Source organism: Deinococcus sp. HSC-46F16 (assembly GCF_024171495.1).
Classification (GTDB): Bacteria; Deinococcota; Deinococci; order Deinococcales; family Deinococcaceae; genus Deinococcus.
This window is the reverse complement of sequence record NZ_JALJZW010000004.1, coordinates 282602-338032: the sequence shown is the minus strand read 5'-3', so window position 1 is coordinate 338032 and position 55431 is coordinate 282602. Positions and strand designations below refer to the sequence as shown.

Below are 55431 nucleotides of genomic sequence, written 5' to 3'. Positions count from 1 at the left end.
GAACAGGGCGACGCCCCAGCGGGTGACGGCCGGGGAAGGCCGCCAGCGCCGCAGCGCTCCCACCATCCACACCAGATACGCGCTGGTAAGCACCGCCAGCAGGGGGTGAACCACCCGCAGGTTCTCGATCAGGCTGGCCGTCGCCCCGAAGTCCCGTCGCACCGTGTCCAGCGGCGTGCCCGGCGCGGGCGTGAACAGCAGGTCGCCCAAAGCCGTCACCGCGCCCGCCATGCCCAGCACCAGCGTGAGGCCCAGGCCCACGGCGAGTGCGCCCAGCGCCTTGCCCTGCCCGCGCAGCCGCAGCGCCGGGCGGCCCGAGGCCCACAGCGCCGTGAGCAGCAGGGCGCCCAGCAGCAGGAAGGTGTTGGCGAGGTGGATGCCCTGCACCAGCCCCCGCGCGGGGTCGGTCGAGTCGGCGGTCAGGCCAAGCAGCACCTGCACGCCGCCCACCAGCCCCTCCAGCAGAATCAGCCCGAAGCTCAGCACCGCGCCCAGCCGGACGGGGTGGCCCTTCGGCGCGGCGCGGAAGGCCAGCGCGATCAGCGCCAGGGCGATCAGCCCGCTTGCCCCGCTCGTCAGGCGGTGGCTGAATTCGATCAGGGTGTGGACCGTGGGGCTTGGCGGCACCACCACCCCGTTGCACAGCGGCCAGTGGTCGCCGCACCCGGCGCCCGCCCCCGTGATTCGGACGACCGCTCCCCAGAGAATCACCAGCACGTTGTAGGCCAGGGCCGCCCACGCCAGCCGGGGGAGCCACGCGCCCGCACCCCGGCGGGGAACCGTCAGCGTTCCGCTCATCTTCCTCCTCACCGTCCCTTCCGCGCCTCGGCCCGGTTCTGCACCGGCGGGCGCGGTCAACCCGGCTATTCTACTGGCCCCGCCCGCCTGAGAATTGTCCCCCCACGCCCGCCCCCACTCCCCCGAGGTGCCCGCCCATGTTCCGGTCCGAAGTCAATGCCGCCCAGCGCCAGGCCGTCGCCCTGCTGCATGACCTGCGCTTCGCTCCGCCGCCCTGGGCTACCTGGTCGCCGGAGGAGTGGGCCGCTCAACCGGAGGTCGCCGCCTACTGCCGCGCCCGGCAGATGGGCTGGGACGTGACCGACTTCGGCTCAGGCGACTTTGCCCGCCGGGGCCTGCTGCTGATCTGCACCCGCAACGGCCGCCCTGGGGTGCCCGGCGACGTGCCCTACGCCGAGAAAGTGCTGCTGGTGGGCGAGGGGCAGGAGACGCCGCTGCACACCCACCACCACAAAACCGAGGACATCATTCACCGGGGGGGCGGGGTGCTCGTGATGGAACTGGCCCTGGTGACCTCGCAGGGCGAGGTCCGCGACGTGCCCGTGCCCGTCTTGACCGATGGCCGGGTGCGCCACGTTCCGCCGCTGGCGCCGCTCGCCCTGCACCCCGGCGAGAGCATCACGCTGCGGCCGGGCACCTACCACCGCTTCTACGCGCGGCCCGGCGGCGGTCCGGTCCTGGCTGGAGAGGTCAGCGCGGTGAACGACGACCTGCACGACAACGTGTTTCTGGAGGCGGTGGGCCGCTTTCCCCCAGTGGAGCCCGATGAAGCGCCGCTCTACCCGCTGTGGAGCGAGGTGGGGGAGGTCCCCTGACCGCCCGGACACCCGCCCCGGCCCCCGGACCCTAGACTGCCCGGCGTGGCACCGATCATCAACCAGTGGGCCGTTATCACCATCGTCCTGAGCGGCATCGCGCTCGTGGTCGGTGTCGTCTTTATCCGCCGGGGCAACCGCGAGGCGCACATGCGGGCGATGCTCACCGCGAGTGCCCTCGCCACCGTCTTTCTGGTGCTGTACCTCACCCGGCTCGCGCTGGGCTACGAGAAGGCCTACGCCGGGCCGGACGCGTGGCGGGGGGCCTACTTCGCCCTCCTGATCAGCCACATCATCCTGGCCGCCGCCAACCTGCCCCTGGCGCTCGGCGCCCTGTACAACGCCTGGAAGGGCCTGCAGGCCGCCGGGAACCTCGGCAACATCGATGTGCCCGCCGCGCGGCCCTACTTTGGCCGCCACCGCGCCTGGGTGCGCTGGACGGTCCCGGTGTGGCTGTACGTGGCGGTCACGGGCTGGATCATCTACCTCGTGCTGGGGAGATACGGCGAGGTGATCACGGGGTAAGGGGGCGGCCAGCCACCAGCTTCCAGCGGCCCGCACCAACGGTCCCTGGCTGGCGGCGGGTTGCTGGGAGCTGGTAGCTTCTTCCCCATGAAACGCTCCGTCCCCGACCTGATCCAGGCTGCCGACCCGCTGGTGATGGTGACGGCCTACGACTATCCGGGCGCCCGGCACGCCGAGGCCGCCGGGGTGGACCTGATCTTGGTGGGCGACAGCCTGGGCAACGTGGTGCTGGGCTACGACTCGACCGCCCCCGTGACCCTGGCCGACATGATTCACCACGGGCGGGCGGTGCGGCGGGGCGCTCCGGAGACGTTCGTGGTGGTGGACCTGCCCTTCGGCACCTACCAGACGGGCGCGGGCGACGCGATGCGCTCGGCGGTGCAGGTCATCCAGCAGACCGGGGCCGACGCCGTGAAGATGGAGGGGGCGACCCCGGAGATTCTGGAGGCCGTGACGGTGCTGACCCGCAACGGCATCCCGGTGATGGGCCACGTCGGCCTGATGCCCCAGACCGCGACGGCCCAGGGCGGCCTGAAGGTGCAGGGCCGCGACGAGGAGGGGGCGCGGCGCACCCTGGACGGGGCGCTGGCCTTGCAGGAGGCCGGGGCCTTCAGCGTGGTGCTGGAGGCGATTCCCGCCCGGCTGGCGCGGCTGATTACCGAGCGGCTCGCGGTGCCCACCATCGGGATCGGGGCCGGGGTCCACTGCCGGGGACAGGTGCTCGTGTACCACGACCTGCTGGGATTGTACGAGGGCGACGAGAAGAAGCTCGCCAAGCGCTACGCCGAACTGGGCCGCACCTCCCGCGAGGCGTTGGAAGCCTACGCCCGCGAGGTCCGCGCCCGCGAGTTCCCCGGCAAGGAGCACAGTTTCGTGATGAAGGACGAGGTGCTGGGCAAGCTGTACTAGCGGTAGGGGCGGGGCGTCCCCCACCCATCTGGTGAATGGCCCCACCTGCGCTGACCCAGGCGTGACGGACGTGTTATGACAGGAGGACCATGCCTCCTCGTCCCGTGGGACCGGCCGACCTGCCCGAGCGAATCGCGCGGGTCTACTTCCGGTTTCTGGTGCCGCTGGTGGGGGCGGCGGTGCTGTGGATCATCTCGGCGCTGACGGGCAGCGTTCACCCGCTCGTGGCGCTGTTTTCGGGAACGCTGGCCCTGTTCGCGCTGCTGCATCTGCTGCGCCCAGGCTGGGGCGAGGCGGTGCGGCTGGGGTTCGCGGTCAGCGTGCTGGTCTTTGTGGCGGTGCTGGCCCTGGAGCCGCAACAGTTGCACGTCCGGGCCGCGTACCACGAGCTGATCGTGCACCTGCTGCTGCTGCTGATTCCGCTCAACGTGCTGATCTGGCACCTGCTCTTCAGCGACCGGCCCCGGCGGGCGCAGGTGCTGGCGCTGGCCCTGACCGGCACTGGTGCCCTCGCGGCGACCCGCTGGGAGAACGTGGCGAGCACCCACCTCACGACCTCGGCGCTGCTGCTGGCGGTCAGTCTGTTCACGCACTTTTTCGCGGGAGCGGTCGTGGACCTGCAACGCCGCATGCGCGAGGAAGAGCGCCGCGCCCGCCAGGACCCGCTGACTGGGCTGGGCAACCGCCTGGCCTTTGCGGAACTCTGTGCCCAATCCCTGACCCCCGGGGTGCTCGCCGTGCTGGACATCGACCATTTCAAGGCCGTCAACGACCGCTGGGGCCACGAGGCCGGGGACCGGGTGCTCCGGGAGGTGGCCGCCGTCCTGCGCGAGGTGCTGGGAGTCGGGGTGCCCCTCTTCCGCTGGGGCGGTGAGGAATTCGTGGTGTGCCTGCCGGGCCGCTCGGTCCACGGGGCCGCGCGGCTGCTCGAAGGCGTGCGGGCCGGGATCGCCGGGCATACCTTCGGCGAGGGCCAGCAGGTCACCCTCAGCGTGGGCCTGTGCGCCTACACCCCGGAGCAGGGCCTCGCGCACGCCTTTTCCCAGGCCGACGCCGCCCTGCGCCAGGCCAAAGACGGCGGGCGTGACCGGCTGGTGGCGGCTCCGGCGGCCTGACGGCGGTCAGCGGCCAGTTTCCAGCGGAAGAAGAAGAGCCTCAGCGTGTGCTGGGGCTCTTCGGGGGCGAGAAGCGGACGGCTCAGTTCCAGCGGCCGCCGCGCTCCCGGCGCACTTCCGGCTCGGGGGCGGCGTAGGTTTCCTCGGCCCGCGAGAGCTTCTTGCGGCCGTACAGCCCCTCCAGCACGAATTCGGCCGCCGAGGCCCGCACCGAGTCGTCGGGACTGTTCGCCACGTGGGCGGCGAGGTCGGTCAGGCCGGGCACGTCCCTCGCCGCTTTCAGGGCGCCCGCCGCGTCCCCGCCCTGCGGGAAGCGGAAGACGTTGCCCGCCTCGAACCACTTCTCCAGCTCGCGCGTGTCCGCGCTGCCGTAATGCCGGGCGAAGACGGCCCCCGCCGCCTTGCGAATCACGTCGCGGGCGACCTGATCGGCCCCCTTGAGTTCGCCCTCGTATTCCAGCTCCAGCTTACCGGTGATCGCGGGCAGGCCCGCGTACACGTCACTCACACGCACGACCGGGGTGTCGCCCGACACCAGCGCCCGGCGCTCGGCGTTGGCCGCCGCGAGTTCCATCAGGCTGATGGGCAATCGCTGCGACACGCCGCTGAGCTTGTCCACCCGGCCGTCCTCGCGGGCCTGGAAGGCGATCTCCTCGATCAGCTCGGCAATGAAGGGCGGCACCGTCACGCCCTCGGCCCGGACTGCCTCCTGCTCGGTGATGTCCATGCCCAGCCGCACGTCGCTGGGGTAGTGGGTGCGGATCTCCGAGCCGATGCGGTCCTTGAGCGGCGTGACGATCTTGCCGCGGGCGGTGTAGTCCTCGGGGTTGGCGGAAAAGACCAGCATCACGTCGAGTTCCAGCCGGATGGGGTAGCCCTTGATCTGGACATCGCCCTCCTGAAGGATGTTGAACAGGGCCACCTGCACCTTGGGCGCGAGGTCGGCCAGTTCGTTCACTGCGAAGATGCCCCGGTTGGCGCGGGGCAGCAGCCCGAAGTGCATGGAGCGGGTGTCGCCTAGGCTTGTGCCCAGCCGGGCCGCCTTGATGGGGTCCACGTCCCCGATCAGGTCGGCGACCGTCACGTCGGGGGTGGCGAGCTTTTCCACGTAGCGGGCGTCACGTGGCAGCCAGCGGATAGGAAGGTCATGCCCGTGCGCTTCGAGCAGGTGCCGCCCCTCCGCCCCGATGGGGTTGATGGGATCGTCGGGCATGTCCACCCCGTCAATCACGGGCACATGGTCGTCGAGCAGACCGGTGATCGCCCGCAGGATGCGGCTCTTGGCCTGCCCGCGCAGCCCCAGCAGGATGAAGTTCTGCCGCGCCAGCAGCGCGTTCACGAGTTGCGGAATGACGGTGTCGTCGTAGCCCACCACGCCGGGGAACAGCTCCTCGCCGCTTCTGAGCTTGCGGGTCAGATTCTCGCGGACCTCGTCCTGCACGGTCCGCACGTGGGAGTCGAAGGGCGTGCGCCCCGCGTACTCCGGCGTCTGCAACAGCTCACCCAGCGTCCGAGGTCTAGTCTCCATAGCTAGCGCGGAAGCTAGCACGCGCCCACACGCGGGAATGTGCGGCTTACGGGGGTCACGAGGTCGCGCTGGTGGAGGCCGCCGCGCTCGCCTGATCGTCCTCCAGCACCTTGTAGGCGCAGGTGGCCGCCAGCGCCGCGAGCAGGGGCGGCAGGCCTTCTGGCAGCGCGAGGGCCACGTCCTTGCCCTCCACCGCGCCGCCGATGCGCCCGTGCAGGCGGTTCCCGCCGCAGTGCAGGCTCACGTCCTTGCCCATGACGCGCCCCGAGAAGCGGCCCTCGATGCGGTCGCCCCGCCGGGTCAGCGCCACGTCGTCTCCCTCCACCCGGCCGCCGAGGCGCACGGCCACGCGGTCGGGGGTCACGTCGCCGTCCACGTCGAAGCCCGCGAAGGTGCCGCCCACGCGCCCGTCCACGTCGCCGCCGCGCAGCCCCAGGTCGAGGTCCTTGCCCTGGATTCTCCCGCCGATGCGCCCGCGCAGCCGCGTGCCGTCCCACTCGGCGTGCAGGTCGTAGCCCACCGTGAGGCCGCCGATTCGTCCTTGGAGGTCGTTCATCGTGACCGGGTACGTGGCGCGGGCACGGAGGGTTGCGGTTCATCCTGTCTCATGCCCCCGCGCCCCGCCACGCCCACCGACGCCCCCACCCTCGCCCTCCACCGTTATCCCGACGAGGCGGATGCCGGGGAGCGGGCCGCCTATGCCGCCTGGGTGGCCGGGGCGTTGGAACGCGGCCTGTACCTGGGCTTTCTGGCCGAGCACGGGGGCCAAGTGGTGGCTGGAGCGGGCTTGACCCTGCTGGAGTGGGGGCCGACGCGCGGCGACCCGCAGCCCTGGCGGGGCCGGATCGTGAACGTCTGGACCCACCCCGACTTCCGGCGGCGCGGCCTCGCCCGCGAGCTGGTGACCCGCTGTGTGGAGGCCGCCCGAGAACGCGGCGTGACCCGCCTCAGCCTGGGCACCACCGAGTCGGGCCGGGCGCTGTACGGGGCGCTGGGCTTCCGGACCAGCGGCACGGAGATGGTGCGCCGGGGATGAAATCGCCCCCACCGTCTTCCCAGAGAACCGGGCGGGAGGCCAGGGTACGGTGAGCCATGAAACGAACGCTGCTCGCGGCCCTGACCCTGGTGCCCCTGCTCCCGCTGCTCACCCTGCCGACCGCGCAGGCCCAGTCCGGCGACCTGATCTGCTCCGGCACCCTGAACGGCCGCACCCTGAACCGGGACGTGAAGGTCCGGAACGGGGCCACCTGCACCCTGGTGGGCACCCGCCTGACCGGGGACAGCGACATCGAGGTCGAGCGCGGCGGCACCCTGATCGTCCGCAACAGCACCGTGAACGGTGACATTCAGGGAGACGACGGCTTCCGTGCCGTGAGCGTGACGGGCAGCGTCATCAACGGCGACATCGAGCTGGAGCGGGGCGGCAACGTCCTGATCGAGAATGTCCGCGTCAACGGGGACATCAGCCTGGAGGGCAACACCGGCACCCTGCGCCTGACCCGCGTGACCGTGGGTGGCGACCTGGAGTGCGAGGACAACCGCACCGCCCCCACGGGCGGCAGCAACCGCGTGAACGGCGACCGCGAAGGGCAGTGCCGCACCCTGTAGGGGCTGAAGGTCGAGGAAGGTGGAGTGGGGGCGGCTTCCCGCGTGGGAACCGCCCTTGACTGCGTCCGGGGTGCGGCCCCGCGCTATTCTCGCCCGCATGTACCGCGCCGTCATCGGGCTGGAAGTTCACCTGCAATTGCGGACCCGCTCGAAACTGTTCAGCGCCTGCCCGGCCGACTACCACGGCGCGGACCCCAACACCTTCGCGGACCCCCTGACCCTGGGGCTGCCCGGCACCCTTCCCACCCTCAACCGGGAAGCGGTCGATCTCGCGCTGATGTTCGGCCTCGCGCTGAACTGCGAGGTCTCGGGCTTCACCCAGTTTCACCGCAAGAACTACTTCTACCCCGACTCGCCCAAGAACTTCCAGCTCTCGCAGTACGACCGCCCCGTGGCGCGGAACGGGTATCTGGATGTGCCGCTGGGAAATGGAGCAGGCGAGCGCGTCCGCATCAAACGCGCCCACCTCGAAGACGACGCGGGCAAGCTGCTGCACCCCGCCTACGCGCCCTACAGCCTGCTCGACCTCAACCGCGCCGGGTCGCCCCTGATCGAGATGGTCACCGAGGCCGACCTCACGGGACCCGAGCAGGCCCGCGCCTTTCTGGAAAGCGTGCAGGCCATCGCGCAGGCCCTCGGCGTCAGTGACGCCACCCCCGAGGAGGGCAAGATGCGCTGCGACGTGAACCTCAGCGTTCACAAACCCGGCGAGCCCTGGGGCACCAAGGTGGAGGTCAAGAACCTCAATTCCTTCCGCAGCGTTGAGCGGGCCATCGCTTACGAAACGGCGAGGCAGACGCGGGTGCTGTCTGCGGGCGGCGCCATCACGCAAGACACCCTGGGCTGGGACGAGGGTGGCGGCAAGACCTTCGTGATGCGGACCAAGGAGGGCGAGGCCGACTACCGCTATTTCCCCGAGCCGGACCTCCCGCCCCTGGACATCACCCCGGAGTGGGTCGCGCGGGTGCGGGCGCGGATGCCCGAGTTGCCCGCCGCCAAGCGGGAGCGCTACCTCACGGCGGGGGTGCGGGGGGCCGACGCGCAGACGCTGAGCCATGACGTGGCCCTCTCGCGCTTCTACGACGAGGCGCTTGTGGGAGGGGCCGACCCACAGAAGCTTGCCAACTGGCTGCTGAGCGATGTGGCGGGGCTGCTGGCGGCGCGGGAAGTGGCGCTCGCGGATTCGGCCCTCCAGCCCGCACACCTCGCCGCGCTGGTGCGCCTGATCGACGAGGGCACCATCAGCGGCCGTGCGGCCAAGGACCTCCTGCCCGACGTGCTGCACGGCCACGATCCGGGGCGGCTGGTAGAGGAGCGCGGCCTGGGCGTGGTGACCGATACCGGGGCCATCGACGCCGCCATCGACGCCGCCATGCAGGCCGACCCTGCCACCGTGGAGAAGGTCCGCGCCGGAAATGCCAAGGCGATGAATGCCCTCTTCGGCCCGGTCATGCGGGCCACTGGGGGCCAGGCCCAGCCGGAAGTGGTCCGCGAGCGGCTGCGGGCGAAGCTGGGGCTGTGAGGGGGAGCAGCGCTCACGGTCGAGGGGTCCAGATGTCGAGAGGTCGGGGAACTCCCGGTGGCCCCCTTGCTCGACCTCTCGACTCCTCGACCCCCCGACCCCCCACAGGTGCCCCGTGACCCGCTGGCGCACCCCCGCCCTCGCGGCCCTGTGGGCACAGGTCGCCGGACTGGTCGCCCTCGCCGCCTATCTGCTGTGGCGGGAGGGGTTCGGGGGAATGAGCTGGCTGAACGGCGCGGAAGCCCTGCTCGCCGCGCTGGTGCTGGGGCTGTGGACGGCAGTGCTGGGGCGCTTCACGGCGGGGCGGGGCATGCCGCCGGAGGACGGCACCTTGCGGGCGCTGCGGGGCCTGTTTCCCTGGCTCACGTCGCTGCGGCTGGCGCTGTGGTTCCTGACGCTGGTGTCGGTGCTGGGGGGAGCGGCGCCGCAGGCCAACCCGGTCGCCCTGACCGCCCTGCTGACCGTGTGGCCTGCCGCCGTGCTCGCGGGCAACGCGGTCTACGGCACCCTGGCCCGCCTCGCGCCCGAACCCGCCGACCTGGTGCGGCGGGCGCGGCTGGCCGACTGGCTCAACGTGGCGGCGGCGCTCAGCCTGGCGATGGCGGTCTTCAACGTGGTGCCCATCCGGGGCTTCAGCAGCGTGCCCGGCACGGCGGACCTGTGGGTCTACGGCCTGAGCGGGGCGCTGGACGTGGCCGCGACCCTGCTGGCGCGGCAGGCGGTGCTCACGGCCCCCTTTCCACGGGGGTAGGGGGCACTGGGGGGAAGGCGCGGCGGCCCCGGAACGGTATGCTGCGAGGCACGCATGAGCCAACCCCTCTCTTCCCCGCTCCGCCCGCTGGTGTCGCTGGGCGACCTCGCCTGGGACGTGCTGGCCAAGCCGGACACGATGCTGCTGCCGGGCGGCGACACGACCGGGCGCCTGGAACTCTCCGGCGGCGGCTCGGCCGCGAATCTGGCGGTGTGGGCACGCCGGGCCGGATACCCCGCCACCTTCGTGGGCAAGGTGGGCCGCGACCGCTTCGGGGACCTCGCCACCTATGAACTGCGTTCGGAAGGCGTGGGCGCCGAGGTCATCCTGTCGGACGAGCATCCCACCGGGGTGATCCTCGCCCTGATCGACCGTCACGGCCAGCGGGCCATGCTGACCGGGCAGGCCGCCGACTGGGAGCTGCGCCCCGACGAACTGCCGGGGGAGACCCTGCGCGGAGCGCGGCACCTGCACCTCACCGCCTGGAGCCTGTTCCGTGATCCGCCCCGCGCCGCCGCCCTGGCCGCCGCCACCCTCGCCCGCGAGGGGGGGGCCACCCTCAGCCTCGACCCTGGGAGCTTTCAGATGATTCAGCAACTCGGCCGCGAGACCTTTCTCGGGATCGTCGACGCGGTCCCCTTCGACGTGATTTTCCCCAACGCCGACGAGGCCCGCGCCCTGACCGGCGAGGCCGAACCCGGCCCGGCCCTGGCCTGCCTGCGGGAGCGCTACCCCGATGCCCTGGTGGTCCTGAAGATGGACGACGAGGGCGCCCTGCTGGAAGGGCCGGAGCAGCCCCGCGTGCATATCCCCGCCACGGCCGACCGCCCGGTGGACGCGACCGGGGCCGGAGACGCCTTCGGGGGCGCCTTCCTGGCGGGCTGGCTCGCCCACGGCGACGCCCCCCGCGCCGCCCGCCTCGCCGTAGAGGTCGGCGGCTGGGTCGTCTCGCGCTTCGGTGCCCGGCCCCCCGCCGACGCGGAGCTGGGGCGGCGGCTGGCCGCGCACGGCGTGACCCCGTTCGGTGCGGATGGGGTGCCCGCATGACCCGGCTTCAGGGGGGCGGCATGGCCCTGTGGGTCAAGATTCTGCTGGGCCTGGTGATTCTGCTGCTGCTGGCCGCTGCCGGGGTTTTCGTGTACCTGCGCGGCCTGACCCAGCCCGCCGGGGGCGGTCCCTACACCCTGGAGGTCGAGCCCGGCGACACCCTGCCCGCCGTGGCCCGCGAGTTGCAGGAGAGGGGCATCGTGAAAAACGCCGACGCCCTCAGATTCGTGATGCGGCGAAACGGCACGGCGAGCAGCCTCAAGGAGGGCCTCTACGACCTGAAGGGCGACATGACCGTCTATCAGGTCGCCGAAAAACTCGCCGGACCCGCCCGCATCCCCACCGTCAACGTGACGGTGCCCGAGGGCTGGCGCCTGCGCGACATTCCGCCCGTCTTCGAGAAGGCAGGCTTTGACCGGGCAGGCATCGAGGCGGCCCTCAACGACGCGTCCCTCAGCCAGTACGCGCGGGGCGAGCAGGAGAACCTCGAAGGCTTCATCTTCCCGGCGACCTACGAGTTCCGGGTGGGGGAGACGCCTGCGGACGCGGTGAAAGAGATGGTCGAGCGCATGGAGCAGGAATTCACCCCGGAGAACGTGGCGAAGGCGAAGGCGCTGGGCCTGTCGGTACGCGACTGGGTGATTCTGGGCAGCATGGTGCAGGCGGAGGCCGCCAACAACGCGGAGATGCCGGTCATCGCGGGGGTCTTTCTCAACCGTCTGCGCGACGGCATCGCGCTGGGCAGCGACCCCACCGTCGCTTACGGGCTGGGCAAGGACCTTCCCGAACTCGACCGCTCGGCGGGAGATTTCGAGAAGGACACGCCCTACTCGACCTACACCCGCCAGGGCCTGCCCGCTGGCCCCATCAACAACCCCGGCCAGCCCGCCCTGCTGAGCGTCCTGAACGCCGAGCGCAAGCTGTCCGACGGCCGTGACGCCCTCTACTTTCTGCATGCGCCGGACGGCAAGATCTACGTCAACCACACCTACGCCGAGCACCTGCGCGACAACGCGACCTACCGCTGAGGCTGGAGGGATGCCGTGCCCGACCGTGACTTCCTGAGGCGTCGAAACGCGCTGTGGGCGCGGCTGCGGGCGCTGCCCCCCGGTTCGCCCGAGTTCGAGGCGGCCCTGCATGACCTCGCCGGGTACGTGGGCTGGACGCGCCCTCAGGTGCTCGCCGGACTGGGACTGACCGAGGCGGAGGTGCCCCCGCCGGAGCGCAGTCCATGAGCGCCGAGGTCGTCCCGCTCGACCTGCCCCGGATGTTCCTGGGTGACTTCCCGCCGCTCTTTTTCGCGGAGATCGCCCTGCGGACGGTCGTGATTTTCGGCTGGCTGCTGCTGCTGCTGCGGCTGATGGGCAAGCGGGGGCTGGCGCAGCTCAGTCCGCTGGAACTCGCCATCGTGATCGGGCTGGGCTCGGCGGCGGGCGACCCGATGTTCTACCCGGAGGTGCCGCTCGCCCACGCGATGCTGGTGCTGGCGCTGGTGGTGGGGATGCAGCGCCTGCTCGCCTACCTCGTCATCAAGAACGAGACGGTCGAGACCTTTATTGAGGGCGTCCCCGTCGAACTCGTCCGCGACGGGATAATGTCGAACCCCGCGCTCGACCGCTCCAACCTCAGCCGGGAAGACCTCTTCGAGCGCCTGCGGGTCGCCGGGGTGCGGCAACTCGGGGAGGTGCAGCGGGTCTACTTCGAGCAGGACGGCAACCTCAGCGTGTTTCTGCATCAGGGGGACGCGCCGCCGGGCTTGCCCATCGTGCCCCCCTGGGACCTGGAAGCGCCCGTCCCGGTTAGGGAGGGCGGCCAGGGCCAGCTCGCCTGCACCTCCTGCGGCGCGGTCAGCCTGGTGGACGGCCCCGTTCCCCCCTGTCCCCACTGCGGGCACGAGGACTGGACCCACGCGACCACAGACCCGCTGGGGGGGGCGCACGGCTCTGCCCGTGACGACTCCGGCGGCGATGGGGGGGATCACCGTCTGGGCCTCGGCGGTCCGCTGGGGGGCGGTCCCGGCACGACGCCGGGCTAGCGGTTTATACGGTTGCCGGAAAAGGAGTTGTCGAACCGGCGCCTTTCCGGTTCGACAACTCCTTTCCCGGCAACCGTTTTGTTCCTGCTCGCTCTGCTCCGCAGCTTTACAAGTCCGCTCGGGTTGAACAGTTTGTGTAACTGTTCAACCGGAATCCGTATTAGCCCTCGGTCGATGACCCCGGCCGGGTGGTCCACTCGGGCTCGGGTTCGATCTGCTCGGCGGGTGCCTTGCCGGGTTCCAGTCCGCTCGACCGCGCCGTTTGCAGCGGCGTCACGGCCATGCCCTCGGCGCACTCGATCTGGCAGGAGAGCCGCGCCTGCCCCAGCAGTCCCTTTTCCACGAGCTTGTCGTGCTCGGCCACCGTCATCAGGTCGGGTTCGCCCTCAGAGAAGCTCACCCGGCAGGTCGTGCAGCGGGCCACGCCCCCGCAGCGGTGCAGGATGTCCACCCCGCCGCGTTCCAGCGCCAGCACCAGCCGCTCGCCCGCCCGCGCCGTGACCTCGCCGTAGCCCTCCACCCTGATCTGCACTGTCTCCGTCGTCATGGCCGAGGATGGCACGAAAAGAGACTCAGGTCACTGGCCCGACAGGAACTCCAGCAGCAGGTTGTTCACCCGCAGCGGCTCGTCGCGCATGACCCAGTGGCTCGCGCGGGGAAAGCGCACCACCCGCACGCCGGGAACCCACTCCTCCAGCCCGTCGGCGAGTTCGGGCCGCAGCGCCACGTCCCGCTCGCCCCACAGCACCAGGGTGGGCACCCGGATGGGAGGAACCGCGCCGCCGCCCCGCCCCAGGCCGCCCAGCCGCACCATCGCCCGGTAGTAGTTGACCATCGCGGTCGCCGCACCGGGCCGCGCCCACGCTTCCTCATAGCGCCGCCGCTCCTCGGGCAGGTAGGCCGCCGGGTTGGTCCCCTGCAGCGCCCACCGCCCGAAGCGCGGCAGCATCCGCTCGGGCAGCCACGGCAACTGGAAGAACAGCACGTACCACGACCGCATCCACTGCGCGGGGTGCCCCAGCGCCCGGCGGTAGGCGGCGGGGTGCGGCGCGTTGAGAATCACCAGCCGCTCGATGACCTCCGGCTGCCGCAGCGCCAGCGCCCACGCGATGATGCCGCCCCAGTCGTGCCCGACGACGTGTGCCCGCTCATACCCCAGGGCACGGATCAGGCCCGCCACGTCCTCCTGGAGCGTGCCCACCCGGTAAGCCCGCACGCCGGACGGCTTCTCGCTGAGGTTGTACCCCCGCAGGTCCGGCACGATCACCCGGAAGCCCGCACGGGAGAGGGGGCCAATCTGCCGGGTCCAGCCCTCCCAGAACTCGGGAAAGCCGTGCAGCAGGACCACGGGCGGCCCTCTCTCCGGCCCCGCCTCCACGACATGCAGCCGCACCCCGTTCGTGACGACGTGGCGGGACCGGAACTCCGTCTCGGGAGGGATCATGCCCCAGTGTAGGGGCCTTCAGGACCGCCCCCCGCCCCCCTTGCGGCTGGGATCCTTCAGGAAGTGTTCCCGCAGCAGGTGATCCAGCCCCGGCCCCCGCTCGGCCAGCGCCCGCGCGAAGGTCTGCGCGTCGTTGCGGGGCGAGTCGGGCGCCGCCTTGTCGGGGGCGGCCTTGCCGGGCACGTCGCCCCCGAAGCGCCGGGCACGGAACATGCCGGGATGCTCCTCGAAGACGGCGGTGACATGACCCGGCAGCCGCGCGAGGTGCGCCGCAAACTCGGCCTCCTGCGCGAGCGCGGCGTGGGCGGCTCCCTCGCCCAGTTCAGTCAGCAGCCGGTCGATCAGCGCGAAGACGCGGGCGGCGTAGGCCTCGACCTCCTCGCGTCGGGGCAGGGCGCCCCGGTGCACGACCCGGTTGCGAAAGTCGCTGCCCAGGGCCTGCGGGGTCAGGAAGTCGGGCGGGCGGCCCTCGCGCAGCAGGTAGGCCAGCGCGAACATGCCCAGTTGCCGCTCCGACTGCGCCGAGACGTGCTTCCAGGTGCCGTCCAGCGCCGCGAGTGCCCCCGTGAAGTCGGTCTCGCCGTCCGCCATCCGCTCCAGCACCGCCGCCCGCACATAGAACTCGAAGAAGCGCTCCAGCGCCGCCGCGAAGGTGGCGACTGCCTCCCGCGCGTAGCCGTCCATCAGCGCCCGCGTGCCCAGGTCGAACAGCACCTCGAACTTGTGCTTGCGCACCAGCACGCAGAACTCGGCCCCGCAGTGCGGACAGGTCAGGTCATGGACGGCGCTGTCGGCGAACTCTGCCCGCATCTCACGGGCACACTCGGGGCAGCGGGTGGAGAAGAGCATGGGGGGAGTGTAGGGTGCGGGGCTTTACGGGGCGACGTTGCGGGCCTGCACGGTGAGGGCGTAGGGCGGGATTGGGAGCAGTTGCGTCGCCCCTCGGACGCGAAACTTGCTCTGGAAGCGCAGGGTGATTGCGCCACTGGTCAGGCTGAATGCGGGCACGTTCGCTCCGGAAACGTCCTTCAATTCGTTGGCAGGCGTCAAGTAGTCCGAGACAAGATAGGGAAGGGTGCTCCCCACACTCCCTAGACTCGCGAGGTCACGCATCGCTGTGCAGTTGGCGACGTTGGCGCTGGTGCCCACAAAGCTGCCCGATTCGAACTGGGCGGGTGTCGCCTGACAGGTCGCCGGGGTGCTTGCCGAATGGGTGCGGTATTCGCGCAGCACCTGAACTCTAGAGGTGACCGCCGGAGAGACGTCCGTTCCGTTGGCCCAGTCGTCGTCCGGTCTGTCGTCTTCATTGAGCACGGAGCGTGGCTCCATCCGGTAGGTGTACAGGTCATATTCGTTGATTCCGCCCGACGCCGAGGGCATGGGAAGCACCACGGCCAGGCAGGGCCGCTCGTTGGAGCAGGCATTTCCGGTGCCCGAATTGACCGTCATGCCCGAGGTGGCCACCCGCACCCGGACCGCCGAGCGCACCCGGTCCCCCACGTAGCCTGTGACGTCGGTCAGGTCACTGAGCCGCTGCGACAGGGCATTGGTGCGTGTCGAGATGCTGAGCGTAGACACCTGCCAGTTGGTCACCAGCACGAAGACGATCCCCATAATTGCCATGGCGATCAGCAGTTCGACCAAGGTGAGTCCCTGATCGGCCCGGCGCCTCACGAGGGTCTCCCGAAGTCGAGGACGAAGGTCTGCTCGGGCTGGCTGGTGTGGGTGCATGTCAAGGTGACCCGCTTGATGATGGTCAGCCCGCCAGTCGGATTCGGAACGTCCGTGACCCCCCGTTCGCAGGTGTAGCCGTTGACCTCGTTTCCCGAGGGGGCTGGGGGGAGGGAGGCGGTGGTCGCCGTGTCAAACAGGGTGCTCGTTGAGAAGTTGGTCCGAACGCTCTCCATGTACTGTTTGGCCCCGACGGTCACGGCCTGGTCCGCCCGTGTCTGGCTGTTGAGTTTGAAGATGGCCGGAAACATCGACAACACCGCCACAGAGACGATGGTAAAGATGGCGAGCGCGACCAGCACTTCGATGAGGGTCAGTCCCTGCTCTGCCCGCTGCTTCACTTCACCACAACCTTTCCCATGATGCTGGTGATGCGTACCGTTCGCCAGACGTTGGTGTTGTTGATCCACCGCACTGCGTAGGTGTTCGGGGAGGCGTCCGTGGTCGCGTAGGGCGGCGTAAACTCGACCGGATCAGACGTGGCAACGGGAATGCCCGCCGAAGTTGAGGGGAAAAGTTGGGTTCCCGCTGGCATGGTGTATGTCCGGGTACGGAGCAAAGAGGCCGTGCTACCGGCGCAATTGGGTGTGCTGTATTCCTTGACCTGATACTGCGTGTTGCTGACAGCGGTCGACACCAATGAAATCTGCCAGCAGGCATTGGCCCGCTTCGCCCCTGTCCTCGCAGTGTTGATGGCCTGTGCGAATTGCTGTGCTCCATCCATCACGGCCGAACTCGCCCGCCACCGCGCGTAGTTCACCAGGCCAATGGCCGCCAGAATTCCGATGATGGCGACGACAATCAACAGCTCAACGAGCGTGAAGCCGTGCCGCCTCACCGCTGCCTCCAAGTTCCCTGCACGGCCCCGAAGGTGGGCGGGGAGAGGAGGGAACCGGCCGCCAGCAGTGCTCCCCGGTCGTAGTTAATCTTGCCACTGCCCTGGCCAGTTCCGGCGACTTGCGTATCACAGGAGTTTCCGGAGCCACTGCCTGTGTCACCGGTCGGGTTGGGAACACATTCGGTACCGGCGACGATCTCGGTCGCCCCTTCTGCGATCACTGCGCCATTAATGATGGAGTTGCCCTGCTGGTCGTAATCCCCCATTACATAGATGGCGCCTTGGAAGCCCGCCGCGCACGTGCCGTTGACCGTCATGTTGCCCTTGACGATGAGAATGCCCCGGCCGCAGAGTTCCTGGCTTCCATTCAAATGAAGACTGCCGTCAATCAGTACGGGCCGCGTGGGGGGGTCAGGCATCGTGCCTGTGAAGCCGCTGGTCGGATTGACCCATGGCTGCGGATCGGTGGCCGTCAGCCCGACATTGAACGGGGCGACATTGAGCATCTGCTTTTTCGTTTGGCCGAAGGTATGGGTGAAAAGGTCGGTGGTCTCGGTGTCTGCTGAAGGATTGAACGGATTGAGATTGCGCAGACGCAGATCATCTTCATAGACACCGTTCGTCACCTGGTCCTCACCGTCAATGCCGTACCCAGAAGCGACTGCCCGGACGTCCCGCCGGACGGGTGTCCCCTCCGTGACCGTGGCAGAGTTGGCCCCCGACGTGCTCAGCCAGTTCACCTGGATGGTCTTGGCCAACGTGTCGATGCTCTCCACCCTTCCCTTCATGGCTCCCAGGAAAACGTCGGACCCCACCACAAAAAAGGTGGGGTCGGAGACGGGGACAGTCGTTGTCTGGTTGACTGTCTGGATAAAAGAAGCTGTCACGGCCGAGTCGATCCGCTGCACGGCCGCGCTGTTGGTGATGGTGATCAGTGGAAAGCTGTCGCCCAGAGCCTTAAGGGTCACTTCGGCGTCACGGGGCTGGGTGCCCGTCGCCTCGCGGACCGACTGCACCCGGTAACTGCGTGAGCCTACGCTGACATAATCTCCAGCCGCCAGCAGCATCCGGTCCCTGGCTCCCAGGGTGGCCTCCAAGTTCATGGAAAAGGTCGGTGCTGTCGCGGAAGCGGCCAGCGTTACTCCGGAGGGCTGATCAACCTTGGCGACCTGGGTCATGCCCGTCGAGTTGAGTCCATTCTGCCCCTCAATGCGCGCGCCGCCCTTGACGTCCACGTTGGGATAGGAAACCAGCGGGGCGTCTGCGCGGATGTTGTAAGCCGGAGCGGAATAGGCCGAGTAATTTTGCAGCACGACTTTCTTGGTGTTCCCATTGGCCTCGGTCGCGACCAGCGCCAGATCGGGGGCCTGCGCCGGGTCAAAGGTCAGCGTGACCGACCGTCCGCTCGCCGTGGTGTAGGTGTTCAGGCCATACGCCTGAAGCCACGCGTTGAACTGCTGGGGAGTCGGTGGGGTGCCGCGCAGCCTCTGGGCGAGAGGCAGGCTGTCTGTCTTGTCCCTCACGCGTGCCTCAAACGTATTCAGCCCGCTCTCCGCCGCCAGCAGCGCCTGATACGCCGCCCGCTCGTTCACGCCGCCGCCCCGCGCCCCCAGCGCCAGCGTGGCGGTGGTGCTCACCACGATCGTGAGGACGACCGCCGTGAAGAGGAGGACAACCACCAGCGCGATGCCCTCTTCGCGGCGGCGCCTGCGGGGACGAAGGACGTGAACACTCATGCCCCCACTGTAGAGAGGGGGGACGGGGCGCGAAACACCCGATCAGGGGCGGCAGAATGGGGTGCGCTTCAGGGCAGCCGCACGCCCGGAGGCGCGATCACGTAGCTCAGCCCGCCCGAGTGCGAGAGCCACAGCCGCTCGAAAGCCGCACGGGGATAGGTGCGCCGCACGCCCGCGTCGGTGGGGGCGGCGGGGTCGTTCAGGACTGGATTGCCCTGCGCGTCGAAGCCCACGAGGACCATCAAGTGCCCGTCGCTGTAGCTCAGGGGCGCACCGGGCAGCTCGCCCCCCTTCCAGCCCAGGCTGACGGCCAGCGGCACCCCGGCCGCCGTGTACCGCTCGGCCGCCGCGAGGTGAGGGAGCCGGGTCACGAAGGACCGCAGCCCCTGCTCGCCCGCGTACGCCGCGTTGAAGGCCCAATTCCCGGTGCCGCCATACGCCCGGTCGAAGGTGCCCTTCGCCGCCTGCGGCACGGGCACGTCCACCCCATGGTTCGCCAGGATCATGGACACGCTCGTCGGGCTGCACCACACCTCGCCGCCGTTCGGGTAGAGCATCTGCGAACGCTGGGGCACAGGGATCACCTTGCCCCAAGCCGCCCGGTCGCCGGGGTGCCCCAGCCCCGCGCTGCGGCGGGCGCGGTCGCTGGTGTTCATCCCGACCAGCCGCACCTCGGTGCCCGCCCCGCGCAGGGTGACCCGGTACTGGTAAGCGCTGGCCTTGGCAGTCAGACGCAGCGTATCGGTGAGGACCTGCCCCGCCGCGTCGCGCTGTCCGTTCACGGAGGTTCGCCCCTCGGCCCGCTGCCATGTCCCGAAGGAAAACCAGCGGCTCCAGGTGCCCCCCGACCCCTGCGTCCGCACCTCCACGGTGACGCTGCCGTTCCCCGCCGTCTTCGCGTTCCACGAGGGCACGAGTTCGTCGAAGGCGGGCACCTTCACGGGGAGGCTGGTCAGGGTGCCGGACGCCTTGCCCGGCGCCAGGGTCAGTGCGTCGCCGCGCACCGCCACGCCCGCGAGCGTGGCCCCCTGCCAGTCGGCCGCCCGCTCGTGCAGGACGGTGGTGGAATTCGGATGGGTCATGGTCAGGGCCTCCGCGCCGCCCGCGAGGAGCAGCGCCGCGAGTAGGGCGGCACGCATGGGGCCGATTGTGGCGTCTGCGGGGCGGGACCGGGTGAGTGCTGGGGGGCGGGCGTCACGTGCCCTGCATGTATAGGAACGCTTCCGGCAGCGCGTCGCGCCACGTCACCCAGTTGTGGCCGCTGGGGTACTCGCGGTACTGATGCTCGACGCCGAGGTCGGCGAGCGAGGCAGCCATGCGGCGGTTGGGCGCGGTGAGCCATTCCAGCACCCCGGTATCCAGACTCGCCCGCAGGTGCCGGGGTGGGCTGGCTTCCAGCCGCTCGCGCAGCCATTCGCCCGCCGTGGTCGTGTTGATGGTGCCGTCCGGGTCGGTCGCGCCGGGCCGGGCGATGAAGGCGCCGGAATGGCTCACCACCCGCGAGAAGAGGTCCGGGTGCCCCGCGCCCAGGTGCAGCGAGATCAGGCCGCCCAGACTCGCGCCCCACAGCCCCCGCTGGGAGACGGTGGCGTACTCGCCCTCCACACGCGGAAAGACCTCCTGCCGCAGAAAGTCGAGGTAGGAGTCGTTGAGGTAATACTCCGTGCTGCGGTCGCCCGGCTCCACGAAGACGAGTACCGCCCCTTCGGCCCGCCCCGCCTCCACCGCCCGGTCCATGACCTCGCCCAGCCGCCCGGTGCGGTAGAAGGCCACCCCGTCCTGCACGTAGTAGACGGGTGTGGGCCGCGCCGGGTCGTGGCCGTGCGGGGTGTAGACGATGGCGCGGCGCGTGCCGGGAAAGACCTCGCCGGGCCAGGTCAGGCGGTGGGCGGTGCCCTTCTGGGTCGCGTCGGGGAGGTGCCACAGGGGGTGCCGGACATACTCTCCCACCACGGCGGCGCGGGGGTAGGGCCACCACGGGTTGAGCGACTTTTGCCCGTTGTCGGGGTCGGGAAAGGCCTTGCCCTCCGCGTCCAGCCAGGCGTATTCCACCCAGGCCCCACGCGGCAGGGTCAGCGTGATGGGATGCCCGTCCACGACCGGGAGGGCAGGCCGCTTCCTCCAGTCCGTGAAATCCCCGACGAGCGCCGCAGCACCCGCCGGGGGAAGAAGGGTCACCTGTTGTCCCCGCACCGAAACGGCCATAGTGGGGATTCTACGGGGTTGGGCTTCAGCCTCCCTCGCCCGCGAGGTTGGCATGGTGCGTCTCGTGGGTGTGGGGGTAGCCCCGGTACTGCTCGCGCAGCTCGCGCTTGAGGAACTTGCCCGTCGCGCCGATGGGCAGGCTGGCGGCAAAGACGGTCGCGTCGGGGAGCCACCACTTGGCGAACTTGGGCGCCAGGAAATCGCGCAGTTCCTCGTGGGTGACCTGCCCGCCCTCGCGCAGGGTGACCACCGCCAGCGGGCGCTCGTCCCACTTGGGGTCGTCCATGGCGATCACGGCGCACTGCGCGACGGCGGGGTGGGCCATGATCGCGTTTTCCAGGTCCACGCTGCTGATCCACTCGCCGCCCGACTTGATCAGGTCCTTGGCCCGGTCCTGAATGTGCATGTAGCCGCGCTCGTCGAGGGTGGCGATGTCCCCGGTGTCGAACCACAGCTCGCCGTCCCGCTCAAAGAAGCTCCCCTCGCCCTCGCCCTTGAAGTAGGAACTGGCGATCCACGGCCCCCGCGCGATCAGGCGGCCCATCGTCTTGCCGTCGTGGGGGAGCGGCTCGCCTTGCTCCGAGACGATCTCCAGAAAGACCAGCGGCACGGGCTGCCCCTGCTTGGCCCGGAGGCGGTAGCCCTCGTCGCTGCGCTCGTCGATCCCGACCGGCACGATGCTGGCGGTCCCCAGCGGATGCGTCTCGGTCATGCCCCAGGCGTGCGCGAGGCTGAGGTCATGCCGCTCCTCGAAGGCGCGAATCATGCTCTCGGGCGCCGCCGAGCCGCCCACCACCAACCGTTCCAGCGCTGAGAGGTCGTAGGGCTGCCCCGCCGCCTTCGCCCGGTCGAGTTCGGCGAGCAGGCCCATCCAGATCGTGGGCACCCCCGCCGTGATGGTCACGCGCTCGTCCTGCATCAGCCGGGCCAGGGTCGGGCCGTCGCTGAAGGCCCCGCCGTAGACCTGCGCCGCCCCGTACATCGCGCAGGTGTAGGGCAGGCCCCAGGCGTTGACGTGGAACATGGGCACCACCGGCAGCACCACGTCGCGCTCGCCCACGTTCAGCGCGTCCTTGGGGGCACTGGCGAGCGAGTGCAGCACCGTCGAGCGGTGGGTGTACAGCACCCCCTTGGGATTCCCGGTCGTCCCGGAGGTGTAGCACATGGCGGCGGCGTCCGTTTCCGCGAGCTGCGGGTAGCGCGGCATCGGCTCGTGGCCCATCACCCAGGAGTCGTAGTTCTGCACGCCGGGGATAGGCTGCGGCAGCGGCCCCAGCACGACGATGTGCTCCAGCTTCGGGCACGCCGCTTTGAGCGCCGGAATCATCGCCGCGAAGACGTTCTCGATCAGCAGCACCCGGTCTTCGGCGTGGTTCAGAATCCAGGCGATCTGCTCGGGGTGCAGGCGGATGTTGACCGTGTGCAGCACGAAGCCCGCGCTGGGGACCCCCAGGTACGCTTCGAGATGCCGGAACGAGTTCACCGCCAGGGTGGCCACCCGGTCGCCGGGGGTCAGGCCGAGGCCCTGAAGCGCCGTGCCCAGCCGCAGCGCCCGGTCGGCCACCGCTCCGTAGGTCGTGCGGTGCTTGTGGGGGATGGGTTGCCCGGCCTCGTCGCGCCCGGCGACGAGCAGGCTGACGACCTCGCGCCCGGCATAGATCGTGCGGGCACGCTCCAGGATGAAGGGGATGGTGAGGGGAACGTCCATCATGGTGCCTTGCATAGGACCTCCTCGGCGGGCGATGCCGCGCGGCGGTGGAAAGAAAGGGAAACCGGGCGCTCAGTGTAGCCCGCGCGGGGGCAAGACACGAAAAAGGCCCCCCGGAGGGAGCCTTTTGTGGGTGAGGGGGTTTAGCGCTGGACCTCTTCGCCCAGGAAGCTGTAGGCCCCTGCGGTGTCCGCCACGATCTTGTTGAACTGATCGTAGGTGAAGCGGATGGGTGCGAAGGTCGTGTTCCGCACGTCCACACCGGCGTCGAAGACGGGCGTGGGCCGGTCGGTGGTCCCGAAGGTGCGGAACCAGTAGTAGTCGTTCAGCAGGTCGCTGTCGGCCGTGTAGAGCTGCTTGTTGTCGGGCGTGGTGCTGTCAGTGATGTAGATCCACGGCGCACGCACGTTCCAGTTCTGCGCACGCTGGGTGCGGAGCTGACCGGCATCCAGGTTACGGTTGGTGGTCAGCGTGGGGTCGTTCGTGAGCACGTAGTTGCGGATGGTGGTCCACAGGGTGTTGTCAAAGCGGCCGTAGTCGCTGACTTCACGGATGTTCTCGGAGTTGGTGGGTCCACCCGAGTTGGTGGTGAAGGTGCCGACCGAGCTGAGCGACAGGCGGTTGTTCAGCAGGCTGTTGCCACCAAAGTTCGGGATCAGGGTCGTACCGTTGGCCGCGACCGGTGCAATCAGGTTGGTGTTGGCGGCCAAGTTGATCGCTTCACCCACGCGGTAGCCGTCCGAGTTGCCCAGCGTAGGACGCGAGGTGTTGGTGCCACCGGGGAGCTGAGCACCAGTCAGCCCCTTCGCCTCGATCGTCAGCGGGGTGCTGGCGATGGTGGCGTTACCGGCGCGGTCAACGACCAGCGCACGCAGTTGCACGGTCGAGCGCAGGTTCGGCACTTGCAGGGCGTTCCAGCCCGCGTTCAGGTTCAGGGTCTCCTGACGGGTGGTGGAAGTTGCGCTGCGAGCGAACTGCACCGGGTGACCGATGGTGGGAAGGGTGGTCGCGTCGGTCGCGCCCGTGGTGTTGCTGTCCCAGAACAGACGCACTTCGTGCACGCCGCAGCCCGTATCGCTGGTCCGAGCCTCGACGGAAACCCGCTCTCCGCTCTCGACAACGCCCAGGTTGACGGGGCGGTTGAAGTTGGCGGTGGGATCGGTGTTATCGATGGTGACCAGGGGGTTCTCGACGTTGTTGGCCGGGGGGTTACCCAACGCGTCGGTGAAGTTGCTGGACAGGACGCGGTAGTTGCCGTCCGCCAGGCGGTTGGTGTCGAAGGTGGTCGCCGCGACGCCATTGGGGTTGAGGACGATCCCGCCGATCGTGAAGGTCGGGGCGTTCGTGCCCGTCGCAAAGCCGATTCCGCCCGCGTTGTCGGCAAAGCCGCCCAGGTTCACGCTGGCAATGTCGCTGAGGCAGACCTCGGGGGTCAGCGAGGGGAAAGGCAGGTCGCTCACATCACGCAGGACGCTGCCGGTAAAGCTGGGGCCGACGTTGTCGAAGCGGATGGTCTCGAAGCTGGCGCTGGCCGTCTCGTTGCCGAGTTGGTCACGCGAGATCGCGTAGATGCGGTAGTTGATGTTGTCCAGCGCACGCACGGTTGCGGCGGTCTGGCTGCCCGAGCCAATCAGGCTGTTGAAGGCGGCCGCACGGTCACCCGGCTCGAGGATGGGGGCCGTGCGGATGGTCGCGGCCTGCTTGATGGCCTCGGCGCGGCGCATCTCGTCGCTGTCGGCGAGCCCCTTGTTGTTGAAGGCCGTTTCGGGCACGAGGTAGTAGCGGATGCTCTCAAAGCCAGCGGGACGGCGCTGCACGAAGGAGGCACCCAGGGGCGCCTGACCGAATTCGCGGTCCTGGAGGCTGGGGTTGGTGGTGAACACGTTGATGTCACCACGCGCGTAGTTGATGCCCGAGCCCTGGAAGTTGCGCAGCAGGTTGGAGAAAGCGTTGCTGACGCCGTTGAACTCGGGGTCAGGCTGCTCCGGGCCACGGTTGTCGGTAATGACCGGCTGGAAGGAGACGACCGTACCGTTGACGCGGAAGACCAGCCACTGGCGCACGGCCTCAAACTCGGCGAGGCGACGGCTGTCGTACACGGCGGTTACGTCAGCGCCAGTCGAGACGACCGAACGCAGCACGTCGCCCGCCTGAATCTGGTCGTTGCTGGGCACGTCGGTGCCGGTGGTGCGGGCCAGAATGATGTCGACCTTCTGACCAGCCGCAGCGCCACGGTAGGTCACGTTGATGGTGCCCTTGACGTACACATCCACGTTGGTGTCAGGAGCGGTGGGGGTGCTCACGCCCTGGCCGATGCGGCGCCAGCCATTCATCGCGTCGCGCACGATGCCTTCGCTCGTCAGGGTCAGTTCCTGAGCGGGGTCGAAGACGATGTTGCTGGGCGTGGAGGTCTGCGCGGCGACGGCGTTTACGACGACCTGCTGGGTCACAGTGCGGCCCTGGGCGTCGGTGCCGGTCACGGTGATGGTGTTGCTGCCCGCCGCCGTGGGGGTCACGGTGCAGAAGCCGCCACTGCTGCTGTTGCTGGCGTTGGCAGGGGTGCTGGTGGTGCCGCCTGCGGCGACCGTGCAAGTCACGTTGGTCAGGGCAGCCGAGGTCGTGTAGTTAACCTGAATGGCCTGACCGACAGTGGCGTTGGCGCCCTGGGTGGGCGAGGTAATGGTGATGCTGTTGGTACCGGGGGTCGGGGGGACAACCTGAACCGGTGAGTAGGTCAGCGTGACCGTGCCGTTACCGGAGGTCAGGTTGACGGTCTGGGTATTGGGCGCGGTGTAACCATTGACGCTGCCCGCCGTCACGGTGTAGGTGCCGCTGGCGAGGTTGGGAATAACCTGCCCGTTGGTCACCGTGTAAGTGTTCGAGGTGGTGCCGTTCGAAACGGTGATGGGAGCCTGGGTGACGCCGCCGCCGAGGTTGACCGTCAGCGTACGGGTCGTCACGACGGGACCACTGGGCTGGTCGGTGCCAGGGCCAGTGCCGCACGACGCCAAGGTCAGCACACCCGTGAGAGCCAGCAAAGCGATGTTCTTATTCATACGTCCTCCGTGAGAGCCGGAGCTCTCAGAGCCCTCATGAGCGTGACGTCAGAGACGTGGGAGAAGTTGTGCGGGTCCAGTTGCCTAGTTTCCTGCCCGCTCGCGTCCCCTGCTCAGGCCACCGCCCAAGTTAGGCCAGGATGTGAATCCTATGGCGAGTATATGGACGCCCCTGAGGGGTGTCAACAAGATTTCTGCGCCAGATACGGGAATAACATCCCCATCACTGTAAGGTTTTCGTCAGCTTCGGCCTACTCTTCTCACCGAATCCCGAATACATGCACGGCACTTTCGGCCCAGTCGCACTTTGCTGATTCATGGTCTGCAACGGCCGACATCCGGGGCCGAGTTATATGAGCGACGTCCGGGCTAACGGTTGCTTAACCATGTCCTCATTTATCGGGAAGAGCTTTGCTAGGTCCTGCATGCGAGGGGGGCATACTCTAGGAGGAAGTGCAGTGTCGTAGCACAGTCATGCGGCTCAAGTTCTGCTGCCGGTAGGGTAGGGGTGGTGCTCTTAGGTCCCGAGTAGGTACAGCTGCAGAATCTCCACCGCTGCCGCCTCGTCCTCGTCGGCTGCGCCCAGCGCCCGTGCCCGCTGGGTCGAGAAGCGTTCATCCTGGTAGGCGACCCGGTAGCCCTTGTCCTCCAGCACCCGACCAAAGGCCCGCACCCGGTCGGCAGAGGGGCTCGGCGCACCGTCGGTGCGGAGGGGCAGGCCCAGCAGCAGCAGTTCCGCGCGCGTCTCCTCGACCTTGAGGCGGACGGCCTTGAGGTCCAGCGGCAGCCGTTTGCGGTCCACGCTGCCGCGTCCGAAGGCGAGGCGCCCGGCGTTGACCGCGAAGCCGATGCGGGACTTGCTCACGTCCAGCGCGAGGATGGTGGGAAGGGACGGGGACGCCACGCGGGTCAGTGTAGGGCGGCCGCGCCCACGCGCTACGCTGCCCCCATGACCAGTGGACCCGTGACCAGCGAACCCGTGATCCTGTCCCGTACCCACGGCGGGGTCCGCACCCTGACCCTCAACCGCCCGGACAAGCTCAACGCCGCGAACGACGCGTTGCTGCTCACGCTGACCGGGGAACTCCAGGCCGCGGGCGCCGACCCCAGAGTCCGGGTCGTGGTGATCACAGGCGCCGGGCGCGGCTTTTGCGCGGGGCAGGACCTGGGGGACGTGTCGGGGCGGGACATGACCTTCACCGAACACCTGAACCACACCTATAACCCGCTGATCCGGACCATCCGGGGGCTGGACAAGCCGGTCATCACGGCGGTAAACGGGGTCGCGGCGGGCGCCGGGGCCAGCCTCGCGCTCTCGGGCGACATCCGGCTGTGGGCGGGGTCGGCCAGCCTGATCGAGGTCTTTTCCAACATCGCGCTGGTGCCGGACTCGGGCAGCACGTGGTTCCTGCCCCGGCTGGTGGGCTACCACCGGGCCTTTGAACTGATGGCGCTCGCCGAGAAGGTGGGCGCCCAGGACGCGCTGCGGCTGGGGCTATGCGAGCACGTCTTTCCCGACGAGACCTTCGGGGAAGACGTGCAGCAGTACGCCGAGCGGCTGGCGGCGCGGCCCACGCACGCGCTGGGGCTGACCAAGCGGGCGCTTCAGCAGGCGATGACGGGCACGCTGGATCAGGCGCTGGACCTCGAAGCCGAGTTGCAGCAGCTCGCCGGGGACCACTGGGAGCACGAGGAGGGCGTGACGGCCTTCAAGGCGCGGCGGGCGCCGGACTTTCGGCGAGAGGGGTGACGGGCTGACCCCCTCCCTGTAAGCCCCGGCACCGTCCCGGCGCCCACGCCGGGGCAGCATCGGCCATGCGACTCAGAACCGTGATGGCGGGGGGACTCCTGGCCGCGTCGGCGGTGGCCCTGGCCCACTACGCGCCTGCCCTTCCCGACAGCGCGATTGCCAAGCCCGCGCGGCAGTTCGGCCTGCCCTTCGCGGGGCCGCCGGGGCCGGACACCTGGCTGCTGGGGCAGGGGTACGGCAACACGACCGGGGCCTACCGCCAGCGCCGCAGCACTTACGGCAACCTCCAGGGGCTACATGCAGGGCTGGACTTCAGTGCTCCGTGCGGCACCCCGGTCCGGGCCATCGGAGATGGAGTGGTTGCGGAGGTGGACGGCCCGCACGGCAGTCCGCCGCACAACGTGGTGATCGACCACGCCGGGAATCTCAGCAGCCTGTATGGGCACCTGCGGGTGCGCTCCAGCGTGCGGGTCGGGCAGCAGGTGAAGCGCGGGCAGGTGATCGGGGAGAGCGGCGACTCGCAGTTCACCTGCGTGAGTGCGCCGCACCTGCACCTCGAACTGCGGGACCGCTCGCATCAGCGCTTCTTCAATCCGCTGCCCTACATCGCCGCCGACTGGGACTCGCTGGCGCTGGCGGGATCTTTTGGGCGGGGGTACGAGTACGACCTCGCCGCGCCGCGCAAATGGCAGACGCCGGAGTCGCAGCCGGAGGTGCGGCGGGGTGGAGCGATCCTCAACGAATTCGCCCGGCCGTGGCCGCCCGCGCCGGGAGGGGCACGGTGAAGAAGGCTGTGGCCTTGGCCCTCGCCCTGGGTGCGCCCGCGCTCGCGGCCACCCTCCCCTCCAAAGCGGTCCTGAGTGGCACCTGCTGCCCCGGCGCGGTGTGGACGCCGGACTCGCGGAACCTGATGGTTCTGGACGGCCCCCCGGCCCGCCCCACGACCGGCATCTATCAGGTGTCGGCGAACGGGGGAGAGGTCACCCGGCGCTTTTCCTCGGTGGCGTTCTTCTCGCCCCGGTTGCTCTGGGTCGTGCGGCCGGGGACGGGGGACACCACCACGCTGGAGCGGCTGGCCGACCGCCGCCGTTTTACCCTGCCCACGCGCGGGGCGGACGTGACGTGGACCCGCTCGGAGAACCGGCTGGCCTACACCCGCAGCGACACGACCGGCAATTTCGACCGCCGGGCCACCCGCGTGTTCGTGGCCGACGTGTTCGGCTCGCCCCGGCAGGTTGCCACCCTGTACGGTGGGGGCATCAGCGGCTGGCTGAACGAGACGACGCTGCTGCTCAGCGGCAAGAGTGCGGCGGCGGCGCGGGACCGCGACCTCTTCACGCTGGACACCCGCACCGGGGCGCGGCGCACGCTGGCCTCAGCGCTGTCGTTCCGGGGGGTCAGCCTCAGCCCGGACGGGGCGTGGGTGACGTACTCCGTGGCCTTCGACTCGGCGGCCCGCAACGGCCTGTGGGTGCGGCCCACGGCGGGCGGGGCGGCGCGGAAACTGAACGCCTTCGGCTCGTACCGCTGGCGCGACGCCCGCCGCCTGCTGCTGATCCCGCTGGACCCGAACGGCGGCCCGCACGTCCTGCGGGAGTACAACGTGGGGACCAATGCGTGGCGCACGCTGGGCGACCTCGGCGATCAGGTGCGGCAGGGGGACTGGTCGGTCAGCCCGGACGGAAAGAAGGTGGCCTACCTGAGTGCGCGGGACGGCAACGTGCGGGTGCTGACGCTGCCGTGAGGGCGGGCCGCTAGGTCAGGAACAGCCGGTACGCCGCGTTCGCCGTCATGTCCGTCGCCGGATACCCCACGCCCGCGAGAAAGGTGGCGAAGGGGGCCAGTTCGCCGTCCGGCACTTGCAGGCCCGCGAGCACCCGGCCGTGGGCGCTGCCGTGGTTGCGGTAGTGGAAGAGGCTGATGTTCCAGCGCCCGTGCAACTGGGTCAGGAATTCCAGCAGGGCGCCGGGGCGCTCGGGAAAGGTAAAGGAGTAGACCCGCTCGTGGGCGGCCTCGGGGGCGCGGCCGCCCACCATATGGCGGATATGCACCTTGGCGAGTTCGTCGCCCGTGAGGTCGGTGACCGGGTAGCCCTGCGCGGTGAGGGCCCCGATCAGCGCCGCCCGCTCGCCGGGGTGCGCGAGCTGCACCCCCACGAAGACGCGGGCCTCGGCGCGGGGGGCATAGCGGTAGTTGAACTCGGTGACGGCGCGGGGGCCGATCACCCCCATGAAGGCGCGGAAAGCGCCGGGCCGCTCGGGAATCGTCACCGCGAGGATGGCCTCGCGCTGCTCGCCGATCTCGGCCCGCTCGGCCACGTGGCGCAGGCGGTCGAAGTTCATGTTCGCCCCGCAGGTCAGGGCGACGAGCGTGTCTCCCGCCAGGCCGCGTTCGGCCACGTGCCGCTTCAGGCCCGCCACCGCGAGCGCCCCGGCAGGCTCCATCACGGCGCGGGTGTCGTCGTAGACGTCCTTGATGGCGGCGCAGACCTCGTCGGTGGTCACCTGCACCCAGTCGTCCACCAGCCGCCGGGCCAGCGCGAAGGGGTACTCGCCCACCTGCCGCACCGCCACCCCGTCCACGAAGAGGCCCACCTGATCGAGCCTGACCCGCCGCCCCGCCCGCACGCTGCGGGCCATCGCGTCGGAGTCGTCGGGTTCGACGCCCACCACCCGCACGTCCGGCCGCAGCACCTTCAGCACCGCCGCCACCCCCGCGATCAGCCCGCCGCCGCCCACCGGCACGAAGACGCTGGCCCCCGAGGGGTCATCGAGTTGCCGCAGCAGCTCCAGGGCGACCGTGGCCTGCCCCGCGATCACGTGCGGGTCGTCGTAGGGGTGGACCGGGGTCAGGCCGCGCTCGTGCCCGAGCGACGCCGCATACGCCTCGGCGTCGCTGAAGGAGTCGCCGCGCAGCAGCACCTCGGCGCCGCGTGCCTGGCAGGCCCGCACCTTGATCTCGGGGGTGGTCACCGGCATCACGATGACCGCCCGCACCCCGAGGTGCTGCGCGGCGTAGGCCACCCCCTGCGCGTGGTTGCCCGCCGAGGCGCAGATCACGCCGCGTGCCCGCTCGGCGGCGCTCAGGGCGCTCACCTTGTTGTAGGCCCCGCGCAGCTTGAACGAGAAGATGGGCTGCTGGTCCTCGCGCTTGAGCCACACCATGCTCCCCATGCGTGCGCTCAGCCGGGGCGCCGGGCTCAGCGGCGTCTGCACGGCTGCCCCGTAGACTCGGCCCGTCAGGGCGAGGCGCAGCACGTCGTGCTCAGTCAGGGTGGCGGGGCTGAATTCCGGCGTGGCAGTCATGGCACCTCCGGGAACGTGGGGAACTGGGGCGGCATGGACTGCGGGGCCGAAACGGGGCGCCCCCACCGCGGACGGGTGGGGACGGCGCGGCGGAAGCCGGGGGCGTTACGCTCCGCCGTCTCCCGGAATTCGTGCTTCCCACATGCCTCCAGGATAGAGAGGGACGGCCTCGGCGCAGGCGGGCCGGGGTAGACAGGACCCCGGGAGAGGGGGCGAAAGGGTCAGGATGCCCACGGCCGCTCCCTCACCCCCGTCACCCGCGCCGCGAGGTCATAGGCCACCGCCAGCCCCAGCGTGTCCGCGAGGGGACCGCCGAGGAGGAGGTGGACCCCTTCGCCCAGCGCCTCGTGGCGGGGTGGGGCGTCCACCCGGCCGTCCGGCAGGGCCACCCACGCGCCGGGCACGTCCGCGAGGCTGCGGCCGATCTCCAGCGCCCCGGTCGCCAGGGGGGGCAGGGCGTCCATCAGGCGGGTGAGGTCTTCCAGGGTCTCGCGGCGCACGCCCACCGGCACCCCGGTCAGCCGCCCGCCCTGCGGCACGTAGCCGGAGGGATCGCGGTGGTGCAGGGGCGGGACCACCGTGAAGCCGCCGTGCTGCGGGCGCAGGGTCAGGCCGCCCGCCCGCAGCGCCGGGGTCCAGTCGTCGCTGGGGGTGTTCAGGCGCGGAAACTGGCGGTAAGCCCGGCCGTGCGCCGTGTGAATCCCCAGGTCCTGCTCGGCGGCGGCTGGGCCATCCGCGCCCATCGCCACGATCACGACCCCGGCGCGGAGGTCATGCGTCTCGTGGGTGACGACCTCGTGGGTGTTCGTGACGGTCAGGCGGTCGAGGCGCACGCCGCCAGGCGTCAGGCATGCGTGCGTGTTCAGCAGCAGGTCGGCTCCCTCTCGCACCGCCGTCTGCCCGCAGGCCAGCGCCACCGCGCCGGGGCGATAGGTGGAGGCGTCCTCGTCCACCTCGGCCCAGGGGAGCGTATCCGGGTCGAGGAGGGGCGCGGCCTCCGGGAAGCGGGCGAGCATCGGCCGGGTGGGCACGCGGCCGGGGCCTTCCTCCGCGTGCAGGCGCAGGAGGGGGCGAGGTTTGGCGGTCGGGTCCCCGAACAGGTTGGCGTGGGTCCACTGGGCTTCCGCCTCCCGGCCCGGCGGCACGTCGAAGGCGGTCCACACCCCCGGCGCGAGGATGGTCGCCCCCTCCTCGTTGGGGAGGCCGCCGCGCTCGACGAGCAGCAGGCGCAGATGAGGGGCCAGCCGCCGCAGATACAGGGCGCAGGCCGTGCCCATCCGCCCGGCTCCCAGGACGACCACGTCGTACTCGTGCTCCCCGAAAGGTTGCCCCACGTGCGCCCACACCCGTCCCGCCTGCCCTGGCCCGCCTGTCATGGCCGCATGCTCTCACGTCCCTGTCAGTCGGGGCACAGGAGGGGGTGCGTATACTCGCGTCATTCATGCGCGTGCTGACCTTTCTCTTGGCGCTGGCGGCTCCCGGCGCGGCCGGGGCGCTGGACGTGCGGGTGCTGGTGGCGAGCGGCCCGCAGCTCACCGTGCGGCTGCCGCCCCCGCCGGGACCGGGGCTGACGGCACCCCTGGCGGCCCCCCCCGCTCCCGCCGCGCCCTCGGTGCCCTGGACGGTGGGCAACCGGGGCGGCAAGCTCACGCTGGGCGGGCAGGACGCGGGGAGCGACGTGCTGTACGTGCCGCCGTCGCCGGGCAGCCTGGTGGAGATCGCGGGCCAGACCTACCGGGGCGGCGTGCTGCTGCGGGCGGTGAGCGGCGGCGTGCAGGGCATCAACGTGGTGGACGTGGAGGACTACCTGCGCGGAGTGGTCCCCGCCGAAATGCCCGCGAGCTGGCCCGCCGCCGCGCTCGCCGCGCAGGCGGTGATCGCCCGCACCTACGTCTCGGCCCGCATCAACCCGGCGCTCCCCTACGACACCTGTGCCACCGAAAGCTGTCAGGTCTACCGGGGCGTCCCGGCGGAAAAGGTCGGAACGGACACGGCGATCCAGGCGACCGCCGGGCAGGTCCTCGCGTATGGGGACAAGCCCGCGCAGACGTATTTCTCCAGTGATTCGGGCGGACACACGGCGTCGAGCGAGGAGGTGTGGGGGCGCGGCATCCCCTACCTCGTCGCGCAGCCGGACCCGCACTCGGCGGACAGTCCCCGCGCCAAGTGGCGGGTGGAGGCCAGTGCCGCGAAGGTGCAGGCCGCCGCCGAACGCTTCCGGGTGCGGGTGGGCACCGTGCGCTCGGTGGGGGTGACGCTGACCTCCGCGTCGGGCCGGGTGCTGGAGGTCACGCTGACGGGCAGTTCGGGCACCGGGCGGCTGAGCGGCCTGCAAGCGGGCGACTTCGTGCGGGCGCTGGGAGCGCACAGCACCCGCGTCCGCCTCGGCGGGAGCGTGGGGCCGGGGCGGCCGCTGGTGCTGGAGGGGTCGGGGTCCGGGCACGGGGTGGGCCTCTCGCAGTACGGGGCGCTGGGGATGGCCCGAGCAAAGGCCGACCACCGCCGCATCCTGGGCTTCTACTACCCCGGCACCACGCTGGAACTGCTGGCGGATGCGCCCGGCGAACGGGGCCGCCCGGTGCTCGCGGCGGCGGGGGTGGGCCATGCCGAGTAAGACGATCGGGCGGCTCTTTCGCCGCTCCCTGAAACGCGGCCCCCTCCTCGCCGGGGCGCTCGCGGCGATGCTCGCGGTGGGGGAGGCGGCGGCCCGGACCGTCCGCATCGTGCAGGCGCAGTCGCTCGAACTGCGGCGCATCGACGAGCAGGAGATCGTGATTATCAGCGGCGGGCCGGAGGGCGGGCTGGTCGAGCTGCGGGTGGACGACGACGTGGTGCGGGCCGCCCGCGTGGAGTACAACCGCACCCGCCGCACGCTGACGCTGGTGGGGCAGGCGACCTACCGCACCGCCCGCGACGGGCAGGACCTGCGCGGCGAGAACCTCGTGGTGGACCTGGGGTCCGAGGAGCTGACGGGCGAGGACGTGCTCATCAGCGACGGGGACATCGAGATTCGCGGGCAGCAGGTCGAGCGCATTCCGGGTCAGTTGCGGGCCACCGGGGGCTACTTCACCCCCTGCGCGAAGTGCGGGCGCACGCCCAACGACTACGCCTTCCGCGCCGAGCGCCTGATCGTGTACCCCGGCGACCGCCTGATCGCCTACCGTGCCCAGTTCCTGATCGTGGACGTGCCGGTGCTGTACCTGCCGGTCGTGGTGCTGCCGCTGAACGAACCCGAGCGCCAGCCGCGCTTCGCGGTGGGCAGCGGCGACCCGGACGGCCTGACCGTGCTGGCCGACCTGCCCTTTTCCATCGGCACGAACACGCTGGGCACCACCCTGCTGCGCTACTACGAGAACCGCGAGCCCTCGATCGGCCTGGGGGTGGACCTGCGCTCGATGGCCCCGCTGCCCTACGTGGACCGGGTCGACCTCTACGCGCTGGCGAATCCCAAGCCCTTCGCGGCGGACGGCACCCGGCAGCCCGGCTACGACGTCGACCTCGACTTCTCGGTGCGGGGACGGGTGCCGCTCTCGCTGGCCGTGCGCGACCTCGACTACAGCCTGAACGTGCGGCGCCGGGACATCGGGCGCTCGCAAACGGACCCCGACCGGGACGTGACCACGGTGGACTTCCGGGCGGCGGTGGAATATCCGCTGTTCTCGGCCCAGCTCACCTACCTCGACCGCTTCGGGCCGGAGCCGAAGACGGCGCTGTATGCGCCGCTGCGCGAGCCCGAACTCGTGATTGACCCCAAGCCGTACTCGCGGGGCACTTTCTCGGTGGACACCCGCCTGACCGCCGGGCGCTACACCGCCGCGAGCAATCCGCTGTCGCGCTCGGCGACCGCGCAGGGCGTGAACATCACGACCACCCGGCTGGAGGAACAGCACGCGATCACCTACAGCGCCCAGCCGTGGACGAATGCCGACTTCTCGGTGTCGAACACCTTTACCGGGCGCTACTACGGCACCGGGGCGCGGACGGTGAACCTCGACATCTCCGGGCGGCTCACCCAGCGCTTCAACGCGACGAACACCCTGACCGCCCGCGCGAGCTACATCCGGGTGGAGGGGACCAGTCCTTTCGCCTTCGACGCACTGCCGGGCCAGCGCCTCAGCGCTCCCATCGGGCTGGACCTCTACACGGTCCCCGTCAGGGACACGACCTTCACGGTGGGCTACAGCCGTGACCTCTTCCTGCCCGAAGACCAGCAGCCCGCGACCGCCTTCGGGGTGACGGTGAACCGCAAGCCGGTCAACCTGAACTTCGGGTTGCGGCACAACTTCTCCACCGGGGAACTGGAGAGCACGTCCTTTACCCTCACCCTGAGCGACCCCACCGCCGATCAGGTCACGGTGGTGCCCGCCCGCCCCGCGCAGCCCGCGACCGAGACGGCGGCCGCCGTCCCCGCCCGGCCAGCGACGGTGACGCGCAGCAGCGAGTGGCCCGTGCCCGACCTGACCCTCACCGTGACCGGGGGCTACAACCGGGCGACCGGGTACCAGCCCTTCACGGTGAAGGCGACCGTGACCGGCGACATCCGCTCCAACTACTTCAGCGTGTCGGCCAGCCACGACATCGAGACGCCCCGTCTGCGGTCGCTGAGTGCCGAGTTTGCCGGGGCAACGCGGACGGACACGGTGATCAACCCAGTGTCCTTTTCCGGCAGCGAGACGTGGAATCTGATCGACAACCGCTTCTCGGGGCGCTACAGCGCGACGTGGCGGGGCGAGTACACTGCCGCGCACACCCACGAGCTTCAGGTGCAGGCCCCCGGCGACGAGCGGCCCAACGGGACGGCCTTTTTCAGCGTGGGGACGGCGGCGGGGCGGGCGACGAACTGGCAACTGACCTACGGCGGTCCCTTCGACGTGGAGCGCTGGGGCTACACCCGCCCCACGCTGACCGGGAGCGTGCGGGCCACCCGGCCGGGGCAGTCGCTGGCGCTGTCGGCCACCGTGAACACGCCGGGGTTGGAACAGCCGCGCACCGAACTCGCGCGGGCCGACCTGAACGCCGACTGGCAGTTCGGCACCCGCTTTGCCCTGTCGGGCCGCGCCGCTTACAGCCGCACCCGCACGGGCACCTTCCCCGAGGACATCGCCACCGACACCCTGATTCTGGACCCCGTGCGCGTGGGCATCGCCATCGGGGACGGGCCGCGCCCCGGCGCCTACGTGACGGCGGCGCTGCGGCAGACGTTCACCTGGGTGGATGGGGAGCGCCTGAATCCCGCGCCCCTCGCGCCCGTGATCGGGTTGACCATCGACCGCTGCTGCTGGGCCTTGCAGGCCGAGATCGACATGAGCCTGCGCCGCTACCGCCTGGGCGTCAGCCTGCCGGGCAGCTCCAGCTACCCCCTCTTCGACTACGGGGTGGGGGGACTGAATATTCCGCTGCTGCCGGGGACGCTGAATCCGGGGAACCGGTGAGAGCAGCAAGCCACCAGCTTCCAGCCCCCCGCCCACCGGAGGTCCCATCCGTGAAACGACTCGCCCTGCTGCCCCTGACCGCCCTGCTGCTCTCCGCCTGCACGGGGACGGTGGAAACCTTGCCCGCGCTGCGGCTCGCCGTGCTGGCGGATGCGGGCGCGACCCTGCGGACGGTCACGACGGGCGGGGGGGGAGGCACGCTTCCCTCCACCCCGGTGGTCGGCCCCAGCGTGACGGTCACGGACGGCGTGGCCGTGGATACCCTGCCCGGCGGCGGGGCACGGCTGCTGCTCACCCGACGGGGGGGGCTGGAGAGCCGCGACGCGAATCTAGGGGACGTGCGGCCCTTCGCCCCCGCCTTCGACGCGCCGGGCTTCGTGCCGCCCTGCTTTGTGACGACCGCGCTGAACGCCGGGCGCGACCGGATTCTGAGCCTCAGCCAGTGTGACACGGGGGGCGTGCTGAACGGCACCCAGCAGCTCGCCCTCTACCGCACCGACGGGACGCTGGTGTGGCGGGCCGCCGTGGGCGGGGCCGCCGTGGTGACGGGCACCGACGTGCCCCCGGTGCGGGTGGCGCTGGTGCGCCGGGCGGATGGGGTGGACGTGGGGGTGGTCGCCCGCCCCGCGCTGGGCGGCGGCAGCGAGGTGGTGCGGGTGGCCGTGACCACCCCCGGCGCCGACCGCGCCGAGGCCGACCTCCCGGTGCCCACGCCCGCCATCCGCGACCTCGCCCCGGCGCCGAACGGCACCACCGTCTACGCGGCGACCGACACCGGAGTGCAGCCGCTGGGCACGAACGGGGTGCCCGTCGCGGAGGACGCACTGGACGCCTTTGGGACAGGGCGGGTGGACCGCCTGTGGACCTCGGCGGGCAGCGGCGTGGCCGGGCGAAATCTGATCGCCGCGTGGCGTGACCCGCGCGTGAGTGGCCTGGGCACCGAGCCGCTGCGGTTGTGGGACGCCTCGGGCACGCGGAACGAGGCCCTGACCGTGAACGCCTTCGCCGACCTGCGCGACGTGACCTTCGCCCCCGACGGCTTCCTGTACGCCCTGAGCTCGACCACCCTCAGCGGGTACGACACCGTGATCGGCCTGGGGTCGGGCAACACCGGGGGCACGGTAAACTGGCGCCCGGTGACCCTGCTGAGCGGCCTGAACGACGCGCGGGGGGTGACGTGGCTGGTCCCGTGAGGGTGGCCCGCCGTCCGCTCTCAGCGAGGAAAACTGTTTGCGGACGGTGGACCGCCAAGCGCTGAAGGCTCTGCCAGCGCCAGCGCCGCCGCCCCCACCACCCCCCGCAGCCCCACCAGCGGCACCCCGCCGCGCACCAGCAACGTGACCACCGTGCCGGACGCGGGCACGAGGGCGAGCGCCGTGCGGGTGCCCCGCGCCACCCCGTCGTGCCACCATACGCCCCCGCGCCGGAACCAGCCGGGGGCCACGCCGTCCAGATGGGGGGGGAGGGCAGGGGGCCGCAGAACTTCGCGCCAGTCCTGGCCCAGCCTGCCCTCCAGATGCGCCGTCCCGAAGGTCAGCAGGTCCCCCGCCGTTCCGAACAGCCCGCCCGCGCCCGCCAGCGGCCCGAACCCCGTGACCCCTTCGCCCAACAGCGTGGCGGTGGGAGCGACCAGCCCGCGTGCCGGGGGGGTGAGGCCCACGCCCGGCAGCCCCAGCGGTCCGGTCACGTATCGGGCCAGCGCCCGCCCGTAGCCCGCCGCACTCACGTCCTCGCCCGCCGCGTGCGCCAGGGCCAGCGCGAGCACCCCCGCCCCCAGGTTCGAGTACCCGAACCGTCCCGCCCCCCTCCGACTCGCCCAGCGCCGGGCGCTCGCCAGGGCGGCCGGGGCGTCCATGCTGCCGTAGGGGTCCTGAAAGCGGGTGAAGGTGGTCACGGCCACCCGCGCGGGGTGGGCGGGCAGGCCCGCCGTGTGGGTGGCGAGGGCACGGGCGGTCACGAAGTCGGGAAAGGACCGGAAGGGACCACCCAGCCGCGAGAGGGGTGCGTCCCAGCCCAGCCGACCCTCCCGCACCAGCGCTCCGGCCAGCGCCGCCGTGAAGGGCTTGGTCACGCTTGCCAGCTCGAATACGCCGTCCCTGGGAACGTCGCCTCCCCCGACCACCGCCGACTGGCCGTCCCGCGCCGCGCCCACCACCCCGCCCCGGCGCAGGGCGGCCCGCAGCAGGGGCAGCGCCGGGCGCAGGTCGCGCTCCAGCACGGCCTCCAACTCGCGCCGGGCCGTCTGGAGGGGGTCGCGGCGAAACATGGGCTCAGCCTAGCGCCCCACCCTTCCTGGCTGGGCCTTGCTACGCTCAGGCATGTCCCTGCCCCGCGCCGCCAAGAAGCCCCTCACCCACGACCTCCACGGCGAATCCCGCCCCGACGACTACCACTGGCTGAGGACCCAGGGCAAGGCCGACCCGGAAGTGCTGGGCTACCTGGAAGCTGAAAACGTCCACCTGGACGCAGTCATGGCGCCCCTGCGGGAGACGCAGCAGCTCATCTATGGGGAACTCCTCTCCCACGTGCAGGAGGAAGACGACCAGCCCCCCGTGCCCGAGGGCGACTGGGAGTACTACACCCGCACCGAGGAGGGCAAGGCGCACCCCCTCTTCCTGCGGCGCCCACGTGCTGGGGGAGAGGCGCAGCTTCTGCTGGACCTCAACGCGCTGAAGGAGCGCGAGGGCCACGCCAACGTCTGGGTGTACGTGACCCGCCCCAGCCCGGACGGACGTCACTGGGCCTACCTGCTGGACACGACCGGGCAGGAGCTGTGGGAACTGCGCGTGCTGGACACGGCGACGGGCGAACTCGCCGAGCCGCCCCTGACCGGCGTGAGCGGCTGGACCCTGGACTGGAGCGCGGACGGCCGTACCCTCTTCTACGCCACCGAGGACGCCACCCAGCGCCCGGCCCGCATTCACTGGCACACCCTGGGCCAGCCCCAGACCGCCGACGAGGAGTTGTGGCACGAGACCGACCCCACCTTCCGCGCCTGGGCGCGTGTGGCCGAGAACGGCGAGACGCTGCTGCTGGGCAGTTCCGCGAACATGGCCGACGAGGTGGCGGTGCTTGACACCCGCGACCCCACCGCCCGGCCCCAGGTTCTGCTGCCCCGCGAACGCGGCGTGGAGGTCAGCCTGACCGACGGCGGCGACCACTGGCTCGCGCTGACGAACCAGGGCGGCGCGTCTGAGTTCCGGCTGGTGCGCCTGCCCAAGGGGGAAGGGGTGACCTGGGCCGACGCGCAGGACGTGCTGCCCCACGACCCCCAGCGCTACCTCACCGGCATGCACCTGTTCGCCGGGCGCCTGCTCGTCTCCGGGCGCGAGGGGGGCTTCACCCGCCTGTGGGTGCTGCCGCGCACCGGGGAGGGCTACGGCGAGGCCCGCCGCGTCGAGTTTCCCGAGGCGAGCTACACTGTCCGCATCGGCGCCAACCGCATTTTTGAGGCCACGACGGCCCGCATCCTCTACACGAGCCTGACCCGCCCCACCGAGCACCTCGACCTCGATCTGAACACGCTGGAAACCACGCTGGTGAAAGCCACGCCCGTGCCGAACTACGACCCGGCCGAGTATGTGGCCGAGCAGGTCTGGGTGGATGCCCCGGATGGCGAGCGGGTGCCCGTCAGCCTGGTGCGCCGCCGCGACACGGCCCTACCCGCGCCCACGCTGCTGTACGGGTACGGCTCCTACGGGGCGTCCATGGACCCGGCCTTCAGCCTGGGGCGGCTCCCGCTGCTCGACCGGGGCTGGGTGTGGGCGGTCGCGCACATCCGGGGCGGTTCGGAACTGGGGCGGCGCTGGTACGACGCCGGACGCCTCGCCCACAAGATGAATACCTTCACCGACTTCATCGCGGCGGGCGAGGGCCTGCGGGCGGCGGGGATCGCGGGCGACCTCGTGGCGATGGGCCGCAGCGCGGGCGGCCTGCTGATGGGCGCCGTGGTCAACCTGCGGCCCGACCTGTGGAAGGCCGCGTTCGTCGGGGTGCCCTTCGTGGACGTGCTCTCCACCATGCTCGACGACTCCATTCCCCTCACCACGGGCGAATACGACGAGTGGGGCAACCCGAATGAGCCGGACGCCTACGCCACCATGCGCGAGTACAGCCCTTACGACAACCTGAAGCCTGCCGCCTACCCCCACCTCTTCGTCTCGACGGGCCTGAACGACCCCCGCGTCGCCTACTGGGAACCCGCGAAGTACGTGGCCCGCCTGCGCGACCTGCGCCAGCCCGGCAGCGGCGTGCTGGTGCTCAAGACCAACCTGGGCGCCGGGCACGGCGGCTCCAGCAGCCGTTACGACGCGCTCAACGAAATGGCCGAGGAATTCGCCTTCGCGCTCGCGGCGGTGGGGGGCACCCTGGACGCCGGGAAGGGCGGGCAATAAAAAAGCCGCCACTTCGGGCGGTGATGGACAGAAGATAGCGCGGAATGCACCGGGGGTCAAGGTATGCGAGTCGAATTTCGCCAACCTCCGCAAATGGCTTCTCTGGCGGATGACTGAGGACCAGCAACTGCGCTCCGGTCCGGTGGACGCGGCGGCGTGGCTCGCCTTCGATCCACGTACTGCGGGAGGCTGTGGCGCGGGAAGACTGGCCGGGCCGCTCGCGGGTGGGGGAGGACGGAGCGACGGCGGTCTGGCTGCTCGCGCCACATTCGCCCGACTTGGCCTTTCAAAAGGAGGTGCTGGCGCTGTGGCGCTCCCAGCCCCCCGGCGAGGTGGACCCCGCCCACGCCGCTTCCCTGTACGACCGCATCTGCATCCGTGAGGGCAGGCCGCAGCGCTACGGGACCTAAGTGGGGCCGGACGGTCAGCCCTTCCCGCTGGAACCGGGTGACGTGGACGCGCGGGGGGCCGGGGTGGGACTGGGGCCGCTGGAGGACTATGTGGGGACTTTGCGGACGGCCCCCCCCCGTAATGGGCCGCCGGGGGAGGGAATTCAGGACAGCGAGTGGCCTTAAAGTGAGGCCACCGTCACAATGCCAGCGGGCCACCCGCCGGGACAGGTGCGGGCGTGGCCCGCAGGTGCGGCCACGGAAAGGAAGGGACCCATGACCACGCTGCGGCTGACCCTCGCCCTCACCCTTGGCCTGACCCTTGTGACTCTCGCTCCGGCGCAGCAGGGACCGGCGCCCTCCTCCACCCTCCTGCGTCTGCCCGTGACGCCGGGGGCCATTCGGGTCACCGACGCCGCCGCCACCCGCGAGTTCGGGAGCTATCTGAGTGGGCTGGCGCGGGAAGAAGGAAGCACCTGTCAGGCGAGCGAATACCTCGTCTGGAACGATCCAGAGCTCGCGGACCGGATCGTGGACGATCTGGGCACACAGTTCGGCAAGCGGGGCCTCGTGTTCGAGACGCTGGACGAGGTCGAGGAGGACGGCACCACCGCCCTTTCCTTTCGCCTGACCGAGAAGGCGAACCGTTACGTGGGCCTGCTCTACCTCGACGACGAGAGCGTGGTGCTGGGCTGGTGCCAACTGCGGGCCGCCCAGGCGCAGGCGGCCCCCGCTGCCCGTCCGGCCTCGCCCACCCCCGCCGCCGCTGCCGGGGTGACGCCCCGGCCCGGCACCTACACGGGCGACCTGACCGGGGACTTCAAGGGCACCAGCATCAGCTTTCAGGTGGCGGCCGACGGGCGCACGATCACCAACGTCCGCATGACGGGCTACTGGCGTTGCCGCGACTCGCTGAGCAGCAGCGGCGCCAAGCTCAACGCCCGGTTGATCGGTGAACTGGGCGAGATGCCCGGCAACGTGCCCGTGCAGGCGGGCGCCTTCAACCGCCGCGCCACCGCCCCCTACCTCGCCTGGGAGTTCGCTGGGCGATTCGTGTCGGCCACCCAGGCGCAGGGCACCTTTCTGGTGGAGGCCGACGACTGCACCTCCTACAAGCTGAGTTTCACGGCCACGCGGCGCTGACTCACGCCCAGGTCAGCCCGACGTGGGCTTCCACCGTGCCCACTCCGCGCCCGGCCCAGTTGCTCAGCGTGGCGGGGGCGAGCGTCCGCATCTCTGGGGTGACGGACACGCCCAGCGCCTCCAGCACCGCGAGGGCGACGTGGGGCCGCGCCCGCTCGCCGCCGTCCGCGACCTTGAAGGCCACGCCCAGCGGGCCGCGCGGAGTCTCCCGCAGCGCCATCCCGTAGAACGCCTCCGCGCCCATCTTCGCGGCGAGGCCGGGCACCAGGGGCATCAGCGTCGTATCGAGCCGTCCGGGTCCGGCGATCAGGAAGGGCCAGGCGGTCATGGCGGCGAAGATGCGTTCCAGCGCCGGGGTCAGTTCTCCCTGCGGCGCCGCGAGCCGGGCGAACATCCGCGCGGTGGCGTCCAGCGGCAGCGCGAAGGCCGGGACGCTGCACCCGTCGGTCCCCGCCTGCACGGCCTCCAACGCCACTCCGCCCAGTTCGGCGTGCAGTTCCCGAATCCGCACCTGAAGCGGGTGCCCGTGCTCCGCATACCCCTCGCGCGGCCAGCCGTGCCGGACGCACGCCAGCAGCATCCCCGCGTGTTTGCCCGAGCAGTTGTGGTGCAGCGGGGTGGGCTTCTCGTTCCGGCGAATCAGGTCGGCCGCCGCGCCCGGATCGAAGGGCGGGTGCGTGCCGCAGCGCAGGTCGGCCACCGTGCTGCCCGACCGCGCCAGCAGCCGCTCCACGACCGCCAGATGCTCCGGGGTTCCGGTGTGGCTGGCACACGCGATCGCCAGCTCGTCGTCTGGCAACTCCGGCACCGCGAGCGCGAGGGGCAGCGCCTGCACCGGCTTGGAACTCGACCGGGGAAAGGTCACCAACCCCGCAGCCCCGCACGCCGCAACCACCTCACCTGCCCCGTCCACCACCGCGACGTGAACCGTGTGGATGCTCTCGTCAACGCCCCCACGCGTGAAGACGACCTGCCCGGCCTGCGCTGCTGTCATGGCGCCCAGGCTAGCGCGGCTTGACTTCCCGCCCTGCGCCCCGTACTCTTCTTTCCGCTGGTCCGGTAGTGTAGCGGTTAGCATAACTGCCTGTCACGCAGTAGGTCGCGGGTTCAAATCCCGTCCGGACCGCCAGAAGAAGGGGGGAGCGAGGTGCCATTAGGGGCCTCGCTCCCCTCCTTGTTGAGCGGCCAGCACCCGGGGGTCAGCCGCCACCCGGGACGCCTATGGCCGGAAGCTGGCGGCTGACCGCTGACCGCGTCTCCAATTGCCGTCTGGACCCCTACCCCTCCGGGCATTTCGCCGTATCATGCGCCCCGGTTTCGCACGGCGTCCGTTGAGCCCGCAGTCCGGACTCCGAACCCCGCGCACGGCGAGCCTACCTTACCCACGGAGGACGCCTGACTTGACTGCTGCCAATCCTTTTTCCACCGCCGACGCCGCCGAGCTGTACCAGGTTCCCAACTGGAGCGGCGGCTGGTTTCGCGTCTCCGACCGGGGCCAGATGGAAGTGACCCCCTCGCCGGGCCTGCACGCGCCCCTCCGCGCCATCGTGGACGAGATCGTCGAGCGCGGCGAGAGCCTGCCGGTCATCCTGCGCTTTCCGCAGGTCGTCGCCGGGCGCGTGCGGCACCTCAACGAGGCGTTCCGCAAGGCGATCACCGAGTACGGCTACGAGGGCCACTACCAGGGCGTCTTTCCCATCAAGGTGAACCAGCGCCGCATGGTCGTCGAGTCGGTGGCCGCCGCAGGCTACGAGTACGCGCATGGCCTGGAGGCCGGAAGTAAGGCCGAACTCGCCCTGTGCCTCGCCCAGCGCCTGCACCCTGACGCGCTGCTGTGCTGCAACGGCTTCAAGGACGACGGCTTCATCAAGCTCGCGCTGTGGGGCCGGACTCTGGGCAAGAACGTGGTCATCACGCTGGAAAAGTTCTCCGAGCTGGAGCGGGTGCTCAAGCAGGCCAAGGCGCTGGGCGTCAAGCCCGCCATCGGGGTGCGCTTCAAGCTGCACGCGCGGGGTTCGGGGCAGTGGGAGGAGTCGGGCGGCGACCAGGCCAAGTTCGGCCTGAACGCCTACGAGCTGCTGCGGGTGGTCGAGCGGCTGCGCGAGGAGGACATGCTCGATTCTCTCGTGATGCTGCACACCCACATCGGCAGTCAGATCACCGACATCCGGCGGGTCAAGGTCGCCGTGCGCGAGGCCACCCAGACCTACGCGGGCCTGATCGCCGCCGGGGCACAGCTCAAGTACCTCAACGTGGGCGGCGGCCTGGGCGTGGACTACGACGGCTCCAAGACGACCTTCTACGCCTCCATGAACTACACCGTGGGCGAGTACGCCGCCGACGTGGTGTACACCGTGCAGGAGGTCTGCAAGGCCCGCGAGGTGCCCGAACCCACCATCATCTCGGAGTCGGGCCGGGCCTTGACCGCCCACCACGCGGTCCTGGTGATGCCCGTCGTGGACGTGACTGGCCCCACCCGCGACCTGGAAGAACTCGCCGCCCCCAATGAGGACAGCCACCAGATCATCAAGGACCTCGAGGAGATTCTGGTGAACATCTCGGCTCGCAACTACCGCGAGATGTACAACGACGCGGTGGGCGACAAGCAGACGCTGCACAACCTCTTCGACCTCGGCTACGTGACGCTCGACGACCGGGCACGCGGCGAAGCCCTCTTCAACGCGATCCTCCGCAAGATCGCCAAGCTCATTCAGGGCGAGAAGTACGTCCCCGACGAGCTGGAAGACCTCCAGAAGGTGCTGGCCGACAAGTACATCTGCAACTTCTCGCTGTTCCAGAGCCTGCCGGATAACTGGGCGATTCAGGCACTGTTCCCCATCGTGCCGCTGGACCGGCTGAATGAACGTCCTACCCGGCAGGGCACCCTGGTGGACATCACCTGCGACTCGGACGGCAAGATCGAGAAGTTTATCGACCTGCGCGATGTGAAGGCCACCCTGCCCCTGCACGAACCCGGCGGGCGGCCCTACTACCTCGGTGTGTTCCTGATGGGCGCGTATCAGGACGTGCTGGGGAGTGCCCACAACCTTTTCGGCAAGGTCAGCGAGGCGCACGTGACGGTGCGGCCCGGCGGCAAGTACCACATCGACCTCTTTGTGCGCGGGCAGAAGGCGCGGCGCATGATCGAGTCGATGGGCTACGAGGAAGTCATGCTGCGCGACTCCATCGAGGATCAGGCCGACGCGGCCCTCAAGGTGGGCACCCTGCCCCCCGGCCAGGAACAGGAGCTGCTGGAGGACTACGGCGAGGAGCTGCTGGGCTACACGTATCTGGAGTACGAGGAGGGCTGAGCGCGGTGGAGGTCCCCGGCCTCTCGCTGCCCGATCTGCCCGGCGCCGCCCGACTCACGCTTCCCCCACGAGAAGACACACCGGGGGACGTGACGCTGGGCGGCTACCTGTGGCGCCAGCCCCGACCGGCCCCCGCCGCCCTGCTGCTGCACGGCTGGGGGCAGGACGCGTCCGACATGGCAACCCCAGCCCGGCTGCTCCACGCGGCAGGCTGGCACGGGGTCAGCCTCTCGCTGCGCGGTTGGCGCGGGTCGGGCGGGTGCGACGACTACGGGCGCAGCGGGCCGGGCGACCTCGGGCGGGCGCTGGCGTGGCTAGAGGCTCAGCCGTGGGTGACCCAGACGGCCGTGGTGGGCCTCTCGCTGGGGGGCCTCGTCGCGCTGTTGGCGGCGGCGCAGGGCCACCGGGCGGGGCGCACCGTGGCCGTCAATCCGCCCGCCGACCTGCGTGGGGTGTACGCGGGCACGACTTCGGGCATCCTGCGTCGCTATTACGACGCGGTGCTGACCCCGGCGCAGTGGGTGGACGGCTCGCCCCTCACGCACGCGGAGCGTATCGGCGGGCCGACCTGGGTGGTGATCGGCCCCGAGGACCGCATCTGCCCGCCGGAGCTGGGGCGCACGCTGGCGGCGCGGGCGGGGGCGCGGCTGCTGGAGGTGCCGGGCCTGGCCCACGTGCCGGACGGGGAGCAGTGGGCGCGGGTGGTGGGGGAGACGCTCGGGCCGTCCTGACCCCCCGCCCGCGCTACCCTGTCCCCCATATGTCTGACGCTCTGCTCACGCTGGAAATCGAAAAACTGGTCGCCGGAGGGCTGGGCCTGTCCCGCGACGAGTCCGGCGTGGTGCTGGTGCGCGGCGCCCTGCCCGGCGAACGGGTGGAGGCCGAGGTCCGCGCGGGCCGGGGTGTGCGCCAGGGCGTGACCCGCCGGGTGCTGACCCCCAGCCCCGACCGGGTGGACGCCCCCGACCTGCCCACCGTGGACCTCGCGCACGCGGCGTACCCCGCCCAGCTCCGGTACAAGCGCGGCTTCGTGGAAGAGGCGCTGACCCGGATCGCCAAGCTGCGGCACCCGGTCGCGGAGACGGTGCCCAGCCCGCGCGAGTGGCGCTACCGCAACACGGCGCAGTACCTCGTGACCCCGGCGGGCCTCGCCTACCGCGAGCGCCGGGGCCGGGACCCGCAGCCGGTGGGCCAGGACCCCCTCGTCATGGAGGCGATTCAGGCCGTGATGGACCGCATTGACCCCGAGCTGCTCGACCCCGCCACCGAGGTTGCCTTCCGCGCCAGCCGCCTGACGGGGGAAGTGGTCGCGGCGCTGATCGGGGCGGGCGAGCCGCGCGTGTTCCTGCGGGCCTCCGATCACCTGATGGACGCGGGCGTGGTCGGCGTCAGTCTCGCGGAACCCGCCGGGCGGCGCTTTGGGGCGGGCGTGCGCCTGATCGCGGGCGAGTCCGAGGTGCAGGAGCAGTTTGGGCGGGTGCAGGTCGGCGTGACCGCGACCGGCTTCGCGCAGGTGAACCCGGAGGCGGCGGGGCTGGCCTACCTCCGTGCGGCGGAGCTGGCCGGGCAGGGCACGCACGCCGTGGACCTCTACGGCGGCTCGGGGGCCATCGGGCGGCATCTCTCGCCCCGCTTCACCCGCGTGACCGTGCTGGACTCGGCGCCCGAAGCGCTGGCGCGGGGGCGGCAGGCGGCGGCCCTGAGCGGCGAGCGCAACGTGACCTACCGCAGCGGCGACGCGGCCCGCTTCAGCGAGCTCGGCGTGGACGTGATCGTGGTGGACCCGCCCCGCGCCGGGCTGGAGCCGGAGGCCCGCGAGCACATCCAGGCCAGCACTGCCGACCGTCTGGTGTACGTGAGCTGCGACCCCGCGACCTGGGCGCGGGACGTGGGCGACTTCGTGCGCCGGGGCTGGAAGCTGGGGTCCGTGACCCCCCACGACTTCTACCCCCAGACCAGCCACGTGGAAGTCGTAAGCGTGCTGGAGCGGTAGAGGCCGTGCCCCGCGCCTTCCTGCTCCTCCTGTCCCTCTCCCTGACCGCCTGCCAGGACCGCGAGGCCCGCGCCGAGGTGGCCCATCTAAAGGCCCGCGTGACCGACCTCGAAGCGCGGGTGGAGGCCCTGGCCGCCGCTCCCTCCGTCCCGGCAGAAGCTGCCGCCACCGTGCAGCAGGCCGCCGCGACCCACTGCGCCAACGACCTCTCGCGCACGCTGGAACTGACCCGGCAGGAACGGGGCGGTTACCCTGCCGAATCCGCGCTCGCGGTGCCGGGGTCGTGTCAGGAGTTCCGGGTGACCTGGGAGCGCCTCACGCCGCAGAGCTACGCCTTCCGCGTGCTGGACGGGTCCGGGCAGGCGCTGGCGTCGGGGGCGGGGGAGTAGGCTGGCCCATGCCCCTCGTCCCCCTGGCCTTCAACGACTCCAGCGCCGCCCGCCTGATGACCGCGCAGCAGCGCGAGTTGCGGACCCTCTACGGCGACACCGACGAGCGCACCGAGCCCTTCGACCCCGCCGTGCTCGCGGGCGAGGGCAGCGTGCTGCTGGGGGTGGAGGAGGACGGCGAGCTGCTGGCCTGCGGTGCCCTCAAGCGCCTGGACCCGGAGAGCGCCGAAGTCAAGCGCATGTACACTGTCCCGGCAGCGCGGGGTAGGGGGCTGGGGCGGCAAATTCTGGCTGGTCTGATTGAGCGGGGGCGGGCGCTGGGCTACACGCGGCTGGTGCTGGAAACCGGCGACCGTCAGGCCGAGGCCCTGCACCTTTACGAGTCGGCGGGCTTCCGGCGCATTCCCAATTACGGGTACTACGTGGGGATGGAGGAGAGCCTGTGCTACGGGCTGGAGCTGGGGGAAGCGGCTGAGAGCGGACGGGACGGCTGATAGCCTCCCCTGCATGGGTGACATCGTGGTGGTGGGCGCGGGCCTCGCCGGGCTGACGGCGGCGCGGGTGTTGACGCGGGCAGGGCGGCGGGTGCGGGTGCTGGAGGCGGCGGGGCATGTCGGCGGCCGGGTGGCGAGCCGGGTGGTGGACGGCTACACGCTGGACGCGGGGTATCAAGTGCTCTTTCCGGCGTATCCGGCGCTGCGGCGGAATGTGGACCTCGCGGCGCTGGACCTCGTGCCGGTCGCCCCGGCGGGCGTGGTGCGGCGCGGCGAGCGGGCGGACGTGGTGGGGGACCCCCGCCGGGACCTTGCCAGCCTGCCCTCCACCCTGACGACGAAGGCCCTGACCCTGGCGGACAAGGTGCGGGTGGCCCGCCTCGCCGCGCGGCTGGCGCTGCCCGCCCCCCACACCCTGCTCGTTGGCCCGGACGAGACGACCGAAAGCTACCTGCGGCGCCAGGGCTTCAGTGAGGCGGCACTGACGAACTTCTTCCGGCCCTTTTTCGGGGGTATCTTCCTGCGGCGGGACCTGCACACGAGTGCGCGGCTGTTTCGCTACTACTTCCGGATGCTGCTGGACGGCGGCGCGGCGCTGCCCCGCGCGGGCGTGGGCGAGTTGCCCCGGCAGCTCGCGGCGGGGCTGGAGGTGACGACCGGGGTGCGGGTGACCGCGCTGCGGCCCCGGCCGGGCGGCGTGACCCTGGTGACGAGCGCCGGAGAACTGGACGCTTCCAACGTTCTCGTGGCGACCGACGCGGACACCGCCGCCGCCCTGACCGGCGAGCCGCTCTCGCGCGGGCGGCTGGGAAGCACCTACCTGCACTACGCCTCGGAGACCCGGCTGGACCCCCAGCCCCGGCTGCTCCTGAACGCCGAGGAGGGTTTTATCAACAACGCCCAGTGGGTCAGCGAGGCGATTCCAGAGCGGGCGCCCGCCGGGGGCCACCTCCTGACGGTGACGGTGTTGGGAGTCCCCAACCTCGATGACGACGCCCTCGACGCCCGCGTGCGCGGCGAGCTGAGCCGCTGGTACGGGGGAGGGGCTGCCGGGCTGCGAACCTTGCACATTGAGCGCATTCCTTTCGCCCAGTTCCCCCAGCCGCCCGAGTACGCCGCGACCCTGGCAGGGCACGCGACCGGGCTGCCCGGCGTGCTCCTCGCATCCGAGGTCACCTCCATGAGCAGCATCCAGGGCGCGATGGAAAGCGGCGAGAAGGCGGCAGCGATCTTGCTCGGCGACCCGGTGGGCATGAGCCGTCCGCGCGGGGCCTAGGGTAACGGGAACAGCGGGCCGGTATGCTCGTCCCATGTCCGCCGCCATTCCCGACCACCTCGTCGTCGCCGCCCGCACGCTGGACGAAGGCCGGGCGTGGCTGGAAGGCCGCCTGGGGGTGCCCACGCAGCCCGGCGGCGAGCACGCCCGGTTCGGCACCCACAACGCGCTGCTGTCGCTGGGGCCGGACCTCTACCTGGAGGTCATCGCGGTCAATCCGGCGGCCCCAGCTCCGACCCGCGCGCGCTGGTTCGGGCTGGACACGCCGGACCTCCAGGAGCGGCTGGAGGACGGCCCGGTCCTGATTCACTGGGTCGCCCGCGTGCCGGACCTGCCGGGGGTCCACCTTTCCCACCATGGGGAGGCGCTGGAACTGTCGCGCGGCGAGCACCGCTGGACGCTCACCGTTCCGGCGGACGGCTCGCTGCCGGGGGGTGGGGTCGTCCCCAGCCTGATCGAGTGGCACACGCCCCCCCCGCCCACGCGCCTGCCCGACGCCGGGGTCCGCCTGCTGACCCTGCGCCTGGGCACCCCCGACCCCGACGCCCTCCGCGCCCGGCTGGACGCCCTGCCCCTCGCGGGCGACGTGGAGGTGTACGAAGCTCCGCAGCCGGAGTTGTCCGCGATGCTGGAGACGCCGGGGGGCATGGTCACCCTGTGAGCCTTCCGCCGCCCGACGGGTCGTGGTATGTCCGGCCCCCGGACCTCCCCGAGCGGGCCAGCGTGGGCGCGGTGGTCTTGCGGCGCGAGGGTGGGGAGTGGCACGTGGCCGTCGTCGTGGAGCCGGGCGAGTATTTCCAGCTTCCCAAAGGCGGGCTGGAATCCGGCGAGACGCACGAGGAAGCCCTGTACCGCGAACTGCGCGAGGAGGCGGGGCTGACGGTGGTGCGCCTCGTGGCCGACCTCGGCGTGCTGGAGCGGCAGAACTATGCCCGGACGCGCTGGCAGGTGACGCGCTCTTTCCTGGGGGTGACCGAGGAAGTCGGCGTGACGCCGCTGGAACCTGGTTTCCGGCTGGAATGGCGCCCTCTGGACGCGGTGCCGCCCCTCTTCTGGCCGGAGCAGGGGCAGTTGGTCGAGCGGGTGCGTCAGAACCTCGTAGGTGGGGAATATGAGCTGGCCTGACGCGGAGGCCGCCGCCCATGCAGCCACGCCGCCGCGACCAGCCCCGCCACGAAGCCGAACAGGTGCGCCTCCCACGACACGAGCGGATTGGTGGGCAGCACGCCCCACAGCACCCCGCCGTACAGGAAGAGGGCCAGCAGCGCCGCCAGGATCGCCCCCGGCGTCCGCTCCCACCAGCCCACGCCCAGCAGGTAGGCGAGATACCCGAAGACCAGCAGGCTGGCCCCCAGGTGCAGGCTCCCGCCCCGCCCCAGCAGCCACACCAGCCCGCCACCCAGCACGATGATCACAGCATTCGCCGCCAGGAAGCGCCCCACTCCGCGTAGCGCTCCCATAAAGGCCAGCACCGCCAGTGGCCCGGTGTTGGCGATCAGATGCCCGAAGCCGCCATGCAGGAACGGCGCGGCCAGCACGTTCTCCAGCCGGGCAGGGTCACGCGGGACGATGCCGTACAGGTCCAACCGTCCCCCGAACGCAAACTGGTCCACGACCTCCTGCACCCACACGCCGCCGACCAGCAGCGCCGTCAGCAGCAGGGCCGCCCCCACCAGGGAGCGGGGACGGTGCGGGGGCAGGGAAGGGGAGCGCATGGCTCCAGTCTGCCGCAGGGAGGTGAGGGGTTGGAGGGGCCGAGCTTAGAGCTTAGCCCGTGACCCGCCCCCGCAGCGCCCCCTGCGCTTGCAGGTATTCCGCGATCTGCACGGCGTTGAGGGCCGCGCCCTTGAGCAGTTGGTCGCCCGCCACGAAGAGGTCCAGTCCGCCCTCGAAGACGAGGCTGGAGCGGATGCGCCCGACCTCCACGTCGTACTTGCCCGTCGCGGTCAGGGGCATGGGGTAGAGCTTGCCCGCCGGGTCGTCGCGGACCTCCACGCCCGCCGCCGCCCGGAGAATCTCGCGGGCCTGTTCGGGGGTCGCCGGGCGCTCCAGTTCCAGCGTGATCGCCTCGGCGTGGGTGCGGAGCGTCGGAATGCGGACGGCGGTGCAACTGATCTGGAGCGACTCGTCCCCGATGATCTTGCGCGTCTCCCAGACCACCTTCATCTCCTCGCGGGTGTAGCCGTTGTCCTGAAAGCTGTCGATGTGCGGGATGACGTTGAAGGGGATGGGATGGGCGAAGACCTCGGCCTGCGGGGTCTGGTCATGCAGGACCCTGTGGGTCTGGCTCAGCAGTTCCTCCATGCCCTTCTGCCCGGCCCCGCTCGTGGCCTGATAGGTCGAGACGATCATCCGGCGCACGCCGAACGCCCGGTGCAGCGGCGCGACCGCCACCGCCGCGATGGCCGTGGTGCAGTTGGGGTTGGCGATGATGCCTTTGTGCCGCAGGGCCGCCTCCCCGTTGACCTCGGGGACCACGAGGGGCACCTCCGGGTCGTATCGGAAGGCGCTGGAGTTGTCGATCACGACCGCGCCCCCCGCCACCCACGCCGGGGCCAGGGCCTGGCTGATCGAGCCGCCCGCCGAGGCCAGGATCACGTCGGCGTCGATGGCCCCTTCCGGGGTCGCCTGCACGGTGATCTCGCGCCCCGCGAAGGAGAGGGTGCTGCCCGCCGAGCGCGGGCTGGCGTAGAGCTGCAATTCGTCCAAGTTCAGCGTGCTTTTTTCCAGCACCCGCAGAAGTTCGTGGCCGACCGCTCCGGTGGCTCCCACAATGGCGACGCGCATAGGTCCTCCTTAAAAGAAAAACTCCGCCTCGCGGGGGGCGCGGGCGGCCGGGAACGCGGGGGCCGCCCTGACGGAGTCCGGGTCGTCAGGCGGCGCATGGGGGCAAGGTACCCGCCGGGGGGCGGGGGGTCAAGGGTAGGGTGGGGCGCGGGCAGGACACCTGCCTGACGCACGGCTGCGCTATGCTGCCCGCATCGCCAAGATCAAGGCCGGGCGCGGGTGCCCAGGAGAGGTCCCGCCCGGAGACGGGAGCCCCGGTATGCCCGCCAGGATTCGTATCTACGGTCAGGAAGCCACCTTCGCCCAGGGCTGCTGGGAATGCGCCGACGAAACCTTGCAGGCCATGTTGCAAGCCCTCGCCGACCCCCGCGCCACCAGTCTGGACGCCGAGCTCAGGCACGCCCGCTACGCCGCAGGCCGCTTCGGCGGGCAGGTCGCCGTCGGGGACACCTGGGAGGCGGCCCCCCTCCCCGACCCTGAGATCCGCATGGAGGACTTCGCCCCGCCGGGCCGCCCGCAGGCCGCCGGGTGGCTGTCGTTCCTGCGCAAACGCCGTTAGCGCGGGCTTCAGCCCTCGTCTCCCAGCCGCCGCTCGTTGCCCGCCTGCAAGCGGCTGACGTTGTCGCGGTGTTGCCAGACCATCAGGGCGACGAGGGCCGTCACGAGGAGGGCCAGCCACAGCGGCTGCCCCGTGATCCAGGCGATCAGCGCCGCCGTCACGCCCCCCAGGATGCTTCCGGCCGAGACCAGCCGGGTCAGGGCGACGGTCAGGAGCCCGATCACGGCCATCCCCAGCCCAGCGGCGGGCGAGAGGACCACCAGCGTGCCGAAGGTGGTCGCCACCCCCTTGCCGCCCCGGAACCCCAGAAAGGGACTGAAGTTGTGCCCGATCACGGCGGCTGCCCCGCACAGGGCCGCCTGCGGGTCGTCCAGGCCCGCCGCCCGCGCGATCAAGACGGCGAGCGCCCCCTTGACGATGTCGAAGACGGCGACAGCGACCGCCGGTCCCTTGCCGACCGAGCGCAGCACGTTGGTGGCGCCGCTGTTGCCGCTGCCCACCCGGCGGATGTCCACGCCCCGCGCACGGGCGACCCAGGCGGCGGCCGGAATGGACCCCAGCAGGTAGGACAGGGCGAGGAGGGGCACGAGGAGCAGCAGATTCACGGGCAGATCACCCCCCGATTCTACGGGGCGACCTTCCTGGGACACCCGTTCGGGGGCAGCCCCTCCCCCGGGGCGGGGCCGCGAGTCTCAAGGCCACGTCACCTTGACGGGCGGCGTCTTCACGCAGGCGCGGGAGCCAGCCGCTAGGGTGCGGGGCGTGTCGTCCGTGCCGCCCCCCTCCCCCTCCGAGCCCGCGCGTCTGGCCGCGCTGGCCCGCTACCGCGTGCTGGGCACGCCGCCCGAGGCGTCCTTTGACCGCATCACCCGGCTGGCCGCGCAGGTGCTGGGGGTGCCGCTGGCCGCTGTCAATCTGGTTGGCGAGGACCACCAGTGGACCAAGGCCTGCCTGGGTGGGGAGGCGACCGAGACAGCCCTGGGCGAGTCCTTTTGCGTCTGGACCGTGCGGCAGGAGGGAGCGGTGCTGGTGGTCCCCGACGCCCGGCAGGACCCCCGCTTCCGCGACTATGCGGCGGTGCGGTCGGGCGCGGTCGTCGCCTACGCGGGTGCCCCCCTCGTGACCCCGGACGGCCACCGCATTGGCACCCTGTGCGTGACCGCGCCCCGGCCGCGCGACTTCACCCCCGCCGAGCAGGAGACGCTGGAACTGCTCGCCGGGATGGTCGTGGACGAACTCGAGCTGCGGCTGCGCACCGAGGAACTCACCCGCGCCCGCGACCACGCCCACACCCTGCGCGACCTCGCGGAGCTGATGGGCGAGCCGCTGAGTCCCGGCGAGATGGCGCGGCGGGCGCTGCGGCTGCTGGGGGGCGCGATGCGGCTGGACTGGGCCGGGCTGCTGCACCTCTCCGCGCAGGCGTCGGAGGTCCTGAGCGACCACGCCTCCGCCCCCGCCGACGGGTTCGGGGCCGAGGTGCGCTGGCGCCTGCTCGACCCGGCAGGCGAGCTGCGGCCCACCCTGCTGGGCTGGGAGCGCGTCTTTCTGGACGACGCGGCAGCCGTCGCGGGGCGCTGCCCCGAACTGCTGACCGCCGGGCTGGCGAGCGCCGCGTGGCTGCACGTGCAGGTCGAGGAGGAGCGCCACATGCCGGGCGGGGCCTACGTGCTGCTGCTCGCGCGGCTGGGCGAACCCGCCGCGTGGTCGGAGGAGGAGCGGCTGCTGCTGGAAGCCGCCGCCCGCAGCGTGGGCGTGGCGCTGGAGCGGGCCGAGTACCTGCAGGCGCTGGAACACGCGGCCCTGACCGATGCCCTGACCGGGCTGGGCAACCGCCGGGCGCTCGACGACGCCCTCGATGAGGCCGACACCCGGCTCGCGGCCACCGGCGAGGGCTACGTGCTGGGCGTGGTGGACCTCGACGGCATGAAGCGGGTCAACGACGAGCGCGGACACGCCAGCGGCGACGACCTGCTGCGTGAGTTCGGACGTGGGCTGCCCGCCCCTGGCCTCCACGCCTACCGTCTGGGCGGGGACGAGTACGCGCTGCTCGGCCCGGTCGCCCCCGGCGACGACCCCACCCGCTGGGCCGAACGGCTCCGCCGCCAGGTCCGGGAGGCGGTGGCGCGGGTGCAGGCGCAGGGCTACCCGGCGGACGCCTCGCTGGGAGTGGCCGCCGTGCCGGGCGACGCGCCGGGGGCGACCGGGGCGCTGCGCCGCGCCGATGCGCGGATGTACGAGGACAAACGCGAGCGCGGCACCGGGCGCGGCACCCGCCGGGACGAACCCGCCGAACACCCGCTAGCCTGGGAGACATGACGGTCACGCTGCTCGATCACGTCGCCATCGCCACCCCTGACCTGGGCGCCGGGAGTGCTCCCTACGTCGCCCTGGGCCTCGCCCCCGAGGGACCCGACGAGGAGGTGCCTTCGCAGGGTGTCCGCGTCCGCGCCTTCGTGGTGGGCGCGACCCTGATCGAGCTGCTGGCCCCCACCCGGCCGGACAGCCCCATCGCCGCCTTTCTGGAAAAGCGCGGCCCCGGCCTGCACCACACCGCCTACCGGGTCGCGGACCTGGACGCCGAGATGGCCCGGCTGCGCGGCGAGGGTGCCCGCTTCCTTTCCGGGACGCCCACGCCGGGCCGGGCCGGAACCCGCGTCGCCTTCCTCCACCCGAAGTGGGGCGCGGGCACCCTGATCGAACTCGTGGAGCACCCGGTGGGAGCCCCGGCCCATTGAGCCGCCCCGCCCGGCCCGGCTGGTGGCTTCCGGCCCTGCTGATCATGGGGACGATCTGGTGGCTGAGTTCGGGCAGCGACACACCCGGCCCGCCGCTGCGTCA

General features: G+C 71.0%; 55 protein-coding genes and 1 tRNA gene (2 of these 56 only partly in view). 34 read left to right on the top strand and 22 right to left on the bottom strand.

Features of this window, described 5'->3' with window-relative positions; all coding sequences use genetic code 11:
* Positions 1 to 798, bottom strand: partial view of a COX15/CtaA family protein gene (locus tag L1280_RS10925; protein ID WP_253582300.1) — the 5' portion only. The gene continues 195 nt to the left of window position 1, outside the view; the window shows 798 of its 993 coding nt (coding positions 1-798); it begins with the start codon at positions 796 to 798; the stop codon falls past the left edge of the window.
* A gap of 137 nt (positions 799 to 935) precedes the next feature.
* Between L1280_RS10925 and L1280_RS10920 the strand changes: the two genes are divergently transcribed.
* From L1280_RS10920 to L1280_RS10905, 4 genes are all read left to right on the top strand, one after another.
* Positions 936 to 1613 carry a D-lyxose/D-mannose family sugar isomerase gene (locus L1280_RS10920; protein WP_253582299.1) on the top strand — a complete coding sequence of 226 codons (678 nt, stop codon included), beginning with the start codon at positions 936 to 938 and terminating at the stop codon, positions 1611 to 1613.
* A 45-nt stretch (positions 1614 to 1658) separates the two neighbouring features.
* The gene (locus tag L1280_RS10915) at positions 1659 to 2138 is read left to right on the top strand and encodes a DUF420 domain-containing protein (protein ID WP_253582298.1); all 480 of its coding nucleotides are present in this window, start codon (positions 1659 to 1661) and stop codon (positions 2136 to 2138) included.
* Positions 2139 to 2225: 87 nt separating this feature from the next.
* Positions 2226 to 3047 (top strand): 3-methyl-2-oxobutanoate hydroxymethyltransferase, encoded by an 822-nt coding sequence (panB, locus tag L1280_RS10910; protein WP_253582297.1) that lies wholly within the window; start codon positions 2226 to 2228, stop codon positions 3045 to 3047.
* An 89-nt stretch (positions 3048 to 3136) separates the two neighbouring features.
* Entirely contained in the window at positions 3137 to 4162 is a 1026-nt protein-coding gene (locus L1280_RS10905; protein ID WP_253582296.1) for a diguanylate cyclase, read from the top strand.
* 82 nt (positions 4163 to 4244) lie between these two features.
* On the opposite strand, the gene L1280_RS10900 is transcribed toward L1280_RS10905, so the two are convergent.
* Positions 4245 to 5690, bottom strand: a complete 1446-nt coding sequence (locus tag L1280_RS10900; protein ID WP_253582295.1) for an ATP-binding protein — start codon at positions 5688 to 5690, stop codon at positions 4245 to 4247.
* Between the two features lie 55 nt (positions 5691 to 5745).
* Positions 5746 to 6246, bottom strand: a complete 501-nt coding sequence (locus tag L1280_RS10895; protein ID WP_253582294.1) for a hypothetical protein — start codon at positions 6244 to 6246, stop codon at positions 5746 to 5748.
* Positions 6247 to 6297: 51 nt separating this feature from the next.
* Here L1280_RS10895 and L1280_RS10890 point away from each other — a divergent pair, with 51 nt between their 5' ends.
* The 8 genes from L1280_RS10890 (at position 6298) to L1280_RS10855 (ending at position 12653) form a co-directional block, all read left to right on the top strand.
* Positions 6298 to 6726: a GNAT family N-acetyltransferase gene (locus L1280_RS10890; protein WP_253582293.1), complete on the top strand. Its 429-nt coding sequence runs from the start codon at positions 6298 to 6300 to the stop codon at positions 6724 to 6726.
* A 56-nt stretch (positions 6727 to 6782) separates the two neighbouring features.
* On the top strand, positions 6783 to 7298 hold the full coding sequence (locus tag L1280_RS10885) for a hypothetical protein (protein ID WP_253582292.1): 516 nt from the start codon (positions 6783 to 6785) through the stop codon (positions 7296 to 7298).
* Positions 7299 to 7395: 97 nt separating this feature from the next.
* Entirely contained in the window at positions 7396 to 8820 is a 1425-nt protein-coding gene (gene gatB, locus L1280_RS10880; RefSeq protein WP_253582291.1) for an Asp-tRNA(Asn)/Glu-tRNA(Gln) amidotransferase subunit GatB, read from the top strand.
* 115 nt (positions 8821 to 8935) lie between these two features.
* Positions 8936 to 9571 carry a hypothetical protein gene (locus L1280_RS10875; protein ID WP_253582290.1) on the top strand — a complete coding sequence of 212 codons (636 nt, stop codon included), beginning with the start codon at positions 8936 to 8938 and terminating at the stop codon, positions 9569 to 9571.
* A 54-nt stretch (positions 9572 to 9625) separates the two neighbouring features.
* On the top strand, positions 9626 to 10618 hold the full coding sequence (locus tag L1280_RS10870) for a carbohydrate kinase family protein (protein WP_253582289.1): 993 nt from the start codon (positions 9626 to 9628) through the stop codon (positions 10616 to 10618).
* The gene (mltG, locus tag L1280_RS10865; protein WP_253582288.1) at positions 10615 to 11646 is read left to right on the top strand and encodes an endolytic transglycosylase MltG; all 1032 of its coding nucleotides are present in this window, start codon (positions 10615 to 10617) and stop codon (positions 11644 to 11646) included. The genes L1280_RS10870 and mltG overlap by 4 nt, the downstream gene beginning before the upstream one ends.
* A gap of 15 nt (positions 11647 to 11661) precedes the next feature.
* Positions 11662 to 11853, top strand: a complete 192-nt coding sequence (locus L1280_RS10860) for a hypothetical protein (RefSeq protein ID WP_253582287.1) — start codon at positions 11662 to 11664, stop codon at positions 11851 to 11853.
* Positions 11850 to 12653: a DUF421 domain-containing protein gene (locus L1280_RS10855; RefSeq protein ID WP_253582286.1), complete on the top strand. Its 804-nt coding sequence runs from the start codon at positions 11850 to 11852 to the stop codon at positions 12651 to 12653. The genes L1280_RS10860 and L1280_RS10855 overlap by 4 nt, the downstream gene beginning before the upstream one ends.
* A gap of 160 nt (positions 12654 to 12813) precedes the next feature.
* Here the strand turns inward: L1280_RS10855 and L1280_RS10850 are convergent, their stop codons facing one another.
* The 12 genes from L1280_RS10850 to ruvX all read right to left on the bottom strand — a co-directional run bounded on the left by L1280_RS10850 (position 12814) and on the right by ruvX (position 26275).
* Positions 12814 to 13200, bottom strand: coding sequence for a 2Fe-2S iron-sulfur cluster-binding protein (locus L1280_RS10850; protein ID WP_253582285.1), 387 nt, complete (start codon positions 13198 to 13200; stop codon positions 12814 to 12816).
* A 30-nt stretch (positions 13201 to 13230) separates the two neighbouring features.
* A complete protein-coding gene (locus tag L1280_RS10845) occupies positions 13231 to 14097 on the bottom strand; it encodes an alpha/beta fold hydrolase (RefSeq protein WP_253582284.1) in 867 nt (288 codons plus the stop codon).
* A gap of 18 nt (positions 14098 to 14115) precedes the next feature.
* Positions 14116 to 14946 (bottom strand): hypothetical protein, encoded by an 831-nt coding sequence (locus tag L1280_RS10840; RefSeq protein WP_253582283.1) that lies wholly within the window; start codon positions 14944 to 14946, stop codon positions 14116 to 14118.
* Positions 14947 to 14970: 24 nt separating this feature from the next.
* Positions 14971 to 15828 (bottom strand): type II secretion system protein J, encoded by an 858-nt coding sequence (locus L1280_RS10835; RefSeq protein WP_256488206.1) that lies wholly within the window; start codon positions 15826 to 15828, stop codon positions 14971 to 14973.
* Positions 15768 to 16169: a prepilin-type N-terminal cleavage/methylation domain-containing protein gene (locus L1280_RS10830; RefSeq protein WP_253582281.1), complete on the bottom strand. Its 402-nt coding sequence runs from the start codon at positions 16167 to 16169 to the stop codon at positions 15768 to 15770. The genes L1280_RS10835 and L1280_RS10830 overlap by 61 nt, the downstream gene beginning before the upstream one ends.
* Positions 16166 to 16666: a prepilin-type N-terminal cleavage/methylation domain-containing protein gene (locus tag L1280_RS10825; protein WP_253582280.1), complete on the bottom strand. Its 501-nt coding sequence runs from the start codon at positions 16664 to 16666 to the stop codon at positions 16166 to 16168. The genes L1280_RS10830 and L1280_RS10825 overlap by 4 nt, the downstream gene beginning before the upstream one ends.
* The gene (locus L1280_RS10820) at positions 16663 to 18402 is read right to left on the bottom strand and encodes a pilus assembly PilX N-terminal domain-containing protein (RefSeq protein WP_253582279.1); all 1740 of its coding nucleotides are present in this window, start codon (positions 18400 to 18402) and stop codon (positions 16663 to 16665) included. Before L1280_RS10820 ends, L1280_RS10825 begins: the two co-directional genes overlap by 4 nt.
* A gap of 68 nt (positions 18403 to 18470) precedes the next feature.
* Positions 18471 to 19541 (bottom strand): peptidase C39 family protein, encoded by a 1071-nt coding sequence (locus L1280_RS10815; protein ID WP_253582278.1) that lies wholly within the window; start codon positions 19539 to 19541, stop codon positions 18471 to 18473.
* Between the two features lie 55 nt (positions 19542 to 19596).
* Entirely contained in the window at positions 19597 to 20607 is a 1011-nt protein-coding gene (locus L1280_RS10810; protein ID WP_253582277.1) for an esterase family protein, read from the bottom strand.
* Between the two features lie 25 nt (positions 20608 to 20632).
* Positions 20633 to 22330 (bottom strand): long-chain fatty acid--CoA ligase, encoded by a 1698-nt coding sequence (locus L1280_RS10805; RefSeq protein ID WP_253582276.1) that lies wholly within the window; start codon positions 22328 to 22330, stop codon positions 20633 to 20635.
* Positions 22331 to 22458: 128 nt separating this feature from the next.
* Positions 22459 to 25371: a hypothetical protein gene (locus L1280_RS10800; RefSeq protein ID WP_253582275.1), complete on the bottom strand. Its 2913-nt coding sequence runs from the start codon at positions 25369 to 25371 to the stop codon at positions 22459 to 22461.
* A gap of 517 nt (positions 25372 to 25888) precedes the next feature.
* Positions 25889 to 26275 carry a Holliday junction resolvase RuvX gene (gene ruvX / locus L1280_RS10795; RefSeq protein ID WP_253582274.1) on the bottom strand — a complete coding sequence of 129 codons (387 nt, stop codon included), beginning with the start codon at positions 26273 to 26275 and terminating at the stop codon, positions 25889 to 25891.
* Between the two features lie 45 nt (positions 26276 to 26320).
* On the opposite strand from ruvX, the gene L1280_RS10790 reads away from it, so the two are divergent.
* The 3 genes from L1280_RS10790 to L1280_RS10780 all read left to right on the top strand — a co-directional run bounded on the left by L1280_RS10790 (position 26321) and on the right by L1280_RS10780 (position 28865).
* The gene (locus L1280_RS10790) at positions 26321 to 27121 is read left to right on the top strand and encodes an enoyl-CoA hydratase-related protein (protein ID WP_253582273.1); all 801 of its coding nucleotides are present in this window, start codon (positions 26321 to 26323) and stop codon (positions 27119 to 27121) included.
* A 65-nt stretch (positions 27122 to 27186) separates the two neighbouring features.
* Positions 27187 to 27906, top strand: a complete 720-nt coding sequence (locus L1280_RS10785; RefSeq protein WP_253582272.1) for a M23 family metallopeptidase — start codon at positions 27187 to 27189, stop codon at positions 27904 to 27906.
* Complete coding sequence (locus L1280_RS10780) at positions 27903 to 28865, top strand: hypothetical protein (protein WP_253582271.1); 963 nt, start codon at positions 27903 to 27905, stop codon at positions 28863 to 28865. Before L1280_RS10785 ends, L1280_RS10780 begins: the two co-directional genes overlap by 4 nt.
* A 10-nt stretch (positions 28866 to 28875) precedes the next feature.
* Here L1280_RS10780 and ilvA read toward each other — a convergent pair whose 3' ends face one another.
* Both ilvA and L1280_RS10770 read right to left on the bottom strand, forming a co-directional pair.
* Entirely contained in the window at positions 28876 to 30426 is a 1551-nt protein-coding gene (gene ilvA, locus L1280_RS10775) for a threonine ammonia-lyase, biosynthetic (RefSeq protein WP_253582270.1), read from the bottom strand.
* Positions 30427 to 30647: 221 nt separating this feature from the next.
* Positions 30648 to 31802: an FAD-dependent oxidoreductase gene (locus tag L1280_RS10770; RefSeq protein WP_253582269.1), complete on the bottom strand. Its 1155-nt coding sequence runs from the start codon at positions 31800 to 31802 to the stop codon at positions 30648 to 30650.
* A 65-nt stretch (positions 31803 to 31867) separates the two neighbouring features.
* Between L1280_RS10770 and L1280_RS10765 the strand changes: the two genes are divergently transcribed.
* Genes L1280_RS10765 through L1280_RS10755 form a run of 3 tightly spaced genes read left to right on the top strand, consistent with a single transcriptional unit; the run spans position 31868 to position 37051 of the window.
* The gene (locus L1280_RS10765) at positions 31868 to 33040 is read left to right on the top strand and encodes a SpoIID/LytB domain-containing protein (RefSeq protein WP_253582268.1); all 1173 of its coding nucleotides are present in this window, start codon (positions 31868 to 31870) and stop codon (positions 33038 to 33040) included.
* Positions 33030 to 35858, top strand: a complete 2829-nt coding sequence (locus L1280_RS10760) for a hypothetical protein (RefSeq protein WP_253582267.1) — start codon at positions 33030 to 33032, stop codon at positions 35856 to 35858. Before L1280_RS10765 ends, L1280_RS10760 begins: the two co-directional genes overlap by 11 nt.
* Positions 35859 to 35908: 50 nt before the next feature.
* Entirely contained in the window at positions 35909 to 37051 is a 1143-nt protein-coding gene (locus L1280_RS10755) for a hypothetical protein (protein ID WP_253582266.1), read from the top strand.
* Between the two features lie 20 nt (positions 37052 to 37071).
* Here the strand turns inward: L1280_RS10755 and L1280_RS10750 are convergent, their stop codons facing one another.
* Positions 37072 to 38124, bottom strand: coding sequence for a serine hydrolase (locus tag L1280_RS10750; protein ID WP_253582265.1), 1053 nt, complete (start codon positions 38122 to 38124; stop codon positions 37072 to 37074).
* A 52-nt stretch (positions 38125 to 38176) separates the two neighbouring features.
* Between L1280_RS10750 and L1280_RS10745 the strand changes: the two genes are divergently transcribed.
* The 3 genes from L1280_RS10745 (at position 38177) to L1280_RS10735 (ending at position 41784) form a co-directional block, all read left to right on the top strand.
* Positions 38177 to 40252, top strand: coding sequence for a S9 family peptidase (locus tag L1280_RS10745; protein WP_253582264.1), 2076 nt, complete (start codon positions 38177 to 38179; stop codon positions 40250 to 40252).
* Positions 40253 to 40365: 113 nt separating this feature from the next.
* Positions 40366 to 40662 carry a DUF6624 domain-containing protein gene (locus L1280_RS10740; protein WP_371922910.1) on the top strand — a complete coding sequence of 99 codons (297 nt, stop codon included), beginning with the start codon at positions 40366 to 40368 and terminating at the stop codon, positions 40660 to 40662.
* 255 nt (positions 40663 to 40917) lie between these two features.
* A complete protein-coding gene (locus tag L1280_RS10735) occupies positions 40918 to 41784 on the top strand; it encodes a hypothetical protein (RefSeq protein ID WP_253582262.1) in 867 nt (288 codons plus the stop codon).
* A gap of 1 nt (position 41785) precedes the next feature.
* On the opposite strand, the gene L1280_RS10730 is transcribed toward L1280_RS10735, so the two are convergent.
* Positions 41786 to 42778, bottom strand: a complete 993-nt coding sequence (locus tag L1280_RS10730; RefSeq protein ID WP_253582261.1) for an asparaginase — start codon at positions 42776 to 42778, stop codon at positions 41786 to 41788.
* Positions 42779 to 42837: 59 nt separating this feature from the next.
* Here L1280_RS10730 and L1280_RS10725 point away from each other — a divergent pair.
* The 9 genes from L1280_RS10725 to L1280_RS10685 all read left to right on the top strand — a co-directional run bounded on the left by L1280_RS10725 (position 42838) and on the right by L1280_RS10685 (position 50372).
* Positions 42838 to 42913 (top strand) — tRNA-Asp (locus tag L1280_RS10725).
* A gap of 271 nt (positions 42914 to 43184) precedes the next feature.
* Positions 43185 to 45095 (top strand): biosynthetic arginine decarboxylase, encoded by a 1911-nt coding sequence (gene speA / locus L1280_RS10720; RefSeq protein WP_253582260.1) that lies wholly within the window; start codon positions 43185 to 43187, stop codon positions 45093 to 45095.
* Positions 45096 to 45100: 5 nt separating this feature from the next.
* On the top strand, positions 45101 to 45826 hold the full coding sequence (locus tag L1280_RS10715; RefSeq protein WP_253582259.1) for a CocE/NonD family hydrolase: 726 nt from the start codon (positions 45101 to 45103) through the stop codon (positions 45824 to 45826).
* Positions 45827 to 45855: 29 nt separating this feature from the next.
* Positions 45856 to 47088 carry a class I SAM-dependent RNA methyltransferase gene (locus tag L1280_RS10710; protein WP_253582258.1) on the top strand — a complete coding sequence of 411 codons (1233 nt, stop codon included), beginning with the start codon at positions 45856 to 45858 and terminating at the stop codon, positions 47086 to 47088.
* Positions 47089 to 47093: 5 nt separating this feature from the next.
* Positions 47094 to 47477, top strand: coding sequence for a hypothetical protein (locus tag L1280_RS10705; RefSeq protein ID WP_253582257.1), 384 nt, complete (start codon positions 47094 to 47096; stop codon positions 47475 to 47477).
* Positions 47478 to 47485: 8 nt separating this feature from the next.
* Entirely contained in the window at positions 47486 to 47971 is a 486-nt protein-coding gene (locus L1280_RS10700; RefSeq protein ID WP_253582256.1) for a GNAT family N-acetyltransferase, read from the top strand.
* A gap of 13 nt (positions 47972 to 47984) precedes the next feature.
* The gene (locus tag L1280_RS10695) at positions 47985 to 49247 is read left to right on the top strand and encodes an NAD(P)/FAD-dependent oxidoreductase (RefSeq protein ID WP_253582255.1); all 1263 of its coding nucleotides are present in this window, start codon (positions 47985 to 47987) and stop codon (positions 49245 to 49247) included.
* Positions 49248 to 49281: 34 nt separating this feature from the next.
* A complete protein-coding gene (locus tag L1280_RS10690) occupies positions 49282 to 49908 on the top strand; it encodes a VOC family protein (RefSeq protein ID WP_253582254.1) in 627 nt (208 codons plus the stop codon).
* Positions 49905 to 50372, top strand: coding sequence for an NUDIX domain-containing protein (locus L1280_RS10685; protein WP_253582253.1), 468 nt, complete (start codon positions 49905 to 49907; stop codon positions 50370 to 50372). The genes L1280_RS10690 and L1280_RS10685 overlap by 4 nt, the downstream gene beginning before the upstream one ends.
* On the opposite strand, the gene L1280_RS10680 is transcribed toward L1280_RS10685, so the two are convergent.
* Together L1280_RS10680 and L1280_RS10675 are read right to left on the bottom strand one after the other, a co-directional pair.
* Complete coding sequence (locus tag L1280_RS10680) at positions 50336 to 50962, bottom strand: rhomboid family intramembrane serine protease (RefSeq protein WP_253582252.1); 627 nt, start codon at positions 50960 to 50962, stop codon at positions 50336 to 50338. The two genes, L1280_RS10685 and L1280_RS10680, sit on opposite strands and share 37 nt — an antisense overlap.
* Positions 50963 to 51014: 52 nt before the next feature.
* Positions 51015 to 52034, bottom strand: coding sequence for an aspartate-semialdehyde dehydrogenase (locus L1280_RS10675; protein ID WP_253582251.1), 1020 nt, complete (start codon positions 52032 to 52034; stop codon positions 51015 to 51017).
* A gap of 259 nt (positions 52035 to 52293) precedes the next feature.
* Between L1280_RS10675 and L1280_RS10670 the strand changes: the two genes are divergently transcribed.
* On the top strand, positions 52294 to 52593 hold the full coding sequence (locus L1280_RS10670; protein WP_253582250.1) for a hypothetical protein: 300 nt from the start codon (positions 52294 to 52296) through the stop codon (positions 52591 to 52593).
* A gap of 8 nt (positions 52594 to 52601) precedes the next feature.
* On the opposite strand, the gene plsY is transcribed toward L1280_RS10670, so the two are convergent.
* Positions 52602 to 53189 carry a glycerol-3-phosphate 1-O-acyltransferase PlsY gene (plsY, locus tag L1280_RS10665; protein ID WP_253582332.1) on the bottom strand — a complete coding sequence of 196 codons (588 nt, stop codon included), beginning with the start codon at positions 53187 to 53189 and terminating at the stop codon, positions 52602 to 52604.
* A 166-nt stretch (positions 53190 to 53355) separates the two neighbouring features.
* On the opposite strand from plsY, the gene L1280_RS10660 reads away from it, so the two are divergent.
* The 3 genes in view from L1280_RS10660 to L1280_RS10650 are tightly spaced (each overlapping or abutting the next) and all read left to right on the top strand, a layout consistent with a single transcriptional unit that may run on beyond the window.
* On the top strand, positions 53356 to 54909 hold the full coding sequence (locus L1280_RS10660; RefSeq protein WP_253582249.1) for a diguanylate cyclase: 1554 nt from the start codon (positions 53356 to 53358) through the stop codon (positions 54907 to 54909).
* Positions 54906 to 55328 (top strand): VOC family protein, encoded by a 423-nt coding sequence (locus tag L1280_RS10655; protein ID WP_253582248.1) that lies wholly within the window; start codon positions 54906 to 54908, stop codon positions 55326 to 55328. The genes L1280_RS10660 and L1280_RS10655 overlap by 4 nt, the downstream gene beginning before the upstream one ends.
* On the top strand, positions 55325 to 55431 hold the beginning of the coding sequence (locus L1280_RS10650; RefSeq protein ID WP_371922908.1) for a VanZ family protein. It continues 268 nt past the right edge of the window; 107 of the gene's 375 nt are visible here — the first part of the coding sequence; it begins with the start codon at positions 55325 to 55327; its stop codon lies beyond the right edge, outside the window. The genes L1280_RS10655 and L1280_RS10650 overlap by 4 nt, the downstream gene beginning before the upstream one ends.

Excerpts from the sequence above, each read along its gene's own strand:
- L1280_RS10805 (WP_253582276.1), bottom strand. The coding sequence starts at position 22,330 with ATGCAAGGCACCATGATGGACGTTCCCCTCACCATCCCCTTCATCCTG.
- mltG (WP_253582288.1), top strand. The coding sequence starts at position 10,615 with ATGACCCGGCTTCAGGGGGGCGGCATGGCCCTGTGGGTCAAGATTCTG.
- L1280_RS10810 (WP_253582277.1), bottom strand. The coding sequence starts at position 20,607 with ATGGCCGTTTCGGTGCGGGGACAACAGGTGACCCTTCTTCCCCCGGCG.
- L1280_RS10785 (WP_253582272.1), top strand. The coding sequence starts at position 27,187 with ATGCGACTCAGAACCGTGATGGCGGGGGGACTCCTGGCCGCGTCGGCG.
- L1280_RS10900 (WP_253582295.1), bottom strand. The coding sequence starts at position 5,690 with ATGGAGACTAGACCTCGGACGCTGGGTGAGCTGTTGCAGACGCCGGAG.
- gatB (WP_253582291.1), top strand. The coding sequence starts at position 7,396 with ATGTACCGCGCCGTCATCGGGCTGGAAGTTCACCTGCAATTGCGGACC.
- L1280_RS10790 (WP_253582273.1), top strand. The coding sequence starts at position 26,321 with ATGACCAGTGGACCCGTGACCAGCGAACCCGTGATCCTGTCCCGTACC.
- L1280_RS10890 (WP_253582293.1), top strand. The coding sequence starts at position 6,298 with ATGCCCCCGCGCCCCGCCACGCCCACCGACGCCCCCACCCTCGCCCTC.
- L1280_RS10675 (WP_253582251.1), bottom strand. The coding sequence starts at position 52,034 with ATGCGCGTCGCCATTGTGGGAGCCACCGGAGCGGTCGGCCACGAACTT.
- L1280_RS10750 (WP_253582265.1), bottom strand. The coding sequence starts at position 38,124 with ATGTTTCGCCGCGACCCCCTCCAGACGGCCCGGCGCGAGTTGGAGGCC.
- L1280_RS10690 (WP_253582254.1), top strand. The coding sequence starts at position 49,282 with ATGTCCGCCGCCATTCCCGACCACCTCGTCGTCGCCGCCCGCACGCTG.
- panB (WP_253582297.1), top strand. The coding sequence starts at position 2,226 with ATGAAACGCTCCGTCCCCGACCTGATCCAGGCTGCCGACCCGCTGGTG.
- L1280_RS10835 (WP_256488206.1), bottom strand. The coding sequence starts at position 15,828 with ATGCACCCACACCAGCCAGCCCGAGCAGACCTTCGTCCTCGACTTCGG.
- L1280_RS10845 (WP_253582284.1), bottom strand. The coding sequence starts at position 14,097 with ATGATCCCTCCCGAGACGGAGTTCCGGTCCCGCCACGTCGTCACGAAC.
- ilvA (WP_253582270.1), bottom strand. The coding sequence starts at position 30,426 with ATGACTGCCACGCCGGAATTCAGCCCCGCCACCCTGACTGAGCACGAC.
- L1280_RS10765 (WP_253582268.1), top strand. The coding sequence starts at position 31,868 with ATGCGCGTGCTGACCTTTCTCTTGGCGCTGGCGGCTCCCGGCGCGGCC.
- L1280_RS10670 (WP_253582250.1), top strand. The coding sequence starts at position 52,294 with ATGCCCGCCAGGATTCGTATCTACGGTCAGGAAGCCACCTTCGCCCAG.
- L1280_RS10820 (WP_253582279.1), bottom strand. The coding sequence starts at position 18,402 with ATGAGTGTTCACGTCCTTCGTCCCCGCAGGCGCCGCCGCGAAGAGGGC.
- L1280_RS10855 (WP_253582286.1), top strand. The coding sequence starts at position 11,850 with ATGAGCGCCGAGGTCGTCCCGCTCGACCTGCCCCGGATGTTCCTGGGT.
- L1280_RS10700 (WP_253582256.1), top strand. The coding sequence starts at position 47,486 with ATGCCCCTCGTCCCCCTGGCCTTCAACGACTCCAGCGCCGCCCGCCTG.
- L1280_RS10885 (WP_253582292.1), top strand. The coding sequence starts at position 6,783 with ATGAAACGAACGCTGCTCGCGGCCCTGACCCTGGTGCCCCTGCTCCCG.
- L1280_RS10920 (WP_253582299.1), top strand. The coding sequence starts at position 936 with ATGTTCCGGTCCGAAGTCAATGCCGCCCAGCGCCAGGCCGTCGCCCTG.
- L1280_RS10680 (WP_253582252.1), bottom strand. The coding sequence starts at position 50,962 with ATGCGCTCCCCTTCCCTGCCCCCGCACCGTCCCCGCTCCCTGGTGGGG.
- L1280_RS10800 (WP_253582275.1), bottom strand. The coding sequence starts at position 25,371 with ATGAATAAGAACATCGCTTTGCTGGCTCTCACGGGTGTGCTGACCTTG.
- L1280_RS10710 (WP_253582258.1), top strand. The coding sequence starts at position 45,856 with ATGTCTGACGCTCTGCTCACGCTGGAAATCGAAAAACTGGTCGCCGGA.
- L1280_RS10655 (WP_253582248.1), top strand. The coding sequence starts at position 54,906 with ATGACGGTCACGCTGCTCGATCACGTCGCCATCGCCACCCCTGACCTG.
- L1280_RS10840 (WP_253582283.1), bottom strand. The coding sequence starts at position 14,946 with ATGCTCTTCTCCACCCGCTGCCCCGAGTGTGCCCGTGAGATGCGGGCA.
- L1280_RS10895 (WP_253582294.1), bottom strand. The coding sequence starts at position 6,246 with ATGAACGACCTCCAAGGACGAATCGGCGGCCTCACGGTGGGCTACGAC.
- L1280_RS10870 (WP_253582289.1), top strand. The coding sequence starts at position 9,626 with ATGAGCCAACCCCTCTCTTCCCCGCTCCGCCCGCTGGTGTCGCTGGGC.
- L1280_RS10745 (WP_253582264.1), top strand. The coding sequence starts at position 38,177 with ATGTCCCTGCCCCGCGCCGCCAAGAAGCCCCTCACCCACGACCTCCAC.
- L1280_RS10695 (WP_253582255.1), top strand. The coding sequence starts at position 47,985 with ATGGGTGACATCGTGGTGGTGGGCGCGGGCCTCGCCGGGCTGACGGCG.
- L1280_RS10815 (WP_253582278.1), bottom strand. The coding sequence starts at position 19,541 with ATGCGTGCCGCCCTACTCGCGGCGCTGCTCCTCGCGGGCGGCGCGGAG.
- L1280_RS10905 (WP_253582296.1), top strand. The coding sequence starts at position 3,137 with ATGCCTCCTCGTCCCGTGGGACCGGCCGACCTGCCCGAGCGAATCGCG.
- L1280_RS10735 (WP_253582262.1), top strand. The coding sequence starts at position 40,918 with ATGACCACGCTGCGGCTGACCCTCGCCCTCACCCTTGGCCTGACCCTT.
- L1280_RS10850 (WP_253582285.1), bottom strand. The coding sequence starts at position 13,200 with ATGACGACGGAGACAGTGCAGATCAGGGTGGAGGGCTACGGCGAGGTC.
- L1280_RS10770 (WP_253582269.1), bottom strand. The coding sequence starts at position 31,802 with ATGACAGGCGGGCCAGGGCAGGCGGGACGGGTGTGGGCGCACGTGGGG.
- L1280_RS10760 (WP_253582267.1), top strand. The coding sequence starts at position 33,030 with ATGCCGAGTAAGACGATCGGGCGGCTCTTTCGCCGCTCCCTGAAACGC.
- L1280_RS10730 (WP_253582261.1), bottom strand. The coding sequence starts at position 42,778 with ATGACAGCAGCGCAGGCCGGGCAGGTCGTCTTCACGCGTGGGGGCGTT.